Raw genomic sequence first — 56,864 nt, 5'->3', positions numbered from 1 at the left:
GCGCCGTTCGGGGTCCGCGACCATCACGGTCGTGGGGAGTTCGACCGCCGGACAGTCGGATCCGCGCACCGCACCCGCGGCGTCGGGCGCCGCCGGATGCCCCCGGTCGGCGACGACGAGGCTCGCGAAGCGCCCGAACTGGCGCGCCGCCAGCGACCAGGCCAGTTCGGCCCCTTCCCGGCTGCCGACGAGGTTGACCCATCCGACCTTCAGCTCGTCGAGCAGGCCCATGACTGCCGCCTCGTCGAGACCGGTGATGTCCTCGGGCACGATCGTGCGCAGGTCGGAATTGTGCAGGCGCTCGCAGACGCCGTCGTAGACATCCGGCCCGTCGCCGGCCCCCGGTAGCAGCAGAACGGTGTGTTTGCTCTCCGGTCCGTCGATCCGGACCGTGCAATTTCCATTTCCCACCGCCACGTGCGTCAGTTCCATGGGCTAAAAACTACGCGATCGGGGACCTCTTGCGCTCGGACCGCCCCTAGTTCGAGGTTCGTTACGTGAGTCGTGAACCGATCGACCGACGAGGCGGGCCGTATCTCGGCGACGGCCTAGCACACCACGGTCGACGCGATGGCAGGCAACCCGGCCGGCGCGCCCGCGGCGACCAGCGCCTCGAGGGCGTGGAGATCGAGATTCTGCTCCACCAGGTCCGCGAGCAGATCGAGTTGAGCGGTCCGGATCGCGGCGACATCCGTGTCGGGTGCGGTGACGAAACCGGTTCTCCCCGCGTGCTCGGCCACGTCGTCCAGCAGAAGCCGGCGGAACCGGTCGGTCTCGAGCAGACCGTGCCAGTGCGTGCCGTAGACGGCGCCGCGGATACTGCCCTCCGCGGCGGCGGTGCTCGTGTGGGGCAGCAGCAGATCACCTTTTTTGTGCACCCGACCCTTGTGGAACTCGTACCCCAAAAACCAAAACCCCTGGGAATTGCCGCGGACCTGCGCGAGCACCTTGTCCGGGGCGAACTCCACCTCGAGGTCGAGCAGGCCCAGTCCGGGCACCGCGCCGCGGCCGGATTCGACGTCGTCGACGATGACGGACCCGAGCATCTGGTAGCCACCGCACACCCCGAGAACGGGGCCGCCGCGTTTCGCATGCACGGCGATCGCGTCCGCGATGCCGGTGCGGCGCAACCACTCCAGATCCGACACGGTCGACTTGCTGCCGGGCAGCACGATCAGGTCGGCGTCCTCGAGCCGCGACGGATCGGTGACCCAGCGCACCGACACCCCCGGTTCGCACGCGAGCGCCTCGACGTCCGTCGAATTGGAGATGCGGGGCAGGCGGATCGCGGCCACCCGCAGCCAGTCGTCGCCGACCGGCGGCGCCGGACGCCCGACCGGGGCGTCCCCCACCACACCCAGCGAATCCTCCGCATCGAGCCACAGGTCCTCGGCGAAGGGAATCACCCCGAGCGTCGGGCGACCCGTCATCGCCGTCAATTGCTCCACACCCGGCGCCAGCAACGACACGTCGCCGCGGAACTTGTTGATCACGAAACCCGCGATCAACGCCTGGTCCTCCGGTGCGAGGACCGCCACCGTGCCGAACAGGTGAGCCAGCACCCCGCCACGGTCGATGTCGCCGACGACGAGCACCGGCAGGTCCGCCGCGCGGGCGAGTCCCATGTTCGCGAGGTCCGTGGCCCGCAGGTTGATCTCGGCGGGAGACCCCGCTCCCTCACACAGCACGACGTCGTAGTCGGCGCGCAGCGATTCCAGTTCCTCGGCCACGACCGCCCGCAGGTGCTGCCGGTGCTCGATGTAGTCGCGGGCCCCGACGGACGTGACCGCGCGCCCCCGCACCACCAGTTGCGACGTGCGGTCGCTGCCCGGTTTCAGCAGCACCGGATTGAAGCGGACGCTCGGCTCGAGCCCGCAGGCCGCGGCCTGCAGGGCCTGCGCCCGGCCGATCTCGCCGCCGTCCAGCGTGACGACGGAGTTGTTCGACATGTTCTGCGCCTTGAACGGCGCCACCCGGACACCCCGCCGCGCCAGCATGCGGCACAGTCCGGCCACGAGCACACTCTTGCCCGCGTCGGACGTGGTGCCGGCGACGAGCAGGGCGCCCCTCCACCGGCTCTCGCTCAAGGCAGGGTCAGGATCTCGGTGCCGGTCTCGGTGACCACGATGGTGTGCTCGAACTGGGCGGTCCACTTGCGATCCTTGGTGACCACGGTCCAGTCGTCGTCCCACATGTCCCAGCCGATGTCACCGAGGTTGATCATCGGTTCGATCGTGAACACCATGCCGGGTTCGATGACCGTGTCCACGGAGGGCTCGTCGTAGTGGAGGATGACGAGGCCGTTGTGGAACGTGGTGCCGATGCCGTGTCCGGTGAAGTCGCGGACCACGCCGTATCCGAAGCGGTGCGCGTACGACTCGATGACGCGGCCGACGACGTTGAGCGCCCGGCCCGGTTTGACGGCCTTGATGGCGCGCATCGTCGCCTCGTGGGTCCGTTCCACCAGCAACCGGTTCTCCTCGGCGACGTCGCCGGCGAGGAACGTGGCGTTGGTGTCTCCGTGCACGCCGCCGATGTAGGCGGTGACGTCGATGTTGACGATGTCGCCGTCCTGGATCACCGTCGAGTCGGGGATGCCGTGGCAGATCACCTCGTTCAGCGACGTGCAGCACGACTTGGGGAATCCCTTGTAGCCGAGCGTCGAGGGATAGGCGCCGTGATCGATCATGTACTCGTGCGCGATGCGGTCGAGTTCGTCGGTGGTGACGCCCGGCGCCACCGCCTTACCGGCCTCCTGCAGGGCCTGCGCGGCGATCCTGCTCGCCACCCGCATGGCCTCGATCGTCTCCGGGGTCTGGACCCACGGCTCGTTGCCTTCCTTGGCCGTGGGCTTCCACGCGTACTCGGGCCGCTCGATCCCCGCCGGTACGGCGAGGACGGGAGACACGGTTCCGGGGCTCAGTGCTGTGCGGACAGACATGGCTACCAGGTTAGACCCGCACCTGGCCGGGGCACCCCGGGACCCGCCGCGCGGGCTCTCAGTCCCGCAGCGTCGTGAGGAATGCGATCCGGTCGCCGCGGTAGAGGGAGCGCACCCGTTCGATCGGAGATCCCCCGGTGTCGAGCGAGAGCCGGTGGAGCAGCAGCATCGGCATGGCGGTGGTCGAGTCGAGTAGCGCGGCCTCCCGCGGCGAGGCCAGCACGGTCTCGATCCGCTCGGTGGCGGACGCGAACACCACTCCCGTCTCGCGAATCGCCGCGTACAGCGAGGTGCCCGGGTCGAAGTCGCGCGCCAACTCCCCGAAGCGGCCTGCGGGCAGGTGGGTGCTCTCGAGCCCGATCTTCTCGTCATCGGCGAGCAGGACCCGTTCGAGGTGGATCACCGGTGCGCCGATCGTGAGACCGAGCGCCTCGGCGAGGTCGGCGTCGGCGCCGAGTTCCTCGAACGTGACCAGTTCACGCCCGGGCACCCGCCCCTGGCTGACCGCGCCCTCGGTATAGGACCGCAGCGACAGCGGCTGCACGAGCTTGGGGCTGGCGACGACGGTGCCGCGGCCTCGACGCTCGACGCGTCCTTCGACCAGCAGTTCGTGGATGGCCTGTCGTACCGTCTCGCGGGACACCGCGCACCGCAGGGCCAGTTCCCGCTCCGCGGGGACCGCGTCTCCCACCTCGAGTTCGGCGAGGATCGTCTCGAGTTCGGTGCGGACGCGGTAGTACTTGGGGACGTTCGGCGCCCGGGTCATCGCGTGACGGTGCCGATCAGCGCGGGCTCTCCGGACGCGTCGCCGTCGTCGTTCATGCGGCCGAGCGTACCCGAAAAATGGTCTATACCAATTGTTCACCTGCCGTTCCCCCGACGGTGGCCCAATGGTCTAGACCAAAAGGCAGGCTCCTCGGCACCGACCCCCTCATCGTTAGGAACACGTCATGCGTCTTCGCCCACGGATCGCCGCCGCCGCGCTGGCCGCGACCGTACTCACCCTCGGAACCGCTTGCGGCGGAACCGGTACCGCCGCAAGCTCGGGCACCGACACCGTCACCGTCTACAGCGCCGACGGACTCTCCGGGTGGTACCAGTCCCGATTCGACGCCTTCACCGACCGAACCGGCATCGCGGTGAACCTCGTGGAAGCCGGATCCGGCGAAGTCGTCTCCCGCCTCGAGAAGGAACAGTCCAACCCGCAGGCCGACGTCGTCGTCACGCTGCCACCGTTCATCCAGAAGGCCGACGCCCAGGGACTGCTCGTCCCCAGCGGCGTCGACACCTCCGCCGTTGCCGCTGCCGAAAAGGACCCCGCGGGCCGCCATGTTCCCGTCGTCGGGAACTACCTGTCCTTCATCGCCAACCCTGCGGCGTCGCCCGCCCCCCGCACCTGGGACGACCTGCTGTCCGACCGGCTCGAGGGCAAGATCCAGTACTCCACCCCCGGCCAGGCCGGCGACGGCACCGCGGTGCTGCTGCTCCTGCAGCACCTGATGGGCAAGGACGGCGCACTCGACTACCTCGCGAGGCTCCAGGCCAACAACGTGGGACCGTCGTCCTCGACGGGCAAGCTGCAGCCGAAGGTCAGCAACGGCGAACTGCTCGTGGCCAACGGCGACGTCCAGATGAACCTCACCTCCATCGCCGACGACGGCTCGACGTTCGACCTCTTCTTCCCCGCCGGCGCCGACGGCACCCGCACCACCGTCGCCCTGCCGTACGTGATGGGCCTGGCGAAGGGTGCGCCGCGCAGCGAACAGGGCAGGCAGTTGATGGAGTTCCTGCTGTCCGAGGAGTCCCAGAAGACGGTCGCCGACGAAGCGCGCGGCGTGTCGGTCCGCGAGGACGTCCGCGCCGCCACGAGTGACAGCGCCCCCGCGCGCGCCCTGCAGGGTGTCCAGGTGTGGTCGCCGAACTGGAACGACGTTCTCATCGAACTCGATTCGGACGTCGCCGCGTACCAGAAGGCCACCGGGAGCTGATCGTGTCGGGAATTCCACTCGGGCGGACACACCCGTCGCACACCCCCACGGTCCGCGGCGTCACCGACTACTCGGCGCCCGCCATCACGTTCGACCGGGTCACCGTCACCTACGGACGCGGCAGGGGCGTCACCCACGCCCTCGTCGACTTCACCCTCCGCGTCGCCCGCGGCGAGACCGTCGCCCTCCTCGGGCCGAGCGGTTCCGGAAAGTCGACGGCACTGAAAGCCCTCGCCGGATTCGTCCGTCCCACTTCGGGTTCGGTGCGGCTCGGATCACGCGACGTCACCGGCCTTCCGCCCGCGAAGCGAGGAATCGGCGTCGTCGTGCAGTCCTACGCGCTGTTCCCGCACATGCGGGTTTCCGACAACGTCGCGTTCGGGCTCCGCGCCCGGCGGGTACCGCGCGCGGAGATCGGCGCGCGGGTGACCGAGGCCCTCGAGATGGTCGGCATGGCCGCCTACGGCAAGCGCCTGCCCCGCGAACTGTCCGGCGGACAGCAGCAACGGATCGCGATCGCCCGGGCTCTGGCGATCCGGCCCGCGGTCCTGTTGCTCGACGAACCACTCGCCGCCCTCGACGCGCAGTTGCGCGAGAGCATGCTCGGTGAACTCACCCGGTTGCGCGCCGCCCTGCCCGACACGGCGATGCTCTACGTCACCCACGACCAGGGCGAGGCGCTGGCGCTGGCCGACCGGATCGCGGTCATGCGCAACTCCCGGCTCGCGGACGTCGACACCGCCGAGAACCTGTGGAAGCGGCCGCCCAGCAGTTTCACCGCCGAATTCCTCGGCGGCGCCAACCTGTTGCCGTGCACCGTCACCCGGGTGATCGGAACGTCGGCGCTCGTGTCCATCGGCGGCGTCCCCGTCACCGCGACAGCCCCGCAACCCGACATCGGACACGTCGCCTGGGAGTCGGACCTGCCCGCGTTCCTGTGCGTCCGCCCGCACGCGGTGACGCTGACCGCGCCCGGCGCGAAGGGATCGTTCGCGGCGCGGATCGTCTCGACGGTGTGGCGCGGGACGACCACGCGGATCACCCTCGCAATCGACGAATTCGACGGAGTGCAGGTGGACGCGGACGTCGCCGGTCACGACCAGCGTGCACCGGGCGCCGTCGTCGGCGTCCAATTCCCCTCGGACGGCAGCGTCCTGGTGCCGGCGGCATGACCGCGACACTCGCACGACCTCCCGCCGCGACAGCCCCGCGACGACCGGAACCGGTCCGGTGGCGCGCCATCGCCTGGACGCTCCCGCCCCTGCTGCTCGTCCTCGGATTCGCCGTCTACCCGACGGCGCGGGTTCTCACCGAATCCCTCGACTCCGGCACCGGTTCCGGTCTGGACACCTGGTCCGGTGTTCTCCGCTCCGAACTGTTCCGGACGGCGCTGTGGCGGACGGTACAGATCGCCGCACTCTCGACGCTCGGCTGCCTGGTCCTCGGCACATTCCTCGCGCTGGTGCTGGCGTTCGTCCCGTTCACCGGATCGACCGTCGTGGGACGGCTGATCGACGCGGTGCTGTCGCTGCCGTCGTTCCTGATCACCCTGGCGTTCACGTTCCTCTACGGCACCGCGGGGGCGGTCAACGCACTGATCACGCGGATCTCCGGCCACGCCGACGGGCCGCTGAACTTCGTCGGCACCCCACTCGGGGTGATCGCCGCCGAGATCACGTTCTTCACCCCGTTCGTCGTCCGCCCTCTGCTCGCCGCGTTCACCCAGATCCCCCGCGAACAACTCGACGTCGCCGCCAGTCTCGGGGCGTCGCCGTTGCGGGTGCTGCGGACCGTTGTGATGCCGGAGTCCTGGCCCGCGCTGCTGGCCGGTGGCTCGCTGGTGTTGCTGCTCTCCCTCAACGAGTTCGGCATCGTCCTGTTCACCGGCGCCAAGGACGTGGTGACGCTGCCCGTCCTGATCTACACGCGCGGCATCGTCACGTTCGACCTGCCGGGCGCGGCCGTGATCGCCACGGTCCAGGTGGCGTTGTCGCTGGCCCTGTACTGCACGTACCGAATTCTGTTCGCGACACTGACGGGAGGCAGCCGTGCTGCTGTGGACGACAAGATCTAGGGCGCTGGCCCTGAGCCTGTTCGGCCTCGTGGTGACCGTCGTCTTCGCGGCGCCGATCGCCACCGTGGTCGCCGCCGGCCTCGCCGGATCCTGGACGGGCCCACTGCCTTCGGACCTCGGCGGCCGGAACTTCGCAGCGGCACTGACCGACGAGAATCTCGCCAGCCTCACCGTCAGCCTGCAGACGGCGTTCATCGCGGGTGCTCTGGCACTCGCGGTCGGGACGTGGGCGGCACTGGCGGCGCGGGAGGCGCCGGCGTGGTTGCGCCGCGTCACCGACGCCGTCTTCCACCTGCCGATCGCGATCCCGTCCGTCGCGATCGGTCTCGGACTGCTGATCGCGTTCAACTCGCGGCCGCTGCTGCTCGGCGGTACCAAGTGGATCGTGATCCTGGCGCACACCATCCTCGTGCTGGCGTTCACGTTCAGCGCCGTCTCGGCGGCACTGGACCGGCTCGATCCCGCGTACCGGCAGGCCGCCGAATCCCTCGGCGCCGGCCCCGCCCGCGTCCTGCTGCGGATCACCCTGCCGCTGCTTCTCCCGGCCCTCGGTGCCGCGGCCGGCCTGTCGATCGCGCTGTCGATGGGCGAACTGGGCGCCACCGTGATGGTGTACCCGGCGACCTGGAAGACGTTGCCGGTGAGCATCTTCGGTCTCACCGACCGCGGCCGGGTGTTCCTCGCCGCGGCCGACACCACCCTGCTGCTGGCGGTCACCCTCCTCGCCCTGCTGGTCGTCGGCCGCCTCCGCAGGCGCTGACGCACCCGTGCGTGGTTAACGAGTCCTGACACTCCTCAACCGCGCACGGGCGGCGGAGCCGCCTTCTACTTCTGGCGGAGCAGGTACCGCTGCACCTTGCCGCTGGGGGTCTTCGGCAGGCTCGGGACGAAGTGCACCGTGCGCGGGTAGGCGTGTGCGGCGAACTTCTTCTTCACCAGCGTCTGCAGTTCGGCCTCGAGTTCGCCGGTCCCGTCGACACCGTCGCGCAGGACGACGAACGCCTCGAGCACTTCACCGCGCAGTTCGTCGGGCATCCCGACGACCGCCGCCTCGACGACGTGGTCGTGCATGACGAGCACGCTCTCGACGTCGAACGGGCCGATCCGGTAGCCGGCCATGATGATCACGTCGTCGTCGCGGGCGGAGAAGAAGTAGAAGCCGTCCTCGTCCGTCTGGCCGGCGTCTCCGGTGAGGTACCAGCGACCGTCGGCGGTGAACCGCTGCGCGGTCTTCTCGGGCGCGTCGACGTAGCCGGTGAACCACATCAGCGGGCTGCCCAGGGTGTCGATGGCGACCCGCCCCGGGGTGCGCGGCGGGGCGACGGCGTCGGAATCGTCCTCGAGGACGGCACACGCCCACCCCGGCAAGGGTTTGCCCATGGAGCCTTCGCGCACCTCGTCCCGGAGTCCCTCGGCCCAGGCGTTGGCGATGAACATGCCGTGTTCGGTCTGGCCGTAATGGTCGCGGACGAACACGTTCAGGTTGGCCTCGGCCCACGAGATCACGTCGGGGGTGAGGGGTTCACCCGCCGACGACGCGCGCCGCAGTTTCACCGTCTCGGGGATCGGCGTGGGGTCGGCGCGCAGGCTGCGGTAGACGGTGGGCGCGGCGGCGAAGTTGGTGACACCGAACCGCTCCATGACCTGCCAGGTGAGGGGCGCGGAGAACCCGGCGTGCAGCAGGATGCTGCGCGTGCCCGCGGCGAGCGGGCCGAGCAGCGCGTAGTACAGGCCGTACGCCCAGCCGGGGTCGGCGGCGTTCCAGAACACGTCGTCCTTGCGGACGTCGAGGCCGAACTCCTGGTAGGCGTGGAACGACGCGAGTGCGCGCAAGGGCACCGGAACACCCTTCGGGGTTCCGGTCGTGCCACTGGTGAACAACTGGACGAGGGGTCCCGCACCCCCGACCGTCACCGCCGCGCCCTTCGCGTCCGCGGCGTCGTGCGACTCCACGAGCGTCGCGAAATCGAGAGCGCCGGCGCCGCTGCCCACGACGACGACCTGCCACGGCGCATCCGCGGGAATGTCTTCCCCGGGAGCCAGCTTCTCGACCTGACCGGCGTCGGAGACGACGACCTTCGCTTTGCTGGCACCGAGCCGGAACGCGATCGCCGGCGGCGCGAACGCGGTGAACAGGGGGACGTGGACGGCGCCCCGGCGCCAGATCCCGAGCAGCGCGACCACCAGTTCCGCCGACTTGCCCATCAGCGTCGCGACGTGGTCACCCGGCTCCACCCCGAGGTCCGCCAATGCAGCGGCGAAGCGTGACGACTGCTCGCGCAGGTAGCCGTAGGTGAGGTCCGTCGACGACAGGTCGGCTTCGACGACGGTGAACGCCACGTCGTCGGCGGGGTGTCGATCACACAGCAGTTCCGCGGCGGACGCCGTCGGCGTGTCGTACTGGTCCAGCAGTTCACGCACGCGTGCGGCGGGATCGGTGGTCATGCGGTACTCCTCGTGTTCTCATGGCCAGGTAAAGAGGTCGGGCCGTCGCCCGAACCCACTACGGTTATGATCTAGCTCACAGACCGCTGTGACTACCCCCGGAAAGGGGTGACGACTTGGTTGCTCGTGCACCGTCGCTGCTGCGCCCTCGGGACGGGGACGCACTACGTGGTGAGCTGCGCGCAATCGCAGCTCACGGCGTTGCGCCGGTCCTGTTCGCCGGCGAGGTCCAGGACGACACCCTCCATCTCAGCGAGTTCGTCGGCACCCGCACCAACAACCTCAAGGGGCTCGCCATCCCGGCGCGGTCCGGCCTGGGCGGTCGCGTGGTCGCCCAGCGCACACCCGCGTCGGTCAACGACTACGGCAGAGCCTCGACCATCACGCATCACTACGACCGTCCCGTCCTCAGTGAGGGGCTCCGGTCCATCCTGGCAGTGCCCGTCATGGTGCACGGCAGTTCGCGCGCGGTGCTGTACGCCGCCATCCGCGATTGCGCGCCCATCGGCGACCGCACCGCGGACATCGTCGTCGCGGCGTCGCGGCGCCTCGGTACCGAGATCGCCATCCGGGACGAGGTCGATCGCCGCCTCGAGATGATGAAGACGCTCGAGGGGAACGGCGCAGGCGGCGCCACCACCGAGGAACTCCGGGACATCCACGCGGAACTGCGGAGTGTCGCGCAGACCGTCACCGACACCTCGCTGCAGGCCCGGCTCCGCGGGCTGTCGCAGAGGCTGGCGGGGATGCTGCGGCCCGACACGAGCGGCGCCGACGAGGACCCCGGCGTCCGCCTCACCCCGCGTGAGATCGACGTCCTGTCCCACGTCGCCCTGGGGTGCACCAACAGTGAAGCCGCACAGCGACTCTCGGTCGGGCCCGAGACGGTGAAGAGTTATCTGCGCAGCGCCATGAGCAAGCTCGACGCACGGTCGCGGCACGAGGCGGTGGTCACCGCACGCAGGCTCGGGCTGCTCCCCTAGCGAACACGGTCTCCTCGAACGAGGGACGCAGGCTGTAGCGAAAGGCGGTGGGTCATGGGATCGACAACGGACGCCACGAGTTCGAACACACCGGGTTCGAACTCTCCCGAACAACCGAGCCTCAAACGGGTCATGGGCCCGGGGTTACTCCTGTTGTTCATCGTCGGCGACATCCTCGGCACCGGCATCTACGCGCTCACGGGCAAGGTGGCCAATCAGGTCGGGGGCGCGGTGTGGCTGCCGTTCCTGGTGGCGTTCGTCGTCGCGATCATCACCGCGTTCAGTTACCTGGAGTTGGTCACGAAGTACCCGAAGGCCGCGGGCGCCGCGCTGTACACGCACAAGGCGTTCGGGGTGCACTTCCTCACGTACATGGTGGCGTTCGCCGTGATGTGCTCGGGAATCACGTCCGCGTCGACGGCGTCGCGGGCGTTCGCGGCCAATTTCGTCGAGGCGTTCCACCTCGACTTCTCCACCGGCATCGGCATCACCCTGCTCGGTCTCGGGTTCATGACGCTGGTGGGTCTCGTCAACTTCCGCGGGGTCAGCGAGAGCGTCAAGACCAACGTCGTGCTCACCTGCGTCGAACTGTCCGGTCTTCTGATCATCATCATGATCGGGCTGTGGGCCCTCGGCGTCGGTGACGGCGACTTCTCGCGGGTCACCACGTTCGACACCGGCGACCGATCCGCGCTCGGCGCGGTCGTCGCGGGAACCGCCCTCGCGTTCTTCGCGATGGTCGGGTTCGAGGACTCGGTCAACATGGCCGAGGAATGCAAGGAACCGAGCCGCATCTTCCCGAAGGTCCTGCTGACCGGTCTCATCATCACCGGCTGCATCTACGTGTTCGTGTCGATCACCGCGATCGCGCTGGTGCCGGTGAGCGAACTCGGCGAGGGCGACACTCCGCTGCTGAAGGTCGTTCAGGCCGGGGCGCCCGGATTCCCGATCGGGATCTTCGCGTTCATCACCATGTTCGCCGTCGCCAACACGGCGCTGATCAACATGCTGATGGCGAGTCGGCTGCTGTACGGCATGAGCCGGGAGGGCGTCCTGCCGCCCCCGCTCGGCCGCGTGCACTCCACCAGGCGCACCCCGTACGTGGCGATCGTCTTCACGACGCTCCTCGCGTTCGGCCTCATCACGTTCGTCGGTGAGGTTCCCGAACTGGGCGGCACGACGGCGCTGCTGCTGCTGGGCGTGTTCACCATCGTCAACATCACCGTGCTCGTCCTGCGCAAGCAACCGGTGGAGCACAAGCACTTCCGGGTACCGACCATCCTGCCGATCGTCGGCGCCCTCACGTGCGGCTTCCTCGTCACCCCCTTCGCCGACCGCCCCGCCGTGCAGTATCAGATCGCGGGCATCCTCCTCGGAATCGGTGTCGTGCTGTGGGCCGGGACCGTCATCGTGAACAAGCGGCTCGGGAAGGGCGGACCGGAGATCGACCCCGAGAAACTCGCCGAGCACGAGTGACCCGCCCGTCCTCTCGCTCAATGGAGCGAGAGGAACAGTTCGACCGACCCGTCGGGATGATGCACCTCCAGATCCTCGGTGAACGCGCGTTCGATCCGGCCGCGCGCCGACGCGTAGTCGGCGACGCTCCACGTCTCGGCCAGCGCGTCCGGTTCCGATTCGTCCTCGCACCGGAATCGGGCGAAATACCCGGACCGCACACCGACCAGGACGTCGCCGGGCTCCATCTTGTCGGTCGAATCGCACGGGTATCCGACGACGACCGTGAACGTGCGGGGCGGCGGGGATGCCACGTAGACGACGAAGATCTCGGAGATCCCCCGATCCCTGATCCGCTCCACCGTGAAGTCGACGAGTTCCCGACCCGGCCCGGGACGCCCGGGTTTTCCTTCGGGGATGGTCAGGCCCACAAACGATTCGGCCTGCCTCTTGACGATCTCGATCATCGCTTCTCACCTGGCGCCTTCGACGGTCCGGCGGACTCGTCCACATGAATCGGGATGTACAGGTCGACGGCGTACGCGTGCGGATACGCCTCGAGGTCGCCGGTGTACGTCCGCTCGATGTCGCCGCGCGCCTCCGCCTCGCTGACCTGCGCCCACAGTCGCAGCATCACGTCGGGGAACATTCCCCGCGAGGAGAACTTCGCGTACGTGCCGGGCGGGATCCGCGAGATGACGTGGCCGCGCGTGGCGTCGTCCACCGTCGCGCACTCGTACCCGACGATCTGGGTGTAATACGACTCGACGTCGGGCGCGAAGTCGATGTACGTGGACGCGAGCGGGCCCCCGACGTCGTGGTGGAGCACCCTCGTCCAGGCGCGGTCGAGACGAGGGTCGCTCAGTTTTCCCAGTGCCCGCTGGGGGCTGCGCACGGGCAGGCCGGCCACCAGGGTTTCGCCGCGCTCGATGATCTCGAAGGACATGTCAGATCGCGTCCTCGAGCACGTGTGCGTCGCGAACGCCGACGCAGGGCACCCCTCGAGCCCGCGCCAGCTGCATCGCCATCGCATCGGATGGCGAACAGAGTCCGTCCAGAACGTCCTCGGTCGCGATCGCGCAGACGACATCACCCTCGCATTCGGTGATCGATTCGATTCCGCGGTCGGAAGCCCACTGCCGCAAGGCAACCCACCGCGTCAGCTCGGTGCCGGCGCCCGGGCGCCCGACGAACAGCACCCGCCGGGTGCGGTTCGCTGTCTCCACGCAATTCACTTCTGCACTGATGGTCATGGTCCGACTTCCTGTCCACGTTGGCTTTTCGATCCCGGCTGGGCGGGTTCTTCCGTCTGCAACCAACTATGGACGGCGCCGACGGTGGAGTCTGTCCACCGATCAGCCCCGGAACAGGATGAATTCCGCTGTCCCCCGATCGGTGGACAGTGGCCGGGTCAGTACCCCTCGGGCAGGGCGGCGAACATGTCGCGGGTGACGGCGACGGCGTTGTCGGAACTGCCGCCGCGTACCACCAGTGTCGCGAACGCCAGGTCGCCGCGGTATCCGACGAACCAGGCGTGCGAGCCGCCCTCGACCTCGGCCTCACCGGTCTTGCCGTACACCTCACCCTGATCTTCGATCCGCTCGGCGGTGCCGCTCGTCACCACGAGGCGCATCATGCCGCGCAGCCCGTCGACCATCTCCGGGCTGATCGGCGGGTGCTCCCCCTCGATCGTGGTTTCCCGTCCCACGATCAACCGCGGCACGGGTGTCGTACCGTGTGCGATGGTCGCCGCGGCCAACGCCATCCCGAACGGACTGACCACCACCTTGCCCTGCCCGAACCCGTCCTCGGTCCGCTGCACCAGGTCGTCGGCGGGCGGCACCGAACCCGAGTCGGTGGGCAGCCCGACGACGTCGTAGTCGGGTCCGATTCCGTACTGCGATGCCGCGACCGTCAGTGCGTCGGGGCGCATCTCGCTGGCGAGTTTCGCGAACGAGGTGTTGCAGGAGCGGGCGAACGCCGTCGCCATGGGCACGGTGCCGAGCGCGAATTCGTTGTAGTTCGGGACGCTGCGCTCCCCGATCTCGATGCGCCCGGGACACGGCACCATCGTGTCGGGGGTCGCGATGCCCGAGGAGATCGCGGCGCCTGCGGTGATGATCTTGAACGTCGAACCGGGCGGATACAGGCCGGTGAGCGCAACCGGTCCGTCCTTGTCTGCCGCCTTGTTCTGCGCGACGGCCAGCACGTCGCCGGTCGACGGCTGGATGACGACCATCATGGTCTGGTCGGTGCGGGCATTGACGGCGTTCTGCGCGGCGATCTGGATGGGACGGTCCAGGCTGATCGAGAACGACGGGGAGGTCTGCGGGGCCGTCTCGGTGAGCACGTCCGTGTCGACACCGTTCTGGTTGACCGTGACCACGCTCCAGCCGGCCTTGCCGTCGACTTCGTCGATCACGGTCTTCTTCACCTGACCGACCAGATCCGGTGCGAAATTCCGGTCGGTCGCCACGAGGTCCGCCTCGTCGGACACGCTCACGCCGGGAATGGCACCGAGCACACCGGCGACCTGTTCGTAGTCGTCCGACCGCAACCGGGTGACGAGGTAGTCGCCCTTGACCGCCGTCGCAGATTCGGCGATCGACTGCGCGGTGAGCGTGGTGTCGAACGCGACGAGCGCCGACGCGAGGGACTGTGCGCTGCCGATCACGTTGCCCGACTGCGCCGCATCGAATTTCACGCGGTACACCACACCGGGGACGAGGACGTCCGAACCGGAATGCTCGTTGACCCGCGCCCGGGGCGCGGCGGTGGACCGCAGCGACATCGTCTGACGGTCGCCCAGACGGGGATGAACGTTGGTAGAACTCCACCGCACCGCCCAGTCGCCGCCGCGCCGCCCCATCTGCAGTTCGCCCGAATACGTCCAGACCCGGTTCTTCGGCAGATGCCATTCGTACGTGTACCCGACGGTGGCGGTGTCACCGCTGACGTCGACGTCCGTCGTCCGGGCGTCGAGCGACTCGGCCTGCAGCGACGTCCACGCGGACTCGAGGGCCTGGCGCGCGACGTCCGGGCGGTCCGACAGGTCGGCGGCCTGCTCCGAATCCTGCTCGGCGAACGCCGTGAGAAACGCCTGCGCCGCCGGTTCCGGACCGTCCGGTCTCGGCGTGCACGCGGCGAGACCCGCCGTCAGCACAGCGGCGCCGCACAGGGCGATCGACTGGACGACGCGGGAGCGAGGGTGTGGCCGCAGTTTCATCGCCGCCCATGCTATGTCGGCGGGCACCGCCGACACGGTAGGCGGGCCAGCGCGTCAGTCCAGCAGAATTGTGGCGAACGTCGCGACCTGCCGGAAGCCGATGCGTGCGTACGCGCTGCGGGCGACCGTGTTGAAGCTGTTGACGTAGAGACTGGCGATGCGGCCCTCCGCGATGACGGCCTCCGCGACCGTCGCGGTGCCCGCCGCACCGAACCCGTGTCCGCGGTACATCGGGTGCACCCAGACGCCCTGGATCTGCCCGACCCGCGCGGACACCGAACCGACCTCGGCCTTGAACACCACCTGATCGTCCTCGAATCGCGCCCACGCCCGGCCGGCGGCGATGAGATTGGCGACGCGGCGCCGGTACCCTCGACCGCCGTCGTTGGCCCGGGGATCGATGCCGACCTCCTCGATGAACATCGCGACGGCGGCAGGCAGGTACTGCTCGAGTTCGTGCATCCGCACCTGCCGGACCAACGGATCCGGTCGGCACTGCGGGGTACTCGCCAACGCCAGCAGCGGCTGGTCGGGCCGGACCTCGCGGGCAGGCCCCCAATCCAGCTCGAGCATCTCCCACAGCGGCAACGTCAACTCGGCCCGCCCGACCAGCGACGAGCACATGCGCGGCGTGCGACAGGCGCGGTCGGCGAACGCCCGCATGTCGTCGATGCTGCCCCGCAGCGGCACGAAATTCGCGCCCGAGAAGCACAACGATTCGAGCGGCCCGCCCCGACTCCACAACTCCCCGTGGATCATCCGGGGATCGATACCGCCCTCTTCGACGCGAGCGGCAACCATGCAGGCGGCGACAGGATCGGCGTCGAGAACGCGGAGCACGTGTGCTGCGTCCCGACTGCTCAACTGTTTGGCACCGAGGAGCTTGAGCATCTACCCAACCTTGTCAGCTAGTGGACCTGCCCACCAGATTGCCACGAACTCGCCGGAAACGGGAGACGTTTCGTCGGCCGCTGCGGGCGCCGTGTCAGCTGACCGTCACCACGGGAGATCCGGACGTCGCATCGCCCTCCATCTCCTCGGCGATCCGCATCGCTTCCTCGATCAACGTTTCGACGATCTGCGCTTCCGGCACCGTCTTGATGACCTTGCCCTTGACGAAGATCTGGCCCTTGCCGTTGCCGGATGCGACACCCAGATCGGCCTCGCGGGCCTCACCCGGACCGTTGACGACGCACCCCATGACGGCCACGCGCAGCGGGATCTCCATGCCCTCGAGTCCGGCGGTCACCTCGTCTGCCAACGTGTACACGTCGACCTGGGCGCGCCCGCACGACGGGCAGGACACGATCTCGAGCTTCCGGGGCCGCAGGTTCAGCGACTGCAGGATCTGCGTGCCGACCTTGATCTCCTCGGCGGGCGGGGCGGACAGCGACACCCGGATGGTGTCGCCGATGCCGTCGGCCAGCAGTGCGCCGAACGCCACCGCCGACTTGATCGTGCCCTGGAACGCGGGACCGGCCTCGGTCACACCCAGGTGCAGCGGGTAGTCGCACTGCGCCGCCAGCTGCCGGTAGGCCTCGACCATGATCACCGGGTCGTTGTGCTTCACCGAGATCTTGATGTCGCCGAACCCGTGTTCCTCGAACAGTCCCGCCTCCCACAGCGCGGACTCGACGAGCGCCTCCGGAGTGGCCTTGCCGTACTTCTGCATCAGCCGCGGGTCGAGGGATCCGGCGTTGACGCCGATGCGGATCGGGATGCCGGCGTCTCCTGCCGCCTTCGCGACCTCCTTGACGCGTCCGTCGAACTCCTTGATGTTGCCGGGGTTCACGCGGACGGCCGCGCAGCCGGCCTCGATCGCGGCGAAGATGTACCGCGGCTGGAAATGGATGTCGGCGATGACCGGGATCTGGCTCTTCTTCGCGATGGTCGCGAGCGCGTCGGCGTCCTCCTGCCGCGGGCAGGCGACGCGCACGATGTCGCAACCGGATGCCGTGAGTTCGGCGATCTGCTGCAGCGTGGCGTTGACGTCGTGGGTCTTGGTGGTGCACATCGACTGCACGGAAACCGGGAAGTCGCTGCCGACACCGACAGATCCGACCTGGAGCTGGCGAGTCTTGCGGCGAGGTGCGAGAACGGCGGCCGGGCCTTCGGGCATACCCAATCCGACAGGGCTGGTCACGTGGGTGCCTTCTTTCGTAGCTTCAAGTCCGAGTTTAGCGTTCACTGGAAGAGCTTGATCGGGTTGACGATGTCCGCGGTCAGTGTGAGGAGCATGTATGCGCCGCCTATGACGATCACCACATAGGTGACGGGCAGGAGCTTCATGTAGTCGACGGGTCCGCCGCCGGGAAGTCCGCGCCTGCTGCGGAACCAGTCCCGGACCCGTTCGTAGACGGTGACCGCCATGTGCCCGCCGTCGAGCGGCAGCAACGGCAGCAGGTTGAACATTCCGAGGAAGAAGTTCAGGCTCGCCAAGAGCAGCACGAACGCTTCCCAGATTCCCTGTTCGGCGATCTGACCGCCGATGACGCTCGCGCCGTACACCGAGATCGGGGTCTCCGGGTCCCGTTCGCCGCCGGTCACCGCGTGCCACAGGTCGACGGCCTTGCTCGGCATCTGCACCAGCCGCTCGGCGGTCATCACGAACATGTCGCCGGTGAACTCGAACGACGCGGGAACCGCGGAGAGGGCCGAGTGCTCGACGACGCTCGGGGTCGCGCCGATGCCGATCGCACCGACCGTCGCCTCGTGCGGTTCGGTCTCGCCCTTCTCCTGGACCCAGCGCTGCACCTGCTGGACCGGGACGACGATCGTCTGTTCCTCGCCGTCCCGCTCGACCGTGAAGTCGACCGGACCGGACAGCGAACGGGTCGCGGCGGCCACGTCGGCGAACGTGGGCGTGTCCTTGCCGTCGACCGCGGTGATGACGTCGCCGGTCCTGATGCCCGCCTGCTCGGCGGGGCCCGGGCCGGTGCACTCGGACAGGGCGAAGTCGGGGCCGGGCCCCTGGGTCGGCGCCGCGCACCCGACCGACCCGACGACCGCGTCGGTGGACCGGTTCAGATCGGGCAGCCCCCAGCCGACGGCGAGGACGTACACCAGCACGAGCCCGAGGACGAAGTTCATGCCGATGCCGCCGGACATCACCGCGAGGCGCTTCCAGGTGGGCTTCTTGTACATGGCCCGGTCTTCTTCGTCCGGTTCGAGTTCGTCCAGCGCCGTCATTCCGGCGATGTCGCAGAACCCGCCGAGCGGGAGCGCCTTGAGGCCGTACTCGGTCTCACCGCGGCGGAAGGAGAAGATCTTGGGTCCGAAACCGATGAAGTACCGGCGGACCTTCATGCCGGTGGCCTGCGCCACCCACATGTGCCCCGCTTCGTGAAGTGCGATCGACAACGCGATCCCGAGGGCGAAGAGAACAACGCCCACTGCGAACACCATGCAGTTCTAGCCTTCCTGCTTCACGAGCTGACGTGCTCGGTCACGTGCCCAGCCGTCGGCGGCCAGTACGTCTTCCACGGTAGCCGGTGGCGCCGACCACTCGTCCGCCTCGGACAGCACGGACGCGACGGTGCGGACGATGCGCGGGAACCGGATGATCCCGTCCAAGAATGCCTGAGCGGCGACCTCGTTCGCAGCGTTGTAGACGGCGGTGAGGCATCCCCCACCCTTGCCCGCCTCGCGCGCGAGGTCGACCGCGGGGAACACCTGCGAGTCGAGTGGCTCGAAATCCCAGGTGGACGCGGTGCTGAAGTCACAGGCCGCGGCGGCGCCCGCGACCCGGTGCGGCCAGCCGAGGGCCAGCGCGATCGGGAGCTTCATGTCCGGTGGGCTGGCCTGCGCGAGCGTCGAGCCGTCGGTGAACGTGACCATCGAGTGCACGATGGACTGCGGGTGCACAGTGACGTCGATACGGTCGTAGTCGACGCCGAACAGCAGGTGCGTCTCGATCAGTTCGAGCCCCTTGTTGACGAGAGTCGCCGAGTTCAGCGTGTTCATCGGCCCCATCGACCACGTGGGGTGGGCGCCGGCCTGCTCGGGTGTCACCGATTCCAGTCGATCGGCCGTCCAGCCGCGGAACGGCCCACCCGAGGCGGTGAGGACCAGGCGGTCCACCTCGCCGGCGCTGCCCCCGCGCAGGCACTGCGCCAGCGCCGAGTGCTCGGAGTCGACCGGCACGATCTGTCCCGGCGCCGCGGCCGCCGTCACGAGGGGCCCGCCTGCGACGAGCGACTCCTTGTTGGCCAGGGCGAGCCGCGACCCGGACTCGAGCGCGGCCAGCGTCGGCTCCAGACCCAGCGAACCGACCAGTGCGTTGAGCACGACGTCCGCTTCCGTGGTGCGCACGAGTTCGGTGACGGCGCCGGATCCGCTCAGCACCCCGGGCAGATCCAGCGCTGCGGCCGCGCTCGGATCCGCGACGGCGACGGACGACACACCCGTCTCGCGAATCTGCCGGGCCAGCAGGTCGACGTTTCCGCCGCCGGCCGCGAGCCCCACCACCGTGAACTTGTCCGGGTTGGCGGCCACCACCTCCAACGCCTGGGTGCCGATCGAACCTGTGCTGCCGAGCAGCAGGACGCGAGTGGGCCTGTTTTCATCCACCCACCCATTGTTCCTGATGAAATGCGGACCACCCGCCACGGATGGCCCCACTACATACGACGGACAGTCGTATGTCACGATATGTCGAGTAGCGCAACCGAATCTGCAGGAGGATCGATCGTGGCCGGTACCCAGTTGGAGCCCTCGTCCAGCGACCCCATCGTGGCCGCACACATCGACACCGCGGAGGTCCCGTCGGCGGCATGGGGCTGGAGCGGTGAGGCGCCGAAGACGTTCCGGTTCTTCGGATGGTTCTTCGCCGTGTTCCTGCTGCTCATGATCATCGGCAACCACACCGGCCTGGTCGAGGACCTGTGGCTGATCGCGTGCGCGGCCATCATGGTCCTCATCCTCGTCCGCGACATCGTCCTGCGGCGCAAGCCCCGGTAGCACCGGACCACGAACGAAACCCCTCGCCCCGATCACTCGGGAACGAGGGGTTTCGTCGTATCGGCCCGCGTGACGAAATACTCAGTTCTCGGCGGCGAGCTGGCCGCAGGCGGCGGCGATCTCCTGGCCGCGGGTGTCCCGCACCGTGCAGGACACACCCTGCGCCAGCACGCGCCGGACGAATTCCTTCTCCACCGGCTTCGGGCTCGCGTCCCACTCACTGCCCGGGGTGGGGTTCAGCGGGATCAGATTCACGTGCACCAGCGGACCGAGCGCCTTGCGCAGTTTCTTGCCCAGCATGTCGGCGCGCCACGGCTGATCGTTCACGTCCCGAATCAGCGCGTACTCGATGGAGACCCGGCGGCCGGACTTGTCCGCGTAGTAGCGGGCGGCGTCCAGGACCTCCGCCACCGACCAGCGGTTGTTCACGGGGACCAGGGTGTCGCGCAGTTCGTCGTCCGGGGTGTGCAGCGACACGGCAAGCGTCACGCTGAGATCCTCGTCCGCGAGCTTGCGGATGGCGGGCGCCAATCCCACGGTCGACACCGTCACCGAGCGTTGCGACAACCCGAGGCCGTCGGGGGCGGGCGAGGTGATGCGGCGGACGGCCGCGACCACGCGCTTGTAGTTGGCGAGCGGCTCCCCCATGCCCATGAACACGACATTCGACAGCCGGCCCGGACCGCCGTGGACGTCACCGTCGCGCAGGGCGGCGGCCGCGGCACGCACCTGGTCGACGATCTCGGCGGTCGACAGGTTGCGTTGCAGCCCGCCCTGCCCCGTCGCGCAGAACGGGCACGCCATCCCGCACCCGGCCTGACTGGAGATGCACAGCGTCGCGCGGTCGGGGTAGCGCATGAGGACGCTTTCGAGCAGCGTCCCGTCGTTCGCCTTCCAGAGCGTCTTGCGGGTGTCGCCGCCGTCGCAGGCCAGGTGCTTGACGGCGGTGAGCAGCGTCGGGAACAGCGCCGCGCCCACCTGCTCGCGCACAGCGGCGGGAAGGTCGGTCATCTTCTCCGGATCCGCCTCGAGCCGCGCGTAGTACTGCCGGGCCAGCTGGTCGGCGCGGAACCCGGGCAGACCCAGCTCCTTGACGGCCTCCCGCCGCTCGGTGGAGTCGAGGTCCGCGAGATGCTTGGGGGGCATCCCACGCCGGGGCGCGGTGAAAACGAGGGGAAGCGAGACAGCCATAGTTTCTCCATTGTCCCATTGATTCGGGGGTCGTTGTCGTGCGGATGCCTGATCGACGTTGTTTCGCCGCCCGATGCGCATGCGGAACCCGCCCAGGTGGGTGAAGATCAACTCATGTCGACAACACCGGACGACCCCTCGAACTTCCCACCGGACGTCCCGGCCGGTCGTGGTCCCGGCACCGGACCGGCGCCACCGGACCCGGCACACCCCGACACGCCACCGGCGGGCACCGAGCATCCCGACGTCGCCCGCCGCAAGGGCATCAAGCACACCCGGGTGGGGGCCACCTGGACCGGCCTGGTGATCGGAATCATCGTTCTGGTACTGCTTCTCGTGTTCATCCTGCAGAACCTCGACAGTGTGACCCTCGAACTGTTCGCCTGGGAATTCACGCTCCCGCTGGGCGTCACCCTGCTGTTCGCGGCGATCGCGGGCGCGGTGATCATGGCCCTTGCGGGCGGTGTCCGCATCATCCAGATCCGGCGGGCGGCGAACCGGCAGCGGCGCCTGAACAGTAATTTCTAACTGAACAATAGTTACGCAAGTGGATTGCGCCCCGCCCTGCGAGCAGAATTACTGTCGTGGATATCACCGGAACGGCACGACTGTGAAGGCCGACATGGAGACGACTGTGGCACCGCGCATCGCGGCTGAACAAGCACGATCCTGGCTGCTGGTTCCCGCCGGCACACCCGAAGGATTCGAGGCGGCGCACACCAGCGCCGCGGACGCGGTGATCCTCGACCTCGAGGACGCCGTCACTCCCGACCGCAAACCGCGGGCCCGGGCCGACGTGGTCGCCTGGCTCGGCGAGACCCGCCGCGCGTGGGTGCGGATCAACGACGCCACCACCCCCTACTGGGCGGACGACCTGGCAGCGCTGAACGGGGTGCCCGGACTCGAGGGCGTCATGCTCGCCAAGACCGAGAGCGGTATGCAGGTCGACGCGACAGCCGAGCGGCTCCCCGAGGGCACGAAGGTGCTCGCCCTGGTCGAATCCGCGATGGGGCTCGAGGCGGCACCCGAGATCGCCCGGACGGAGGCCACGTTCCGCCTGGCGTTCGGCAGCGGCGACTTCCGTCGCGACACCGGCATGGACGACTCACCGCTGGCGATGGCCTACCCCCGATCCCGGCTGACGGTCGCCAGCCGGGCCGCCCGGATCGCACCGCCGATCGACGGCCCCACCCTCGGCACCGACATCGACGCGCTGGTCCGCGCGTCGGCACTCACCCTGTCGATGGGCATGACCGGGAAGCTGTGCATGACCATCGCGCAGACGGCGCCGGTCAACGACGCGCTGAGCCCGTCGCCGGCCGAGGCCGAATGGGCGCGCGACGTGATCGCCGACCTCGGCGAGGACGGATCCGGGGTGCGGGACGGCAGCGACCTCCCCAAGCTGGCGAAGGCCAAGAAGATCAACGCGCTCGCGAAGCTCTTCCACATCGCACCGCGGTAACGACACCGGTCAGAGCAACTCCAGCCCGGCGGGCTTTCGGCGGACGTGCACGCGGTAGCGCACGTCGAGAGTCACGCCGGGTGTCTGCGCGAACGCCGTCGACGCCGTCTTCTTCGTGAACTCGATGCCGAGAACGGCGCGCAGCGCTTCCCGGTTCGGGAAGCGCCATCGGGTCTCCACGCGCACCAGATCGAACCCCTGGGCCGTGAAGAACGACTCCACGGTCGCCGGGTGGTACTGCGGCAGGTCGGCGCGCATCCACTCGCCGTACGGATGGGCCGTCGCGTCGAGATCGACCACCACCAGCGCGCCGCCCGGGCGCAATACCCGCATCGCCTCGCGGATTCCGCGGCCGCAACCCGGTCCGAAGAAATACGCGGTCCGCGCGTGCACGACATCGACGGACGCATCGCCGAGGGGTATGCCCTCCGCGGAACCGTCGAGCACCCGGACGTTCGGCAGGTGCCCCACCCGGGCGCGGGCCCGTTCCCGAAGCGGCGGATGCGGTTCGATGCCGAACACCGACGCCGCGGACTCCGCGAAGACCGGCAGATGGAAACCGGAGCCGCAGCCCACGTCGGCGACGACGCCGCCCGTCCAGCCGACGGCACCGCGCAGGTGCCGGAAGATCGCCCCGTCCACGTCCTGGGCACGATTCTCCACCTCGTACCACTCGGGCCAGTGCCAGATGTTCGGGCTGGGGATGGTCACGGCAGCGCGGTCACACGAGGACCGTGAGCACCAGCCACGTCACGAACGCCGACGGCAGCAGGGAATCGAGACGGTCCATGATCCCGCCGTGCCCGGGGAGCAGAGTGCCCATGTCCTTGATGCGCAGCTCGCGCTTGACCTGGGATTCGATGAGATCGCCGAGCGTGGCGGTCACCACCAGGACGACGCCGAGGAGCACACCGATCATCGAGTTCTCGTCGAGGATCAGCGTGACCGTCAGCAGGCTTCCGATCACGCAGAACAGCAGCGAGCCGAAGAATCCCTCCCACGACTTCTTGGGACTGATCGCCGGCACCATCGGATGCTTGCCGAACAGCACGCCCGCCGCATAACCGCCGACATCGGAGCAGACCACGCCGATCATCAGGCACAGCACCCGCCCGGCGCCGTCGTCCTGCAGCACCATCAGCACCGCGAACGACGCCAGCAACGGAATCCAGGAGGCCACGAACACGGTGATCGCCGTGTCCCGGAGGAAGTTCTGCGGTGTCGCCTTCAACCCGTGGTCGAACAGGCGCCAGACCATGCACACCAGCACCGTGCCCGCGAAGGCGCTGAGCACACCGACCGGGCCGAACGGCCACCCGAGCCACAGGATCGCCTGACCCCCGGCGATCAGCGGGATCCGGGGGGCGCTGATGCCTGCCTCGCGGAGCCGCTTCGTGACCTCCCACGTGGCCACGGCCATCGCGACCGCGACCACCCCGATCCACACGAGGGGCACGTAGACGAGGATCAGGATGAGCGCGACGCCGAGCCCGACGCCGACGCCGATCGCCGCGGGGAGGTTGCGCCCGGCCTTGGACTTCGCGGCCGCGGCCGGTTCCGGCGCGGGCTTCCCCTCGGAGACCGGCTCCGAGGAATCGCCCTCGGAGATGGGTCCCCCTGGGGTTCCGTGTTCTGCTGGCACGGTCACTGTCCCCGATCCACTCCTCGTCTCGTGACTAAACTTCCAGTAACTCGGCTTCCTTGTGCTTCACCAGTTCGTCGACCTGCGCGACGTACCGGGCGGTCGTCTTGTCGAGTTCCTTCTCGGCCCGCCCCACCTCGTCCTCGCCGGCCTCGCCGTCCTTCTGGATCCGGGACAGCTCGTCCATCGCCTTGCGGCGCACGTTCCGCACGGACACCTTCGCGTCCTCGCCCTTGGACTTGGCCTGCTTGACCAGTTCGCGGCGACGTTCCTCGGTGAGCTGGGGAACGGAGATGCGGATCAGGTTTCCGTCGTTCGACGGGTTCACGCCCAGATCGGAGTTCCGGATCGCCGTCTCGATGGCGTTCAGTTGCGAGGCCTCGTACGGCTTGACGACGACGAGTCGCGCCTCCGGCACATTGATGCTGGCGAGCTGCGTGATCGGCGTGAACGCGCCGTAGTAGTCGATGCCGATGCGGTTGAACATGCCAGGATTCGCACGGCCCGTGCGGATCGATCCGAGATCGTCCTTGGCCACCGTGACAGCCTTCTCCATCTTCTCCTCGGCTTCGAAGAGAGCTTCATCAATCACGGCTGTTCCTCCATGTCGTTCTGCATCGATTCGTCACTGCCTCTGTTTCGAGAAAACCCTGTGTCGAGCGTGGCACGCGCGTCATGACTTGACGAGCGTTCCGATCTTCTCACCGGACACCGCCCGAGCGATATTCCCCTCGGTCAGCAGATTGAACACCATGATCGGCATCTGGTTGTCCATACACAGGCTGAAGGCCGTCGCGTCGGCCACCTTCAGCTCCTGCTCGATGACCTCACGGTGCGTGATCTGCGTGTACATCGTGGCGTTCGGGTCGAGATTCGGGTCCGCGGTGAACACGCCGTCGACGGCCTTGGCCATCAGCACCACCTCGGCGCCGATCTCGAGGGCCCGCTGCGCCGCGGTCGTGTCGGTCGAGAAGTACGGCATGCCCATGCCGGCGCCGAAGATCACGACGCGCCCCTTCTCGAGGTGACGCTGGGCGCGCAGCGGAATGTACGGTTCCGCCACCTGGCCCATGGTGATCGCCGTCTGCACCCGGCTGTCGATGCCCTCCTTCTCCAGGAAGTCCTGCAGAGCAAGGCAATTCATGACGGTGCCGAGCATGCCCATGTAGTCGGAACGCGCGCGGTCCAGACCTCGCTGCTGCAGTTCCGCGCCACGGAAGAAGTTGCCGCCGCCGATGACCACCGCCACCTGCACCCCGGATCGCACGACCTCGGCGATCTGCTCGGCGACCTTGGTCACCACGTCGGGGTCGAGACCGACCTTGCCACCACCGAACATTTCTCCGCCGAGTTTGAGAAGGACTCGATGGAATCCCGTACGTTCGTTGGCTGGTTCGGACATTGCTCTCCTCAGTTCCACAGCACTCGTCGATTTCGACAGCGGCCGAGCGCACCCACGCGGCTACCCGGCCCATTCAGACGGCCATCCTCATCCTGCCTCATCAGGACGGTGGCGGTATACGTAGGCCCCGCCGGGCGAGCGCACTCGTCCGACGGGGCCATACGACTCACACGAGCGGCTACGAAGCACCGACCTCGAAGCGAACGAAGCGCTTGATGGTGACGCCTGCCTCGTCGAGGATCGCCTTGACGGACTTCTTGGAGTCCTGGACCGAGGACTGCTCGGTCAGCACGACGTCCTTGAAGTAGCCGTTGACGCGGCCTTCGATGATCTTCGGCAGAGCCTGCTCCGGCTTGCCCTCGGCGCGCGCGGTCTCCTCGGCGATGTGACGCTCGTTGGCGACGATGTCCTCGGGGACCTCGTCACGCGTGACGTACTTGGCCTTGAGAGCCGCGACCTGCATGGCGGCGCCGCGAGCGGCCTCCGCAGCGGCGTCGCCCTCACCGGTGTACTCGACGAGGACGCCGACGGCGGGCGGCAGGTCGGCGCTGCGCTTGTGCAGGTAGACCGCGACCGGCCCGTCGAACGAGGCGATCTTGCTCAGGACGAGCTTCTCACCGATCTTCGCGGACTGCTCCTGGATGACGGTGTCGACCGTCTTGCCGTCGAGCTCGAGCGCCTTGAGGGCGTCGACGTCGGCCGGCTTCGCCGCGGCGGCGACCGTGACGATCGACTCGGCGAGCTCCAGGAAGTCCTCGTTCTTCGCGACGAAGTCCGTCTCGCAGTCGAGCTCGAGCAGGACGCCGTCCTTGGAAACGACCAGGCCCTCGGCCGTGGTGCGCTCGGCACGCTTGCCCACGTCCTTGGCGCCCTTGATGCGCAGCTGCTCGACAGCCTTGTCGAAGTCACCCTCGGCCTCAGCGAGAGCGTTCTTGCAGGCCATCATTCCGGAGCCGGTGAGCTCGCGGAGCCGCTTGACGTCAGCGGCGGTGTAGTTCGCCATGGTGAGCGAGCCTCCTCATATGTCTGTTGGGACGTAAGTCAGGGTAGTACTCGGGGCAGACCGTGAAACGGCCCTGACCAAAGATCTCTTGGTCAGGGCCGTGTGCATCGGATCAGGCCTCGGTGGAGGGAGCCTCTGCTGCGGGGGCCTCGGCAGCCGGAGCCGCCTGTGCCTCAGCTGCGGGAGCGGCCTCTGCTGCGGGCGCTGCCTGCGAGAGCAGTTCCTGCTCCCACTCGGCGAGGGGTTCACCGGCGCCGGCCTCGGGCTTCGCGTCCTTGTCGGAGCTCAGTCCGGCACGGGCCTGCACGCCCTCGGCCACCGCGGAAGCGACGACCTTGGTGAGCAGGGCGGCGCTGCGGATGGCGTCGTCGTTGCCCGGGATCGGGTAGTCGACGAGGTCGGGGTCGCAGTTGGTGTCCAGGATCGCGATGACCGGGATGTTCAGCTTGCGAGCCTCGGCGACCGCCAGGTGCTCCTTGTTGGTGTCGACGACCCACACCGCGGAGGGAACCTTGGCCATGTCGCGGATACCGCCGAGCGTGCGGTCCAGCTTGGTCATCTCACGCGTGAGCATGAGGATTTCCTTCTTGGTGCGACCCTCGAAGCCACCGGTCTGCTCCATCGCCTCGAGCTCCTTGAGACGGAGAAGACGCTTGTGGACGGTGGTGAAGTTGGTGAGCATGCCACCGAGCCAACGCTGGTTGACGTAGGGCATCCCGACGCGAGTGGCCTCGGCCGCGATGGACTCCTGGGCCTGCTTCTTGGTGCCGACGAAGAGGACGGTGCCGCCGTGGGCAACGGTCTCCTTGACGAATTCGTACGCCTTGTCGATGTACGTCAGCGTCTGCTGCAAGTCGATGATGTAGATGCCGTTGCGGTCGGTGAAGATGAACCGCTTCATCTTCGGGTTCCAGCGACGCGTCTGGTGACCGAAGTGCGTGCCGCTGTCCAGCAGCTGCTTCATTGTTACGACAGCCATGGCTGTGTATCTCTCTTTCATTGCCGGTTGATGCCGAACGTCGGTGACGTTCCGCCCTGGCGCCCGTGAACCGTCGGACTCACACCGAAATGCGAGACCAGCCGACGATCCTTACACTGCGCGGACGCGCGAAGTCGGACTGTGCGAGCACAGACCGCTCGATCAGTGTACGGCCTCCACGCCCCACGCCCTAACCGCCCCTGCCACACCCCGGCCGCGCGTGCAAGGGTTCTGCGGAATCTGTGGACGAATCGAAATCCATCCACACTGTCGCCCGCCGCCCGATATTTGCCCCGACGTGCGGGATCGTCGAGCCATGACGAAGTTCGGGGCGATCCTGCGGGTCCTGACGGCGATGGTCACGGCCACGACCCTCCTCACCGCCGCGGTCCTCCTCGCCCCGCCCGCCGAAGCCGCGCCGGACGGCGACTTCGACTGGCCTCTGCACCCGCGGCCGCGGGTGGTGCGGGCGTTCGACAACCCGGAGCACGACTGGCTTCCCGGCCATCGCGGCGTGGATCTCGGAGGCGTGCCCGACGAGGCCGTGCTGTCCGCGGGCGCGGGCGTGGTGGTGTTCGCCGGCACGGTCGCGGGCAAACCCGTCGTCTCCGTCGACCACCCGGGAGGTCTGCGCACCACGTACGAACCGGTGACCGCCCGGGTCACGCCCGGGCTGCGCGTCGGCCGCGGCACCGTCCTCGGCACACTCGAACCCGGGCACCCGGGCTGCATCGCCCCCGTCGCCGCCTGCCTGCACTGGGGTCTGCGCCGCGACCGCGACTACCTCGACCCGCTCGGCCTCGTCCGGGCGGCACCCGTACGGCTCGAACCCGTCGGCGGCTAGCGCCACTCGGCCCACATCGTCGCGGCTAGCGCCACTCGGCACAGATCGTCGCGGCTAACGCCACTCGGCGACGGCGTGCCTGCCCGCCGACTCGGGGAAGTCGTCCGCGACCATCGCGGCGAGTTCGACGAACGCCTTGCGCGTCGCGGGACGCAGCAGGTCCAGATCCACGACCGAACCCTCGGCGAGGTGTTCGTCGAACGGCACCACCTTCACGGCCCTGCAGCGGAGCAGGAAGTGATTGGTCAGTTCCGTCATGTCGATCGTGCTCGACCCGGGCCTCGCCGCGCTGATGACCACGACCGTCCGCGAGACGAGGTGCCCGTAACCGTGATGCTGCAACCAGTCCAGTGTGGCGGCGGCACTGCGCGCGCCGTCGATGGCCGGCGAACTCACCAGCACCAGCGCATTGGCGAGTTGCAGCACGCCGTTCATCGCCGAGTGCATGATGCCGGTGCCGCAGTCGGTGAGGATGATGTTGTAGTACACCTGCAGGATGCCGATGACCCGCCGATAGTCGTCCTCGCTGAAGGCCTCGGAGATCGCCGGGTCCTGTTCGCTGGCGAGCACCTCGAGGCGGCTCGGCGCCTGCGACGTGTGCGCCCGCACATCGGAGTAGCGCCGGATGTCCGGCTCCGCCGCGATCAGATCCCGGACGGTCGAATGCGTCTGCAGCGGCACGCGTTGCGCGAGTGTCCCGAAGTCGGGGTTGGCGTCGACGGCGATCACACAGTCGCCGCGCAGCGACGCGAACGTCGATCCCAGCCCGATCGTGGTCGTCGTCTTGCCTACGCCGCCTTTCAACGACAGGAATGCGATTCGATAGTCCCCCTGGATCGGCTGCCGGATGCGGTCGAGCAGCGCCGCCTCGCGCGTCTCGCCCGCCGACTCCCCCGGATTCACCGATCCCCCGGTGAGCCGGTGCAGGCCGCGCCTCCACCCGCGGGTGGGAGTCTTGCGTGCCCGCGCGAGGAGCGCGTCGGCCACCAGATCCTGACTGGTCACCTGATGCCGGCCCGGGTCCGGGGCGGGACCGTCGAAGGACGGCGGGCCCCACGGATCGGCCGCGGGTTGACCCACCGAGGCGCCGCCACCGTCGTCCAGCCAGGACGGCTGCGGTCGAGTCAAGTCTTCGCGATCCACTATTTCCCCCGGGACAGTGCAGCAACAACGGCAGATTCGTGGCGCGACGCTACCAAACCGGGTCAGGCCCGCGGGTGGGCCTGATCGTGCACCGCGCGGAGCCGCGCCACGGACACGTGGGTGTAGAGCTGGGTGGTCGCGAGGCTGGCGTGCCCGAGCAGTTCCTGCACCACGCGCAGGTCGGCGCCGCCTTCGAGCAGGTGCGTGGCCGCCGTGTGGCGAAGGCCGTGCGGGCTCAGGTTCGGCGCGCCGGGGACCGCGGACAGCACGTCGTGCACGACGCTGCGCGCCTGCCGCTGATCCAGTCGCTTTCCCCGCTTGCCGAGGAGAAGCGCCTGCCCGGAACCGTCCGTCGCGACCGCGGGTCTGCCGACGTGCAACCAGAGGTCGATGGCGGCGGCGGCCGGTTTCCCGTACGGCACCGAGCGCTCCTTGTCTCCCTTGCCGATCACGCGCAGGAGCTGTCGTTCGCGGTCCACCGATCCGAGGTCGAGGCCGCACAGCTCCCCCACCCGTATTCCGGTCGCGTACAGCAGTTCCACGATGAGGCGGTCGCGAAGTGCGATCGGATCGTTCTGCTGCGCGCCCGATTCGGCGGCGTCCATCACGTCGGCCGCCTGCGACTGCCGCAGCACCGGGGGCAGCGCCCGGTGAGCCTTCGCGGCACCCAGCCGGGCGCCGGGGTCTGTGGCGATTCGCCGGGTTCGCAGCAGCCAGGCTGTGAAGTTGCGCACCGACGACGTCCGCCTGGCGAGTGTCGTCCGGGCGACGCCGGCCGCGGACTGGCCTGCCAGCCACGACCGCAGCACCTGGATGTCGAGCTCCCCGAGGTGCGCGTCCGGTGACGCCGACAACCAGTGTTGCAGCAGCGACTTCGCGTCCGCGACGTACGCCTTCACGGTGTGCGGCGATCGGCCGCGCTCGAGCCCGAGATGCCGTGTGTACTCGTCGAGTACCAGCTCCAACGGGGCCGGAAGGTCGCTGCTCATAGAGGCAACAGTCGACTCGGGCGGGACATAAATCAAGCAGCCGCGCCGCTAGAGTTCCTTTGTGCAGCGAACGATCCCCATCCCGATGTTGTGTGTTCTGGCGTTACTGTCCGCGATCGCCCCCCTGGCCACCGACATGTATCTCCCCGGCCTCCCGCTGATGACGGAGAGCCTGAACACGTCGGCGCCGAGCGTGCAGCTGACTTTGACCACGTTCATGGCCGGGCTCGGGATCGGCCAGCTCGTGGTCGGACCGCTGTCGGACGGTCTCGGACGGCGGCGCCTGCTGATCGGCGCCACCGTCGTGACGACGCTCGCCGCGATGGCCTGCGCACTCGCCCCGACCGTCGAAACCCTCATCGCCGCAAGATTGTTCCAGGGACTGAGCGGCGGCGCGGCGATCGTGCTCGCACGGGCCTGCATCGCCGACCGGGCCCGAGGAGACAGCGCCGCCCGCCTCTTCAGCATCATGATGATCATCGGCGGAGTCGCACCGGTGGTCGCGCCGCTGCTGGGCGGGGCCCTGCTCGGGCCGGTCGGCTGGCGAGGGATCTTCTGGGTCCTCACCGCCGCCGGGGTGGCAATGTTCGCGGGCGTGCTGATTCTCGTCCCGGAGACGCTTCCCGAGCAGCACCGGCACGGCGGCGGGCTCACGGCCCTCGTCCGGAACCTGCACTACGTCGTCGGCAACCGCGTGTACCTGGGTTACGCGTTCACGTTCATGTTCGGGTTCGTCGCTCTCTTCTCGTACATCTCCGCGTCCCCGTTCGTCGTGCAGAACGTCCTCGGCCTCAGCCCGGGGCAGTTCTCGATGGTGTTCGCGGTGAACGCAGCGGGAATGGTGAGCGCCGCGATCGTGAACACGCGGCTCGTGGGCACGTTCCATGCCCGGCAGCTGCTCGGTTTCGGGGTCACGCTGCTCCTGGCGGCGGGTGTCGTGCTGCTGGTCGCCGCGACAGCGATCGATTCGCCGCCCTGGTGGGCGATCCTGCTCCCACTGTTCGTCTCCGTGTCGAGCATCGGTTTCGTGATGGGCAACGCGACGGCGCTGGCTCAGGGCGAGGTGACGAAAGCCTCCGGCACCGGGTCCGCACTCCTCGGGGCCGGCCAGTTCGGGCTCGCCGCGGTGGTCTCGCCGCTCGTCGGCATCGCCGGACCCGACACCGCCGTCCCGATGGCCGTCGCGATCCCGTCGGCGGGCGCGGTGGCCATGTTGTCGCTGCTGGTGCTGACGCGGCGGACGCACAGCTCGTAGCGCGTCCGCCGCATCGGGTCAGCGTGTCAGCGGGAGGCACCCTCGCTCGCGGCGAGCTCGGACTTCCACACCCGGAAGCCTTCCTCGGTGCGGCCGCGGCGCCAGTATCCGGAGATCGACGCGGAACGCGCGGGGACGCCCCGCTCGTTGCGCACGTAGGAGCGGAGGTTGTGCATCACGGCCTGCGCCTCACCGTGGATGAACACCTGCGCGTCTCCGGGCAGCCATGCGGTGTCGCGGACCGCAGCGACGAGCGGGGCGTTGTCTCCCGACGCCGCTTCCCCGATCCGGTCGGCCGTGTCCCCGCGGTGGATCCATGTGACGTCGACACCCGTGGGTGCGTCGAAGGCGATCTCGTCGTCCGGGCCTGCGACCTCGATGATCACCCGTCCCACCGCCGACGCGTCGAGTTTCTCGACGGACGCCGAAATGGCGGGGATGGCGGTCTCGTCGCCGGCGAACAGGTACCAGTCGGCCGCCGGATCCGGTGCGAACGCCCCTCCGGGGCCGCGCAGTGTCAGGACGTCACCGGCCCTCGCGGACGCGGCCCACGGTCCCGCGACCCCGGCGTCGCCGTGGACCACGAAGTCGATGGCGATCTCACGCGCCGCCGGGTCCACCGACCGGATCGTGTAGGTGCGCAGCACCGGCGCTTCGGGGCTTCCGAATTCGAGTTTCGCGTACGCGTCGGTGAAGGCGTTGGGAACGAAGCTGTCGAATCCCGGGTCGCCGAGGACTACCCGCACCATGTGCGGCGTCAGCCATTCGGTGCGGAGCACGGTCAGTGTTGCAGTCGGCTTTGCCACAGGCATCTCTCCAATGAACTCAAGTTGGTTAGTGTTACCTAACTACGGTACAGGAGAGACCGCCGGCCGCGGCCGGCGTCGTTACGAGCCGGAAGCGATCAACAGGCTCAACACCTGCGCGACGAAGTTCCGCCACAAGTCCTCGGCTGACCCCATATCTCACTCCTTACGTGACGCTGATCCACCCGTGGGTATCGCATGCGGTGTGTGAGGCGCGTTCCTGAGACGTTTCTACTCCACGTCGTCGCCGATCGGCCGGTTCGACTCGCCGTGTGCGCAGGCCGAACCGAAACGCACCGGACCCGCCCCGCCTCACCGCTGCCGGGACCACCCCGTGTCGTCGGAGCCGACGAAGCCCTCCATCTCCAGCAGCGGGAGCACGGCACGGACCTGCTCCACCGCGACCCCGGACAGTTCGGACAGTTCCCGGACTCCGCGCGGTCCGGCGGCGGGCAGCGCCTCGTACACCAGCAGGGCGTCGCCCGACAGCGCGTCGAGATCGCGGACCACCTCGGGACCTTCCCGCAGTCCGATCGGTCCGGCCTCCTCCACCACGTCGCCGGCGTTCGCGACCAACCGCGCCTCACCCTCCCGAATCATGCGATTGCACCCGGTCGACGACGCCGACGTCACCGGACCCGGCACCGCCATCACCGGGCGCCCCAGCTTGCGAGCCCAGCTCACCGTGTTCCGGGCGCCGCTGCGCCAGCCCGCCTCCACCACGACCACCCCGTCGGACAGGCTCGCCACCAACCGATTCCGCGCCAGGAAGCGATGTTTCGCGGGAGTCGTGCCGGGCGCGTACTCACTGATCACCGCACCGTTCTGCGCGATCTGCCGCAACATCCGCGCATGCCCCGCCGGGTACGCACGATCCACACCACACGCCAGCACCGCCACGGTCAGACCCCCGACACCCAGCGCCGCACGATGCGCGGCGCCGTCGACTCCGAACGCCGCACCCGACACGATCGTCCACCCGTCGACGGCGAGATCACCCGCTATCTCCGCCGTCACGTGCTCGCCGTACCCACTCGCCGCCCGTGTCCCCACGATCGCGATCGCCCGATCGGTGAGTTCGGCCACCGGGCGCGAACCGAGCACCCACAACGCCAGCGGCGGACCCTCGTCCCGCGACCGCGACAAATTCCCGAAACCGAGAAGCCGCCACTGCGGCCACTCGTCGTCGTCCGGCGTCACGAGCCGGCCACCCATCCCTGCCACCAGCTCCAGATCGTCCGCGGCCGTGTCCACATGGGCACGGGCCACCGTGCGCTCCCCCAGCACGTCCGACAAGTCCCGCTCCCGTACCGCCCGCGCGGCCTCCTCCGGCCCCACCTCCTCCACGAGAAGGGACAGCGCCGGGCACGGCCCCTGCACCACCTTCGACAGATACGCCCACGCCAACCGGCGGGGATCAGGGAATCCACCCGGATCGCCTGTTTCACTTCGACTTTCCACCGTCATTGAAAGCTCCGATCACGAAATCCCAGTGCGGTGACCACCTGCTCGGGGCCCGGCATCGCGAGCCCGGCCAGATCGCTCACCGTCCATGCCACCCGTAACGCACGATCGGCCCCTCGGGCCGTGATCAGCCCCTTGCGCAGTGCTCGCTCCACCGGCGCCAGCGCCGGGCGCGCCAACCGGAACTTCTGCCGCAGGGCCGGGCCCGGCACCTCCGCGTTGGTGCGCCACCCGTAGTCGCTCCACCGCTCGCCTGCGGCGGCGCGCGCCTCGGCCACCCGCTGCCGGACGTCCTCCGTGCTCTCGCCGACGTCGTCGATGAACGCCCCTGTCGCGACGGCCTGCATCCGCACCCGCAGGTCCACGCGGTCCATCAGTGGTCCCGACAACTTCCCGAGGTAGCGTCGCCGGGCGGTCGGTGCGCACACGCAGTCCGCCTCCCGCGGGGGCGCGCACGGGCACGGATTGGCCGCGAGGATCAGCTGGAACCGCGCCGGGTATCGGGCAACCCCGTCCCGTCGCGCGATCCGCACCTCCCCGTCCTCGAGTGGCGTCCGCAGCGCCTCGAGCACCTTGGTTCCGATCTCGGCGCACTCGTCGAGGAACAGCACCCCGCGGTGGGCGCGACTGACCGCACCGGGTTTCGCGACACCGCTGCCGCCGCCGACGAGCGCACTCACCGACGCGGTGTGGTGGGGTGCGATGAACGGCGGCACATCGATGAGGGGGCGCTCGGGCGGCAGGAGCCCCGCCACGGAGTGGATTGCCGTCACCTCGAGCGATTCGGTCTCGGTGAGTGGCGGCAGAACTCCCGGAAGACGTTGCGCCAGCATCGTCTTCCCCACGCCGGGTGGTCCGGTGAGCATGAGGTGGTGCGCTCCCGCCGCCGCCACCTCGATGGCCCAGCGCGCCTCCGTCTGCCCCACCACCTCGCTCAGATCGGCTCGCACCGGCTGCGCAACCCACTGTGCCGGCTCGGGGTACTCGAGCTCACGCTCCTCCCGCAGCCACGCGATCGCCGCCCTCAGATCGTGCGCGCCGAGCACCTCGACACCTCCGACCAGACCCGCCTCGGGCAACGACTGCACCGGGACCACCACCGTTGCCCATCCCGCATTCTTCGCCGCCAGCACCGCGGGAAGGATCCCGCGCACCGACCGGAGCCGCCCGTCCAGCGCGAGTTCGCCGAGCAGAACGGTCTCGCGCAGTCGCTGCCGCTTCACCTGTTTGGCCGCATCGAGCACCGCAGCGACCAGCGCGAGATCGTAGACCGACCCGACCTTCGGCAGCGTCGCCGGCGACAACGCGAGGATCACCTTCGAATCCGGCCACTCCTCACCCGAATTCGCGACCGCGGCCCTGATCCGGTCGCGCGCCTCCGACAGCGCGGTGTCGGGCAGCCCGACCAGATGCACTGCGGGAAGCCCACGGCCGATGTCGGCCTCGATCTCGACCAGCTGACCGTCGACCCCGGTCACCGCCACCGAATGCGCGCGCCCCAACGCCATCAGAACGCGTCCCGGACGTGCTCGATCCGGGGTTGCGGACCGTGCCCGATCATGATGGCGACGACGTCGAACCGCACCCGCGACCAGTGCCGGTTCGATTCCCGCAGCCATTCCACCGCCAGCAGGCGGATGCGTCGCTGTTTGGAGAACGTCACCGCCTCGGCGGGAGTGCCGTATCCCAGGCCGCGCCGTGTCTTCACCTCGACGAAGACGAGCCAGTCCCCCTCGGCCGCAATGAGATCGACCTCGCCGTACCGGGATCGCCAGTTGCGGTCGACGATCTCCATGCCCGCCTCGGTGAGGTACCGGGCGGCCAGATCCTCTCCATGTGCACCCAGCGCGAGATTGTGCGCCACAGCAGCCTCCACCCCGTCCCGCGGCGGCCCACCGATGCGAACCGCGCCTCTCTCACCACCGTGGCCGACCCGGATTACGGAAGAACTCCGCGAACTGGGCCGACACTTTGGGCTGTGGATGACGTACGGGTTGTGGACAACTCGATACTCCGCGGCGCAGGCTCACCAGGAAAACGCAGGCCAAGGCTGTCAATACGGCATTCGAACGGTCAGCCGACGGCCGGCATCCAGCGGTGCGCGAGACCGGCCACCCACTCGGCGGCGTCACCCGGATCCTCGGGTGGTGATTCGACGAGGACGAGTTCGTCGACGCCCACGCCGGCCAGGGCATCGACGTGGGACGGGTCCCCGTCGCGCAGGGCGACGGCCAGGTGCAACTCGGCCGGATTTCGCCCGCTGTCCCGGCAGAATGCCTGCAGTGTCCGGATCCGTTCTGCGACGGCGTCGACGCCGTCCAGGTTGAATCCGTACCAGCCGTCGCCCCATGCCACGATTCGGCGGAGCGCGGCGTCGCTGTTGCCGCCGAGCACGACCGGGATCCGGCGATCGCGGACGGGTTTCGGGTTGACCCGGACGGAATCGAAGTGGACGAACTCGCCGTCGAACGTCGCGACGTCGTCGTTCCACAGGGTGCGCATCGCCGCGACGTATTCGGCTGCGCGCTCGCCGCGGCGCTCGAACGGAATGCCGAGTGCAGCGAATTCTTCCCTGGACCAGCCGATGCCGACGCCGAGGGTGAGCCTGCCACCGCTCATCAGATCCAGCGTCGCCGCCTGCTTGGCCATGAGCACGGGATTGTGTTCGGGCAGCAGCAGTATCCCGGTGGCGACGCCGATCGTGTGAGTGGCGGCGGCGGCGAAGCTCAGCCCGATCATGGGGTCGAGCCAGTCCGCAACGGCGGGGACGGCGATCTTTCCGTCGTCCGCATACGGGTACCGCGACGCCGACCGGTCCACCATCACGACGTGTTCGCCGGCCCACAGCGTGGCGAATCCGCTGTTCTCTGTGGCTACCGCGACCGCGTCGATCACGGCGCGGCGAGCGCCGGTGCCGATTCCGAGGGCGTGCAACCCGAGGCGCATCGGCCGATCGTCTCACAGTTGCCCGGCCGGAGTGCCCGGTTCCGGGACGCACCTATCCGCGCACGTCGAGGCTCCTGGCGTAGTGCTCCTTGAATACCTCGAGGTGCGTCCAGGTCTCCAGCGCCATCACCCCGTCGATCGTCCGGATGTGCTCGGCGAGGGAGTAGAGATCGCCCGACGAATCGGCGGCGACGGTGCCGATCAAGTCGAATCTGCCGAGCGATCGCGCCAGGAATTCGATACCCGGCAACGCCTCGATCTGCGCGCACGCTTCCCGGTCCCGCGATCCGAGGTTGACACCGATGCCCATGGCGAGGGTCCGGCCGCCGCCGCGGCGCTTCACGACCGCACCGACGCGCAGTGCGGTGCTGTCGATCAGATGGTTGACCCGATTCCGCGCAGCGCTGGGTGAGAGACCGGTCCGCTCGGCCAGTTCCAGAAACGGCATCCGGCCGTTCCGCTCCAGCAACTCGATGAGCGCGACGTCTTTCGAGTCCAGTCGCACGTCGGCCCGTAATGCGCTCTTGGGCATGAAGATTCCCCTGATGACCTCGGCATAGAACAGCGTGTTGACGGTGCGGACACCGCTCACCGTACGGATGGCGGCGATGGCGTCGTAGAGGTCCTGCCTGCCGGGGACGCGCAGTTCGGCGATGATGTTGTACTGCCCGCTGACGGCGGAGATGTAGACGGCGGCCTCCACCGCGCAGAGCGCCTCCGCCACGGGGCCCACCGGACCCGAGACGGCGACGGACACGTGCGCCATCGCCGTGAGGCCCAGCAACTCGGGATGGGCGACGGCGACGACGCTGACCGTGCCCGAGTCGAGCAACGCCTGGACCCGCGCGGACACGGCGGCGCGCGGCGCGCCGACGGTCGCGGCGAGTTCCCGGTAGGTCGCTCGACCGTTCGCCTGCAACGCCGCGATGAGCCTGGAATCCAGTTCGACACCCATAATGCCCCGAATTTCCCCAATTTCTTTCTGCACCGACGACAGAGGAGAAGAATCGCATGAATCCTGCAAAACAGCGAATTAGTACGAATATGCTTTGATTCCCGAACACATCCGTTGTAGACCGCGCAGTCTGCAACTTTGGTGTATTGCGCAGGCCCCGGTCAGGGCGTAATTTCCCTCGCAATCGGAACGTGACCCACACCACCACCTCGAAGGATCCCCATGCGCAAGCTGTTTCACCACGAGGCGTCTCCCCTCGACGCCACCGCCACCGTCTTCACCGGTGGCACGCTCCGCACCGTGGACGCAGACACCGAGGGCGCCGAGGCCTTTCTCGTCTTCGGCAATCGGTTCGCCGCCGTCGGCACCGTCGCGGAATGTCATGAGGAGGCGCGGCGGATCGGTACCCGGACCACCGACGTCATCGACCTCGCCGGGGCGACCGTCGTGCCCGGGTTCGTCGACCCGCATGCGCACCCCCTGATGTACGGCCAGATGCTCAGCTGGGTGGACTGCGGCCCGGAGAAGGCGCGCAGCATTCCGGAGATCGTCGCGCTGCTGCAGGAGGCGGCCCGGAACCAGCCGGCCGGGATCCCGGTGCGCGGGTACGGCTACGAGCATCGCAATCTCGTCGAGGGCCGGCACCCCACGAAGGAGGAACTCGACCTGGTCGGGACCGACCGCGAGGTGTACCTGATGAACGCCAGCGGCCACGGCGGCGTCGTCAACACCTTCACGCTGCAACTCCACGACGTCACGCGCGAGACCCCCGATCCGCCCGGTGGCCAGTTCTTCCGCGACGCCGACGGCGAACCGACCGGCGAACTCTCCGACGCCGCGTGCAACATCCTCACCGGCGTGAACGGGGTCAAAGTCGGGCACCACGGCCCGAACTTCCACCTCGAGGACGAACCCGAGGAGCATCTGCGGCAACTCTCCGTTGCGCAGGAGAAATTCCTCGAGGGCGGAGTCACCACGATCGGCGACTGCCAGGTGACCCGGCGCGAATTCGACATGTACCTGCGCCTGGCGGAGCAGGGTCGACTCGAGACCCGGGTGAGCATGTACCTGCTCAGCCACCTGCTCGATCACGCGCTCGACACCGGACTGCACGGCGCGTTCGGCAACTCGCGACTCGCGTTCGGCGGGATCAAGTTCTACGCCGACGGCACTCTCGGCGGATGGACCGCATACTTCCCCGACGGGTACGTGGGCGACCCCTGCCGGACCGGGCAGCTCTACCACGAGCCCGCCGACTATGCGGCCCTGATCGCGAAGGCACACGCGGCCGGTCTGCAAACGGCGACGCACGCGCAGTCGCCGACCGCGATCGACATGGTTCTCGACGCCATCGAGGCCGCGCAGGACGCGCGTCCCGACGCCGACGCCCGCCACCGCATCGAGCACTGCGGGTTGCCGACCCCCGAGCAGATCACGCGAATGCACGCGCTCGGCGTGTACCCCGTCAACCAGCCGCAGCACTACTACAACTGGGGCGAGGGCGTGACCGCCGCCATCGGAACCCCGGGTGAGCGGTTCAATCCGCTGGGCGAATTCGTCGAAGCCGACGTGCCGGTCACGATCAGTTCCGACGCGCCGGTGGCCGAGCCCCGACCGCTCGAGGCCATCCAGGCCGCCGTCACCCGCGTCACCCGGCAGGGACATCGACTCGGCTCGAACGCGTTACGGCTGAGCGCCGCCCAGGCTCTCACCGCGCACACGCTGAACGGTGCCCGCACACTCGGACGGGAATCCGAACTGGGCAGCATCACCCCCGGCAAGCGTGCCGATTTCGTGGTCCTCGGCGCCGACCCGCTCACCGTCGATCCGCACACCATCGCCGACATCGAGGTCCGGGAAACGTGGATCGACGGCGAACTGGCGCATTCCACCCGCAGCGACCTAGTGTCGACCTCTGCAGCCACCGAGGACCGGCCATGAGTCACGACACCCAGATCGCCAAGGCCCGCAAAGCGGGGTTCGCGGCCTTCGTCGGCACCACCATCGAGTGGTACGACTTCTACGTGTACGCCACGGCGGCGGCACTGGTGTTCGGCGAGATCTTCTTCCCCTCCGACACCGACCGCCTGACCGGCATCGCCGCCGCGTTCGCCACCTACGCGGTGGGCTTCTTCGCCCGCCCCCTGGGCGGCATCGTCTTCGGGCACGTCGGCGACCGGCTCGGCCGGCGAACCGCACTGGTCGTGACGCTCACCCTGATGGGCGCGGGCACATTCCTGATCGGCGCGCTGCCGACGTACGCGCAGATCGGTTTCTGGGCTCCGCTGCTGCTGGTGGTCCTGCGATTCGTGCAGGGCTTCGCGGTGGGCGGCGAATGGGGCGGCGCCGTCCTGATGGCCGTCGAACACGCACCCGAGGACAAGAAGACGTTCTACGGCGGATTCGCGCAGCTCGGAAACCCCGCGGGCGCGCTGCTCGCCACCGGCTTCTTCAGCGTCCTCTCGACGTTCGGAGACGACGCACTGCGCGATTGGGCGTGGCGGCTGCCGTTCCTGTGCTCGGCACTGCTGATCGGCGTCGGCTTGCTGGTGCGGCTGAAGGTGGAAGAATCGCCGGTCTTCGAATCCGAGGTGCAGACGGCCACCGAACCCGACACGCTCCCACTGAGGTACGCCATCGTCACCAACTGGCGCCCGATCCTGCTCGGCATGGGCATCCTGCCCGTCGCGGTCGGCGGCTACTACCTGGTGACCACGTTCATCACCGCCTACGCCACCGACCCGGACGTCGGACTGTCCGAGACACTGATCCTCAACGCGCTCAGCGTCGCGGCGGTGGTGGAACTGATCGCCACGCTCGGCGTCGCGTGGCTCGGTGACAAGGTCGGCCGAATCCGCGTGGTGATCTACGGACTAGTCGCCGTCGCGGTGCTCGCGGCACCGCAGTTCCTGGTGCTGAAGTCCGGCTCGGTGGTCCTGATCTTCCTGACCTTCGCCGCCATGCGGCTCGTCCTGGCCGCGACGTACGGTCCGATCGCGGCGGTGTTGTCGCAGATGTTCCGGCCGCAGGCCCGGTACACCAGCATCTCCCTCGCCTATCAGGGTGCGGGCGCGCTCTTCGGTGGACTGTCGCCGTTGGTTTCGACGCTGATGTACCAGGCCACCGGCAGCGTGTGGCCGGTGATCGGACTCCTGATCGGCATGTGCGCCGTCAGCATCGTCTGCCTGCTCGTGGCTCCGCAGCACGTCGACCACGTCGACGGCGAATCCGTGGGTGACCTCGGCGCCGCGCGGGCGCGGACCACCAGCTGACACCCCCGAGACGGGAAGGGTCGGTGCTGCGCCGCACCGGCCGTTCCGCCGTCAGCCGGGCTCGCCGTCAGAATCGGCCGGAGACGCGGCGGCCGTCGTCGAGGTGAGTCCGGCGTCGTCGAGCGCACGCCCGGTGAGCACCCGGCCCAATTCGATCATCTCGGCCGCACGATGGAAGTCGAGGCTGCGGCACGCGTTCCGGGGAACCCGGACCTGTACGTCCGGTGGATACGCGGCGAGCTGGTACCGGGCCAGGGTCGCCTGCATCACGTCGAGTGAGCGGTTCATCACCGCGAACCGGCTGAACTTCGGGACAACCACCGCATCGCCCTCGACCCCGGGCTGATCACCGACCGCTTGGCCGTCCTGCTCCTCCGACGGGTCCGGGTCGGTGTGCGCGGCGCCGAACCGTCCCACGACCGACCGCACGATGTCCAGGTCACGCAGCTGCGCGGCGCTGCGGCGGAAGCGGGCCATCCACTCGTCCACCGGCAACGAGTCCGCGCTGACGTTCTCCGGGGCCAGTGAACGGCCGTCCCGATCCTCGGCACCCAGGCTGATTCCGACGGTCAGGTCGGCGCTCACCGAGACGAGCGGAGCCATCGGCAGCGGGTCGAGTACGCCACCGTCGGCGAGGACCCTGCCGTTGAGCACATACGGCGTGATGACACCCGGGATGGCGATCGACGCGCGGATCGCCGCGTCGACGGGGCCGCGCTGGAACCACACCGACCGGCCGGCAGCGAGATCGGTGGCCACGGCCGTATAGGGGATGGGAAGGTCTTCGATGCGGATCTCGCCGAGGATCTCCCGGACCCGGTGCAGGATCTTCTCGGCGTGGATGGCGCCGGGTGCGGACACCGACAGGTCGAGCAGCCGCACGACGTCCAGCTGGGTCAGACCCATCGCCCACCGCGTGAAATCGTCGAGTGTGCCCGCGGCGTGCAGGCCGCCCACGAGGGCGCCCATCGACGACCCGGCGACCCCCACGATCTCGAATCCGCGCTCCTCGAGTACCTGGATCGCGCCGATGTGGGCGTATCCCCGGGCGCCGCCTCTGCCCAGAGCCAGCGCGACGCGCCTCGGTCCGGTCATCGGCTGATCGTACGCGGCCGGCACACCGCAGACGGCACAGCGCGGACCGTCAGGACAGACCGTTGTCGGGGAGACGCAGGTCCGGCTTGTCGAGTTCCTCGATGTTCACGTCCTTGAACGTGATGACGCGGACGTACTTCACGAATCGCGCGGGACGGTACATGTCCCACACCCAGGCATCGGACATGCGCAGCTCGAAATAGATCTCGCCGTCCGCGTTGTGCGGCAGCAACTCCACCGAGTTGGCCAGATAGAACCGGCGCTCGGTCTCCACGACATAGGAGAACTGACCGACGATGTCCCGATACTCGCGGTAGAGCGACAGCTCCATCTCGGTTTCGTACTTCTCGAGATCCTCGGCACTCATCGGTCTCGGAGTCCTCCTGCTCTGGTGTGAATTGTCATCATCTCGCACTTCCGGAACTGTTATCCACTCGGTGTAGCAGCGCCGCGACGTTCGACCACGAGCGGCGGTGCTCCGGGCACGGGCCCAGCTCCTCGAGCGCCGCCAGGTGGGCGGGCGTGTTGTACCCCTTGTGGATCGCGAAGCCGTAGCCGGGGTGCGTGTCGTCCATCGCGACCATCACCCGGTCCCGCGACACCTTGGCCAGGACGCTCGCCGCCGCGATGCACGCCGCCGCGGCGTCGCCTCCGATCACCGGCAGCGACGGAGCCGGGAGACCCGGCACGCGGAAGCCGTCGGTGAGAACGTAGCCGGGGGTGGTCGAGAGCCCGGCGACCGCACGCCGCATGCCCTCGATGTTGGCGACGTGGACCCCCATGCGGTCGACTTCCTCGGCCGGGAAGGACACGACGCTCCACGCCACGGCCAGGCGGGTGATCGCCGGGAACAGCTCTTCGCGCGTGCGTTCGGTGAGCTTCTTCGAATCGTCGAGCCGCGCCAGCGCCGGGTACGGCTTCGGTGCGAGCACACACGCCGCCACGACGAGCGGGCCCGCACACGCGCCCCGGCCTGCCTCGTCGACACCGGCCACCGGCCCGAGTCCGCTGCGGACCAGGGCCGACTCCATCGTCCGCAGACCGGACGACCTGCGAATGACGATGCGTGGAGGCCAGGAAGTCACTTGCCCTGGATATCGGGTGAACTGATCGTGCCCATCCGCGACGGCGGCAACGCGATGAAAACCGCCTTGCCGATCACGTTGTCGAGCGGGATGGTGCCTTGCATGTCGTCGCCCACGTGGTACCGCGAATCCGCGGAGTTGCTGCGGTTGTCACCCATCACCCACAGGTGTCCCTCGGGGACGGTGACGGGGCCGAAGCAGCGTGCCGACTTCAGGGCCGTGTCGCAGGTCTGGGAGCCGGGGACGAAGGGGAAATCCATGACGACGTAGGGCTCGTCGAGTGGTTGACCGTCCACCAGGATGCGGCCCTGATCGTCGCAACATTCGACGGTCTGACCGCCGGTGGCGATCACACGCTTGACGAGGTCGTTCTCGTCCGGCGGGACGAGGCCGACGAGGGAACCGACTTCCTGCGCACCGCGGATCACCACGTTGGAGGAACGGGTGGACACGAAATCCTGTGACCACGAATCGGGTCCGCGGAACACGATGACGTCGCCGGGTTGCGGATCCCCGAAGCGGTAACCGATCTTCTCGACCACGATGCGGTCACCGGTGCAGCCCGCGCACCCGTGCAGCGTCGGTTCCATCGATTCCGACGGAATGAGGTAGACGCGGGCGACGAACGTCTGCAGCAGGAAACTCAGGACGAGCGCGACCAGAATCAGGATCGGCAGCTCGCGGAGGAAGGAGCGGGGCTTCTTCTCGGGTTCCGCCGCACCGCCGTTCACTGCGGAGGTGGCGGCCGAATCGCCGGTGGTCTCGGATTCCGACGACAATGCCCGCTCCTTCGAAGAATCTGTCACGAAATCAGATTAGCCCGGCACTGCGAGTACGCAGTGCCGGGCTCATCGGAAAGGTCAGCGCTTTTCCTTGATCTTGGCGGCCTTGCCACGCAGATCGCGGAGGTAGTACAGCTTGGCGCGACGGACGTCACCGCGGGTGACGACCTCGATCTGCGCCAGGTTGGGGCTGTGGACCGGGAAGGTGCGCTCGACGCCGACACCGAAGGAGACCTTGCGGACGGTGAAGGTCTCGCGGACGCCGCCGCCCTGACGGCGGATCACGACGCCTTTGAAGACCTGCACGCGCTCCTTGGAGCCTTCGATGACCTTGACGTGCACGTTGAGGGTGTCGCCGGGACGGAACTCGGGAATGTCGTCGCGGAGGGACTTCTTGTCCAGGAAATCGAGAGTGTTCATCGGTGTTCCATCCTTGCGTTTTCGCAGGAGCAGAGGAACCGAGCGGCACCCGGACGTTCGGAGAACACCGGTGCTCGTCTGGTTCGTGCCCAGATCAAGTACTGCTGCCTGGTCCAGGCAACCCGTCCATTGTGCCAGACGCCACCGGGTGAAGCGAAATCGGCGGTGGCGCCGCATGCACCACGTGGTCGAGTTCCACTTCGGCCGCCGCCTTGGCATGTTCCGCGGCTTCCTTCACGTGCACCGCGCTGGGCGTGCCGGCGATGAAGTCCTGCACGAAGATCTTGGCCCGGATGACCGGCCGCCGCCACTTGCGTTCCCGTTCGAGCGCCCGCAGCATCCGCTTCGGCTTGGACGTGTAACGCCACCGGGCCCACGGCGCGCTCGGCCTGCTCAACCGGAGCGCCCCGATCAGCAGGATCGGGAACACGAACAGTCCGAGCAGCCCGGTCCAGATCTTCCCCTTGAGCAGCACCACCGCCGCGATGAGCAGGTTGATCACCGAAGACAGCGCGATCGCCACCCGCACCCAGGGGTCCGGGGAATCCCGGAAGTCGGTGACGTTGATCAGTTCGAGCGGACGGAGACCGAGGAGCAGCAGACCGGTGACGGCGATCGCGACGAACACGGCGTCGACGGACGTCCGGCCCTCGTCCGCCCAGTACACGTCCTGCAGGTAGAAGATCAGCGCGAACTCGTCCAGCACCAGCGCGGCGCCGATCCCGAAGAACGTGGCGAGGACGGCGCCCGTGGTCTGGGTGCCGTCCTCGTACACGGCGATGAGGGCGACACCGGACATGAGCATCGTGACCACGCCGAACACCACGTGGTGGACGTGATGACCGCCGGGTTTCACGTTGCCCGGCCACCACGAGACCTCGGCGCGGATCATCCGCACGCTCAACCGGATGAACAGGAATGCCGCGAGAAACCCGAGCAGGAAGAAGAGCAGGGGCAGGCGCCCGTGCCCGACGATTTCCCTATCCAGCCATTCGTACATCGGCATCCACTATCCCAGTAAAGAACTGGTCACTCCACGGGAAAGAGGCCGCTCGTGTCGGGATGGTGACCTCCTACTTGCCGAACCCCGCCTTTCGCAGCGCGTCGGCCATCGATCCGCCGGGCGCCGGGCGGTTGTCCCGCCCGCGGTCGCGGCCACCCTGCTGCTGCGGCTTGCCGCCACCGCGGCGGTCCTGCGGCTGCCCGCCGCCGCGCCGGTCCTGCCGCTGCCCGCCGCCGCGGGGCCCGTCGTTCTTGCGGCCGCCCGTCCCGACCTCGTCGTCGAGGCGCAGCGTCAATCCGATGCGCTGACGCGCCTCGTCGACCTCGAGAACCTTCACCGTCACCACGTCGCCCGACTTCACGACGTCCCGCGGATCCTTGACGAAGTTGTGCGACATCGCCGACACGTGGACGAGACCGTCCTGGTGCACACCGATGTCGACGAACGCGCCGAACGCCGCCACATTGGTGACGACGCCTTCGAGGGTCATCCCCGGCTTCAGGTGCGACACCTTCTCGATGCCTGCCGCGAACGTGGCCGTCTTGAATTCCGGCCGGGGGTCACGACCGGGTTTCTCGAGCTCACCGATGATGTCCGTGACGGTCGGGAGACCGAACCGGTCGTCGACGAAGTCGGCCGGATTCAGACTGCGCAGCGCGGACGTGTTGCCGATGATCTCGCGCACGCCGGTGCCGCTGGATTCGACGATCTTGCGCACCACCGGGTACGCCTCGGGGTGCACGCTGGACGCGTCGAGAGGGTCGTCGCCGTTCGGGATGCGCAGGAAGCCGGCGCACTGCTCGAACGCCTTCGGCCCGAGCCTCGCGACGTCCTTGAGACCCTTGCGGCTGCGGAACGGGCCGTTCTGGTCGCGGTGCGCGACGATGCTCTCGGCCAGGGACCCGGCGATACCGGACACGCGGGACAGCAACGGCACGGACGCGGTGTTGACGTCGACGCCGACGGCGTTCACCGCGTCCTCGACGACGGCGCCGAGCGAACGTGCAAGGAGGGTCTCCGACACGTCGTGCTGGTACTGGCCGACGCCGATCGACTTCGGGTCGATCTTCACGAGTTCGGCGAGGGGGTCCTGCAGGCGCCGGGCGATGGATACGGCGCCCCGGATCGACACGTCGAGGTCGGGCAGCTCGGCCGAGGCGTACGCGGACGCCGAATACACCGACGCGCCGGCCTCGGACACGACGATCTTCGTCAGGTTGGTGGCGCCCGACTTGGCGATCAGCTCGCTCGCGAGCGCGTCCGTCTCACGGGAGGCGGTGCCGTTCCCGATGGCGATCAGCTCCACGCCGTGCTTGGCGACGAGACCGGCGAGGGTGGCCAGGGAGGCGTCCCACTTGTTCTGCGGCTGGTGCGGGTAGATCGTCTCGTGCGCGACCACCTTGCCGGTGGCGTCCACGACCGCGACCTTGGTGCCGGTGCGGAATCCGGGGTCGAGGCCCATCGTGGCGCGGGTGCCGGCGGGCGCCGCCAGGAGCAGGTCGCGCAGGTTGGTGGCGAACACATCGACGGCGTCCTTCTCCGCCGACTGCCGCAGCCGCATCCGAGTGTCGATGCCCAGGGTGACGATCATCTTGGTGCGCCACGCCCACCGCACGGTGTCGAGCAGCCACCGGTCCGCGGGCCTGCCGCGGTCGGCGATGCCGAACCGTCCGGCGATCCGGCCCTCGTAGACCGTGGGCTCGCCCGGGACGGGTTCTTCCGTGTCCGGGGCCAGGGTGAGCGACAGCACCTCCTCCTTCTCGCCGCGCAGCACCGCCAGGATCCGGTGTGAGGGGAGCTTGCCGAACGGTTCGGAGAATTCGAAGTAGTCGGCGAACTTCGCGCCCTCGGTCTCCTTGCCCTTGCGGACCGCGGACACCAGCTGACCGCGGGTCCACATCAGTTCACGGAGCTCGCCCACCAGGTCGGCGTCCTCGGCGAAGCGTTCGACGAGGATCGCGCGCGCACCCTCGAGCTGTTCCGCCGTGTACGTCGCCGGATCGGCCCTGGGGTCGGTGATCAGCGCGTCGGCGACGGGCTCGTGACCGGCTTCTCGCGCGATCTGCGCCTTGGTGCGCCGCTTCGGTTTGAACGGCAGGTAGATGTCCTCGAGGCGCGCCTTCGTGTCGGCGGTCATGATCTGCCCGCGCAGCTGATCGTCGAGCTTGCCCTGCGAGTCGATCGACTCGAGCACGGCGTTCCGGCGCTCGTCCAGTTCCCGCAGGTAGCGCAGGCGTTCCTCGAGCTGGCGGAGCTGAGCGTCGTCGAGCGTTCCGGTGACTTCCTTGCGGTACCGGGCGATGAAGGGCACGGTGGCTCCACCGTCGAGGAGGTCCACGGCGGCCGCGACCTGTCCCTCCCGGACGTCGAGCTCCTCGGCAATGCGCTGGTTCACGGTCTTGAGAGTCACGGAAATGGACCCTACCGCTACTCTGAGACAATAACGTCGGCGGTGAGGCCGTCACGGAAATCTCGGGAGAATTTCATGTCCAGGCTGATCGGCTGCCTGACGGTCATGGTCTTCCTGCTGGGTGCGACGCAGGCGTGCACCATCCCGACCGAGACGAACTCCGTGGTCGACATCCCGGCGACCGCACCGGCGGTCGCCACCCCCGAGCTCCTCCCCGCCGAGGAACCCGCCGGCGACGGCGTGACCGTGAGCCCCGAGCCGTTTCCCTCCGCGCGGGTCCCGGTCTCCGCACCCCTCGCCGACCGCATCTCGGCCGCAGTCGCGACGGCGGCCGCCGACCGCGGCGCCGACGTGTCCATCGCCGTCCTGGACCGCGCCACCGGCAGCTACCTGGAGGACACCGCCACCCAACCGGTCGAAACGGCGTCGCTGGCCAAGCTCTTCGTCGCCGCCCAGATGTATCATCTCGACGCGCTCGGTGAGCGGCCGCTGTCCGACTTCGACCGGATCCTGCTGAAGCGGATGCTCGAATCCTCGGACGACGACGCAGCCAACACGCTCTGGGACGATCTCGGCGGTTCGGACGTGGTCGTCGACGTCGCCGGGAGGTACGGACTCACCGCGACCACACCGCCTTGGGACGGGTTGTGGTGGAACACCGAGACGACCGCCGCCGACCTCGTGACGTTCTACACCGGGCTCCTCGACGACCGCGACGGTCTCGGCCCCGGGCGCATCGGCGAGTTCGTGGGCTACCTGCGCGCGTCGACACCCGAGGGGATCGACGGCTACGACCAGCGGTTCGGCATCCCCGACGGGTTGCCGGGCGAGCCCGTCGTCGGGGTGAAGCAGGGCTGGATGTGCTGTGTGGGTGATCGGTGGATCCACGTGTCGACGGGGCTGATCGGGGAGGACAACCGCTACATCGTGGCCGTCGCGTCGCGCGAGGTCATCCGGTACGAGGACGACGAGGAGTCGTATCCGGACACCGCGATCACGGATGTCACCGAGGATTCGAGTGCGCGGCACGCACGGGACACGATGACCGGGTTCGTGAAGTCCCTGTTCCCCACCGGGGTCGTCGACGACTGGACGCAGCCCCAGGGGTAGCGCCGGTCATCGGACATCGTTTCAGGGCAACAGGTCCGGGCGACGTTCGGCGGTGCGGTGCAGCGACTGCTCGCGTCGCCACGCCGCCACCTTCGCGTGATCCCCCGACAGCAGGACGGGCGGCACGTCGAGCCCGCGCCACGTGGCGGGCCGGGTGTAGCTGGGACCTTCGAGGAGGCCGTCCGAGAACGAATCCTCTTGGTGCGACTGCTGATTGCCGAGGACTCCGGGAATCAGGCGCACGAACGCCTCCGTCATCACCAGCACCGCAGCCTCCCCGCCGATGAGGACGTAGTCGCCGATGCTCACCTCTTCGACGCGCACCCGGCGTGCGGCGTCGTCGAATACCCGCTGATCGATGCCTTCGTAACGCCCGCAGGCGAAGACGATGTGCTTCTCCCCCGCCCAGCGCTCGGCGGTGGCCTGGGTGAAGGGAACGCCGGCGGGCGTGGGGACGACGAGCAACGTGTCGGTGCCGTCGCCACCGGCGGCGAGGACGTCGTCCAGCGCGGGCCCCCACACGGTGGGTTTCATGACCATCCCCGGCCCGCCGCCGTACGGCGAATCGTCGACCGCCTTGTGGACGTCGTGCGTCCAGTCCCGCAGATCGTGCACGTCGACGGAGATGAGACCCTTGTCGATGGCCTTGCCGAGCAACGCCGCGCGCAGCGGTTCGAGGTATTCGGGGAAGATGGTGACCACGTCGAGGCGCACGGCTACCGACTCACTTCCCGTCGGCGGATTCACCGAAATCGGGGTCGAGCAACCCTTCCGGCGGATCGATCACGGCGACGCCGTCGGCCACGGACACCGACGTGACGATCGCGGCCACGAACGGGACCAGAAGCTCGCCGGACTGTTCACCGGCTCGACGGATCGACAGCAATTCGCCTGCCGCGGAATGCAATACCTCGATGACGGTTCCCACCTCGGTGCCGTCCGCGAGGCGCACCGACAGTCCCTCGAGTTCGTGGTCGTAGAACTCGTCGGGGTCGTCGGAGGGCACGAGTTCGGCGCTGTCGATGACGAACAGCGTGCCCCGCAAGGCATCCGCTGCGGTGCGATCCGGGACACCCTCGAGGCGCAGCAGAAGCCGCCCGGAATGCTCCCGGGCGGCTTCCACCGTGTACGTGTTCACGGTCTGCTCGCGCGGTTTGTGTCCCCGCAGCACGGCACCCACGGCGAATCGATCCTCGGGTTCGTCGGTGCGAACCTCGACCACGATCTCGCCCTTGATGCCGTGCGACTTGGCGACACGGCCGATCACGAGCTCCACTGCTGTACGGCCTCTACTGATCGGTGTCGACGACGTCGACACGGATCCCGCGGCCACCGATGCCGGAGACCAGCGTGCGCAGTGCGGTCGCGGTGCGACCACCGCGGCCGATGACCTTGCCGAGATCGTCAGGGTTGACGTGCACCTCGACAGTGCGCCCCCGACGCCCGGTGATCAGCTCGACACGAACGTCGTCGGGGTTGGCGACGATGCCACGAACGAGGTGCTCCACGGCATCGGCGACGACGGCACTCACTTGTCAGCAGCCTCGGACTCTGCAGCAGCCTCGGCGGGAGCGTCGGCAGCAGCCTCGGCGTCCTCGGCCTTCGCCTTCTTCTTCTTGGGCGTGATGGCCTCGCCGACGGGCTCGTTCTCGGCCTGCGCGAGCGCAGCCTGGAACAGCTCCAGCTTCGTGGGCTTGGCTTCCTTGACGCGGAGGGTGCCCTCGGCGCCCGGCAGGCCCTTGAACTTCTGCCAGTCACCGGTGATCTTGAGGATGGCCTCGACGGGCTCGGTGGGCTGGGCGCCGACGCCGAGCCAGTACTGCGCACGCTCGGAATCGACCTCGATCAGGGAGGGCTCTTCCTTGGGGTGGTACTTGCCGATGGTCTCGATCGCGCGGCCGTTGCGGCGGGTACGGGAGTCGGCGACGACGATGCGGTACTGCGGGTTCCGGATCTTGCCGAGCCGGGTGAGCTTGATCTTGACAGCCACTGCTGTACTTCTCCTTCAGTGCGCACACGAATGTGCCCACGTGTCACGTGCAATTCGGCGACGCGCAGGAATAGCGCGCCCGGTTTTGCCTCTAATCTGTGACCGCCGCGCGGTGCGTAACCGGATGCGACGAACAGCGGTTCATTCTGCCAGACGAACCCCGTCCGGGGGAAACCAGGTCACCGGGTCTTGACGACGACTCCCCGCAGCACCACGACGTCGGGTGCGGCGAGGGTGTCGCTGCTCGCGCGCGGGTCGTTCCGGAACACCAGCAGATCCGCGGGCGCACCCGCTTCGACACCCGGATGCCCGAGCCATGCGCGCGCGTCCCAGCACGCGGCGCCGAGCGCTTCGGACGGGGTCAGCCCGACCGCCTTCAGTTCCTCGACCTCGTCGGCGATGCGGCCGTGGACGATCGATCCGCCCGCGTCGGTGCCTGCGTAGATCGGGATCCCCGCGTCGTGCGCGGCACCGATCGTGTCCTTCACCCGCGAGTGCAGGTCGCGCATGTGCGCGGCGTAGACCGGGAACCGCGAGGCGGACTCGGCGATCTCCGGAAACGTCGCGATGTTGATCAGTGTGGGGACGAGCGCGGTCCCGCGCGAGACCATCGACTCGATCGTTTCGTCGGTGAGCCCGGTGCCGTGCTCGATGCAGTCGATTCCGGCGTTGATCAAGCCCGGAAGCGCGTCCTCCGCGAACACGTGCGCGGTGACGCGAGCCCCTTCGCGGTGCGCCGCCGCAATCGCCTCGACCAGGATGTCGTCGCTCCACAACGGCGCCAGGTCACCCGCGGAGCGGTCGATCCAGTCGCCGACGAGCTTGACCCACCCGTCGCCGGCCCGGGCCTGGCGCACCACCTCGTCCGGCAACTGCGACTCGTCCTCGAGATCGACCGGCAGTCCGCGAATGTACCGCTTGGGGGCGGCGATGTGCTGCCCGGCGCGCACGATCCTCGGCAGGTCGGGGCGGTCGTCGACGAACCGGGTGTCGACGGGCGAACCCGCGTCGCGTATCAGCAGGACCCCGCAGTCACGCTCGGTCTCCGCCTGCGCGATCAACCCCTCGACGCTCTCTCCACCGCCGCCGCCGAACCTGATGCCGACGTGGCAGTGGGCGTCGACGAGACCGGGAACGATCCACCCCGACTCGCAGACCGTCTCGGCGCCGGAAATCGGCTCCGCCGAGATCACACCGCCGTCGACCCAGAACTCGACCGGCTGTTCGTCGGGCAGACCGGTCCCGCGGAAGTGCAGTGCAGCCATCGGCTACTTCTTCGGCAGCTTCAGCTGGGACAGGTCGATGCCCTCGAGTCCGGGCGGCAACTCGTCGAGGCCCTTCGGCATGTTCGACAGGTCGGGCATCCCCGCGGGGAGACCTCCGGGCGGCATACCCGGGAACCCTCCGGGCAGGCCTCCGGGGAATCCTCCGCGCACCTTCGGCGGCGTCGGCCCCTTGCCACCCTTCTTGCCCTTCTTGCCCTTCTTGCTGCGCTGCTGCTTGCGCGCACCAGGCATGCCCATGCGGCCGGCCATCGCGGCCATCATCTTGCGGGCCTCGAAGAAGCGATCCACGAGCTGGTTGACGTCGGAGACCTTCACGCCGGAACCGTTGGCGATGCGCAGTCTGCGGGACGCGTTGATGATCTTCGGGTCGTCACGCTCGGCGGGCGTCATTCCGCGGATGATCGCCTGCACCCGGTCGAGCTGCTTCTCGTCGACGTTCGCGAGAGCGTCCTTCATCTGCCCCGCACCGGGGAGCATGCCCAGGAGGTTGCCGATGGGGCCCATCTTGCGGACGGCCATCATCTGCTCGAGGAAGTCTTCGAGCGTCAGCTGGCCGGACCCGATCTTCTGCGCGGTGGCCTCGGCCTGCTTCTGGTCGAAGACCTGCTCCGCCTGCTCGATGAGGCTGAGAACGTCGCCCATGCCGAGGATGCGGCTGGCCATGCGGTCGGGGTGGAAGACGTCGAAGTCCTCGAGCTTCTCACCCGTGGATGCGAACAGGATCGGCTGCCCGGTGACCTCGCGGACGCTGAGCGCGGCACCACCGCGGGCGTCGCCGTCGAGCTTCGTGAGCACGACGCCGGTGAATCCGACGCCCTCACGGAACGCCTCCGCAGTGCTGACCGCGTCCTGACCGATCATCGCGTCGAGAACGAAAATCGTCTCGTCGGGGTTCACGGCGTCGCGGATGCCCGCGGCCTGCGCCATCAGGTCGGCGTCGATACCCAGGCGACCCGCGGTGTCGACGATGACCACGTCGAACTGCTTGGTGCGGGCTTCCTCGACACCGGCCCGGGCCACCTCGACCGGGTCGGCCGCGGTGATGCCCAGTTCGTTGTCGCCGCCGCCGATGGACGTGCCGGGGTGTGGCGCGAACACCGTGGCTCCCGCACGCTCACCGACGATCTGCAGCTGAGTGACGGCGCCGGGGCGCTGCAGGTCGCAGGCCACCAGCAACGGGGTGTGGCCTTGGTCGCGCAGCCACTTCGCGAGCTTGCCCGCGAGAGTCGTCTTACCGGAACCCTGCAGACCGGCGAGCATGATGACCGTCGGCGGCGTCTTGGCGAACACCAGCCGGCGGGTCTCGCCACCGAGGATCCCGACGAGTTCCTCGTTGACGATCTTGACGACCTGCTGCGCCGGGTTCAGCGCCGCCGAGACCTCGACGCCCTTGGCGCGTTCCTTGATCTTGGCGATGAACGAGCGGACGACGGGCAGCGCGACGTCTGCCTCGAGCAGGGCCAACCGGATCTCACGGCAGGTGGCATCGATGTCGGCTCCGGAAAGGCGACCCTTGCCACGCAGATCCTTGAGGGCTCCGGTCAACCTGTCGGAAAGGGATTCGAACACCGAGTGCGCTCCTGAAGTCATGCGAGTGTGCGGTGGATATTCTCGGGCACCAGCCTAGCCGCTCACGTCCGGTCGTTCATTCTCCCCCGCTGCCCTCCTGTTTCTTCGGCCTCGTGAGCGGAACGACGCCGAGGATCGCGCTCTCGACCTGTTCCCGGCTCGCCCGGGTGTCCCCGCCGCCGACATCGAGGCAGAACGAGTCGATCACCGACGATCCCAGGGTGGTCACCCGCGCCCACCGGACGTCGGCTCCGCACGTGTCGAACGCGTCGGCCAGCCTGCACAGCAGCCCCAGCCGGTCCTCGGCCCTGAGCTCGAGGATGACCTCGCCGGGCGACGGCGTGTCGAACCAGATGACCCGCGGCGGCGCCTGCGCGTACTGCACCGGAACCGCGGCCTCGCCCCGTTCCTCGACGGCGGCCACGCGCTGGCTCTCGCGAGCTTCCTCCTCCTTGGCGGTCAGCATCTCCAGCAGATTCAGCTCCCCCGCCAGCGCGCGGATCAGCTCCTGCCGCAGCAGTCCCGCCTGCGGCGGCGCCCCGAATCTCGGGGACACGACGAACGAGTTGACTGCCGACCCCTCGGCGCCGCCCAGCGAGGCGGAATAGACCCGCAGGGAATGCAGCGCGAGCACGCCCGCCGCCTTCGACAGCAGTCCCCGCTGGTCGGGGGCGATGACCGTCACCACATACGTGTGGGGGCTGTCGGCGGGGACCAGTGCGACGTGCACGCCCCCCGCCGCAGCGAGAGCGACGTGCTCCGGATCGAGCGGATCGGGCGCGGGTAGCACCTCCCCCGCCATGACCAGGCGGCAGCGGCGCACGAGTTCGCCGATGAGCGAGGACTTCCAGTCGCCCCACACCCCGGGACCGGTGGCCAGTGAATCCGCCTCCGCGAGAGCGTGCAGCAGTTCCAGCAGCACGCCGTCGCCGCCGAGCGCCTCCACCACCCTCTCGACCGTCTCGGGATCGTCGAGGTCACGCCGCGTCGCGGTGTTCGGCAGCAGGAGGTGGTGGCGCACGATCGCCGTCAGCAGCGCCACGTCGGACGGCCACAGACCGAGCCGCTTGCCGATCTGGGTGGCCAGTTCCGCGCCGACCGCACTGTGGTCGCCGCCGCGGCCCTTCCCGATGTCGTGGAGCAGTGCGCCGAGCATCAGTAGATCCGGTCGGGCGACACGGGTGGTGAACCCGCTGGCGTAGGCGGCGGTCTCGACGAGGTGGCGATCCACCGTCCACGTGTGCACGGCGTCCCGCGGCGGCAGGTCCCGGACGGCACCCCACTCGGGAAGCAGCCTGCCCCACAGTCCGGTGCGGTCGAGGGCCTCGATCGCGGCGACGGCCCGGCTCCCGGAGCCGAGCATCACCAGCAGGTCGTTCAGCGCCTCCTTCGGCCACGGTTCCCGCAGCTCGGGAGCGTTGTCGGCCAGGCGATTCAGAGTGGACGCCGACATCGGCATGCCCGTGGTCGCCGACGCGGACGCGACCCGCAGCACGAGACCGGGGTCCTTCGCGGGCCGGGCGTCGCGGGCCAGCACCACTTCACCGGCGTGTTCGACGACTCCCTCGTCGAGGGGCCGCCGCACCGGTGGGCGGCGCAACCGCGCCAGGCCGCGCCGCGGCAGTGCATGGCCTGCCGTCCGCACACCGACGTCGACGGAGTAACTGATGGTGCGCGCGGCGTCGCTGAGCATGCGTGCGAGGTCGAACCGATCACCGATCCGGAGCGCGGCACCGATCTCGTCGGCGTCCTGCGCCCGCAACTGGTCGCGCGAGCGGCCCGCCACCCGGTGCAGTTCGGTCCGGACGTCGAGGAGCCGCCGGTGCGCGAGCGCCAGACCGCCGCCGGGCGACTCCGGACCGAGTCCGGGCATGCCGTCGGTGAGCTGCGCAATGGACAGCGCGTTGAGCAACTGCACGTCCCGCAGTCCACCGCGACCGCTCTTGAGGTCGGGCTCCGCGCGGTGGGCGATCTCGCCGCTGCGTTCCCAGCGGGCCCGCGTCTGCTCGATGAGGCCGTCGAAGCGGTTGCGGATGTCGGTGCGCCACTGCCTGCGCACGCCGCTGATGAGCAGATTGGTCAGCTCGACGTCGCCGACGATGTGGCGTGCCTCGAGCATTCCCAGCGCCGCGGTGATGTCCGTGTCCGCCACCTGCAGCGCCTGAGGGATGGTGCGGACACTGTGGTCGAGCTTGATGTGCGCGTCCCACAACGGATACCAGAGCTGGTCGGCCACCTGCGAGACCACCGCCGGATCCATGTCGTCGTGGAGCAGAAGGAGGTCGAGGTCCGAGTACGGCAGCATCTCCCGCCGACCGAGCCCCCCGACCGCGACGAGCGCGAACCCGCTGTCCGGCTTGATGCCGAGTTCGGCACCCTTCGTGGTCAACCAGAATTCGTGGAGGTCGACGAGCGCGTGCCGCAGCGCGGCCGCGTCGAGACGACGTCCGTGACCTGCCGGATTCCTTGTGCCGGGGCCGGTCTCGGAGCCGCCGGTGAGCAGTTGCCTGCGTGCGCGGGCCAGGTCCGCCGCTTCGTCCGATCCGCCTGACGCAACCGGCCCTGGGGGGGGGGGGGTTGGGGAGGGGAAAAAGGAAGGGGTGGCGAAAACAACGGGGGGGGGGAGGGAACACGACGCGGCTCCCCCTGTTGCACCCCAATAACAAACCCCACCGGAAAACACACAACCC

At 68.7% G+C, this 56,864-nt stretch carries 55 protein-coding genes and 1 pseudogene (1 of these 56 only partly in view); 14 read left to right on the top strand and 42 right to left on the bottom strand.

The features are described 5' to 3' along the window. The 4 genes from ACFU5V_RS19600 to ACFU5V_RS19585 all read right to left on the bottom strand — a co-directional run. Window positions 1-432, bottom strand: partial view of an alpha/beta fold hydrolase gene (locus tag ACFU5V_RS19600; protein ID WP_378701310.1) — the 5' portion only. It extends 135 nt beyond the left edge of the window; the window shows 432 of its 567 coding nt (coding positions 1-432); the start codon lies at window positions 430-432; its stop codon lies off the left edge, out of view. Between the two features lie 116 nt (window positions 433-548). After that, window positions 549-2,087 (bottom strand): cobyric acid synthase, encoded by a 1,539-nt coding sequence (locus ACFU5V_RS19595; RefSeq protein WP_378701308.1) that lies wholly within the window; start codon window positions 2,085-2,087, stop codon window positions 549-551. Beyond that, window positions 2,084-2,941, bottom strand: coding sequence for a type I methionyl aminopeptidase (map, locus tag ACFU5V_RS19590; RefSeq protein WP_378431383.1), 858 nt, complete (start codon window positions 2,939-2,941; stop codon window positions 2,084-2,086). The genes ACFU5V_RS19595 and map overlap by 4 nt, the downstream gene beginning before the upstream one ends. Window positions 2,942-2,999: 58 nt before the next feature. Next, complete coding sequence (locus tag ACFU5V_RS19585) at window positions 3,000-3,707, bottom strand: GntR family transcriptional regulator (protein WP_378431384.1); 708 nt, start codon at window positions 3,705-3,707, stop codon at window positions 3,000-3,002. Between the two features lie 184 nt (window positions 3,708-3,891). On the opposite strand from ACFU5V_RS19585, the gene ACFU5V_RS19580 reads away from it, so the two are divergent. Genes ACFU5V_RS19580 through ACFU5V_RS19565 form a run of 4 tightly spaced genes read left to right on the top strand, consistent with a single transcriptional unit; the run spans window position 3,892 to window position 7,763 of the window. Next, window positions 3,892-4,929, top strand: a complete 1,038-nt coding sequence (locus ACFU5V_RS19580; protein ID WP_378701306.1) for a 2-aminoethylphosphonate ABC transporter substrate-binding protein — start codon at window positions 3,892-3,894, stop codon at window positions 4,927-4,929. A 2-nt stretch (window positions 4,930-4,931) separates the two neighbouring features. After that, window positions 4,932-6,101: an ABC transporter ATP-binding protein gene (locus ACFU5V_RS19575; RefSeq protein ID WP_378701304.1), complete on the top strand. Its 1,170-nt coding sequence runs from the start codon at window positions 4,932-4,934 to the stop codon at window positions 6,099-6,101. After that, window positions 6,098-7,003 carry a 2-aminoethylphosphonate ABC transporter permease subunit gene (locus ACFU5V_RS19570; RefSeq protein ID WP_378701302.1) on the top strand — a complete coding sequence of 302 codons (906 nt, stop codon included), beginning with the start codon at window positions 6,098-6,100 and terminating at the stop codon, window positions 7,001-7,003. Before ACFU5V_RS19575 ends, ACFU5V_RS19570 begins: the two co-directional genes overlap by 4 nt. After that, window positions 6,978-7,763 (top strand): ABC transporter permease, encoded by a 786-nt coding sequence (locus ACFU5V_RS19565; protein ID WP_378431388.1) that lies wholly within the window; start codon window positions 6,978-6,980, stop codon window positions 7,761-7,763. Before ACFU5V_RS19570 ends, ACFU5V_RS19565 begins: the two co-directional genes overlap by 26 nt. Before the next feature lie 65 nt (window positions 7,764-7,828). Here the strand turns inward: ACFU5V_RS19565 and ACFU5V_RS19560 are convergent, their stop codons facing one another. Then, a complete protein-coding gene (locus ACFU5V_RS19560) occupies window positions 7,829-9,448 on the bottom strand; it encodes an AMP-binding protein (RefSeq protein WP_378701300.1) in 1,620 nt (539 codons plus the stop codon). Between the two features lie 116 nt (window positions 9,449-9,564). On the opposite strand from ACFU5V_RS19560, the gene ACFU5V_RS19555 reads away from it, so the two are divergent. Continuing rightward, a complete protein-coding gene (locus tag ACFU5V_RS19555; RefSeq protein WP_378701298.1) occupies window positions 9,565-10,431 on the top strand; it encodes a response regulator transcription factor in 867 nt (288 codons plus the stop codon). Window positions 10,432-10,485: 54 nt separating this feature from the next. Next, window positions 10,486-11,907, top strand: a complete 1,422-nt coding sequence (locus ACFU5V_RS19550; protein ID WP_378431391.1) for an APC family permease — start codon at window positions 10,486-10,488, stop codon at window positions 11,905-11,907. Between the two features lie 17 nt (window positions 11,908-11,924). Here ACFU5V_RS19550 and ACFU5V_RS19545 read toward each other — a convergent pair whose 3' ends face one another. The 8 genes from ACFU5V_RS19545 to dxr form a co-directional block, all read right to left on the bottom strand. Continuing rightward, entirely contained in the window at window positions 11,925-12,353 is a 429-nt protein-coding gene (locus tag ACFU5V_RS19545) for an AraC family transcriptional regulator (protein ID WP_378431392.1), read from the bottom strand. Further along, a complete protein-coding gene (locus ACFU5V_RS19540) occupies window positions 12,350-12,832 on the bottom strand; it encodes a GyrI-like domain-containing protein (RefSeq protein WP_378431393.1) in 483 nt (160 codons plus the stop codon). The genes ACFU5V_RS19545 and ACFU5V_RS19540 overlap by 4 nt, the downstream gene beginning before the upstream one ends. 1 nt (window position 12,833) lies before the next feature. Then, on the bottom strand, window positions 12,834-13,139 hold the full coding sequence (locus ACFU5V_RS19535) for a hypothetical protein (protein ID WP_124392798.1): 306 nt from the start codon (window positions 13,137-13,139) through the stop codon (window positions 12,834-12,836). Window positions 13,140-13,297: 158 nt separating this feature from the next. Then, window positions 13,298-15,112 (bottom strand): penicillin-binding transpeptidase domain-containing protein, encoded by a 1,815-nt coding sequence (locus tag ACFU5V_RS19530; RefSeq protein WP_378431416.1) that lies wholly within the window; start codon window positions 15,110-15,112, stop codon window positions 13,298-13,300. Between the two features lie 54 nt (window positions 15,113-15,166). Beyond that, window positions 15,167-16,003, bottom strand: coding sequence for a GNAT family N-acetyltransferase (locus ACFU5V_RS19525; protein WP_015890310.1), 837 nt, complete (start codon window positions 16,001-16,003; stop codon window positions 15,167-15,169). 94 nt (window positions 16,004-16,097) lie between these two features. Further along, window positions 16,098-17,255 (bottom strand): flavodoxin-dependent (E)-4-hydroxy-3-methylbut-2-enyl-diphosphate synthase, encoded by a 1,158-nt coding sequence (ispG, locus tag ACFU5V_RS19520; RefSeq protein WP_072937829.1) that lies wholly within the window; start codon window positions 17,253-17,255, stop codon window positions 16,098-16,100. A gap of 41 nt (window positions 17,256-17,296) precedes the next feature. Continuing rightward, window positions 17,297-18,517 carry a M50 family metallopeptidase gene (locus tag ACFU5V_RS19515; RefSeq protein WP_378701295.1) on the bottom strand — a complete coding sequence of 407 codons (1,221 nt, stop codon included), beginning with the start codon at window positions 18,515-18,517 and terminating at the stop codon, window positions 17,297-17,299. 6 nt (window positions 18,518-18,523) lie between these two features. Beyond that, on the bottom strand, window positions 18,524-19,681 hold the full coding sequence (gene dxr / locus ACFU5V_RS19510; RefSeq protein ID WP_378701293.1) for a 1-deoxy-D-xylulose-5-phosphate reductoisomerase: 1,158 nt from the start codon (window positions 19,679-19,681) through the stop codon (window positions 18,524-18,526). A 120-nt stretch (window positions 19,682-19,801) separates the two neighbouring features. Here dxr and ACFU5V_RS19505 point away from each other — a divergent pair, with 120 nt between their 5' ends. Further along, window positions 19,802-20,071 (top strand): DUF2631 domain-containing protein, encoded by a 270-nt coding sequence (locus tag ACFU5V_RS19505; protein WP_378431397.1) that lies wholly within the window; start codon window positions 19,802-19,804, stop codon window positions 20,069-20,071. An 81-nt stretch (window positions 20,072-20,152) separates the two neighbouring features. Here the strand turns inward: ACFU5V_RS19505 and rlmN are convergent, their stop codons facing one another. Then, complete coding sequence (gene rlmN, locus ACFU5V_RS19500; protein ID WP_015890306.1) at window positions 20,153-21,262, bottom strand: 23S rRNA (adenine(2503)-C(2))-methyltransferase RlmN; 1,110 nt, start codon at window positions 21,260-21,262, stop codon at window positions 20,153-20,155. 114 nt (window positions 21,263-21,376) lie between these two features. On the opposite strand from rlmN, the gene ACFU5V_RS19495 reads away from it, so the two are divergent. After that, window positions 21,377-21,790, top strand: coding sequence for a lipopolysaccharide assembly LapA domain-containing protein (locus tag ACFU5V_RS19495; protein ID WP_378431398.1), 414 nt, complete (start codon window positions 21,377-21,379; stop codon window positions 21,788-21,790). A gap of 82 nt (window positions 21,791-21,872) precedes the next feature. Continuing rightward, window positions 21,873-22,724: an HpcH/HpaI aldolase/citrate lyase family protein gene (locus ACFU5V_RS19490; RefSeq protein ID WP_378431399.1), complete on the top strand. Its 852-nt coding sequence runs from the start codon at window positions 21,873-21,875 to the stop codon at window positions 22,722-22,724. A gap of 9 nt (window positions 22,725-22,733) precedes the next feature. Here the strand turns inward: ACFU5V_RS19490 and ACFU5V_RS19485 are convergent, their stop codons facing one another. From ACFU5V_RS19485 to rpsB, 6 genes are all read right to left on the bottom strand, one after another. Next, complete coding sequence (locus tag ACFU5V_RS19485; protein ID WP_378701291.1) at window positions 22,734-23,435, bottom strand: class I SAM-dependent methyltransferase; 702 nt, start codon at window positions 23,433-23,435, stop codon at window positions 22,734-22,736. A gap of 10 nt (window positions 23,436-23,445) precedes the next feature. After that, window positions 23,446-24,372 (bottom strand): phosphatidate cytidylyltransferase, encoded by a 927-nt coding sequence (locus ACFU5V_RS19480; protein ID WP_378431401.1) that lies wholly within the window; start codon window positions 24,370-24,372, stop codon window positions 23,446-23,448. Window positions 24,373-24,400: 28 nt separating this feature from the next. Continuing rightward, window positions 24,401-24,958 (bottom strand): ribosome recycling factor, encoded by a 558-nt coding sequence (frr, locus tag ACFU5V_RS19475; protein ID WP_015890301.1) that lies wholly within the window; start codon window positions 24,956-24,958, stop codon window positions 24,401-24,403. Window positions 24,959-25,039: 81 nt separating this feature from the next. After that, window positions 25,040-25,768 carry a UMP kinase gene (gene pyrH, locus ACFU5V_RS19470; protein WP_015890300.1) on the bottom strand — a complete coding sequence of 243 codons (729 nt, stop codon included), beginning with the start codon at window positions 25,766-25,768 and terminating at the stop codon, window positions 25,040-25,042. Window positions 25,769-25,946: 178 nt separating this feature from the next. Then, complete coding sequence (gene tsf, locus ACFU5V_RS19465) at window positions 25,947-26,771, bottom strand: translation elongation factor Ts (protein WP_378701288.1); 825 nt, start codon at window positions 26,769-26,771, stop codon at window positions 25,947-25,949. 112 nt (window positions 26,772-26,883) lie between these two features. Next, the gene (gene rpsB / locus ACFU5V_RS19460) at window positions 26,884-27,750 is read right to left on the bottom strand and encodes a 30S ribosomal protein S2 (protein ID WP_015890299.1); all 867 of its coding nucleotides are present in this window, start codon (window positions 27,748-27,750) and stop codon (window positions 26,884-26,886) included. A gap of 316 nt (window positions 27,751-28,066) precedes the next feature. Here rpsB and ACFU5V_RS19455 point away from each other — a divergent pair, with 316 nt between their 5' ends. Beyond that, on the top strand, window positions 28,067-28,594 hold the full coding sequence (locus tag ACFU5V_RS19455; protein WP_378701286.1) for a M23 family metallopeptidase: 528 nt from the start codon (window positions 28,067-28,069) through the stop codon (window positions 28,592-28,594). Window positions 28,595-28,648: 54 nt separating this feature from the next. Here ACFU5V_RS19455 and ACFU5V_RS19450 read toward each other — a convergent pair whose 3' ends face one another. Further along, the gene (locus ACFU5V_RS19450) at window positions 28,649-29,674 is read right to left on the bottom strand and encodes a MinD/ParA family protein (protein ID WP_378701513.1); all 1,026 of its coding nucleotides are present in this window, start codon (window positions 29,672-29,674) and stop codon (window positions 28,649-28,651) included. 125 nt (window positions 29,675-29,799) lie between these two features. After that, window positions 29,800-30,726 carry a tyrosine recombinase XerC gene (locus tag ACFU5V_RS19445; protein ID WP_378431403.1) on the bottom strand — a complete coding sequence of 309 codons (927 nt, stop codon included), beginning with the start codon at window positions 30,724-30,726 and terminating at the stop codon, window positions 29,800-29,802. Between the two features lie 85 nt (window positions 30,727-30,811). Here ACFU5V_RS19445 and ACFU5V_RS19440 point away from each other — a divergent pair, with 85 nt between their 5' ends. Then, window positions 30,812-31,981 carry a multidrug effflux MFS transporter gene (locus ACFU5V_RS19440; RefSeq protein WP_378431419.1) on the top strand — a complete coding sequence of 390 codons (1,170 nt, stop codon included), beginning with the start codon at window positions 30,812-30,814 and terminating at the stop codon, window positions 31,979-31,981. Window positions 31,982-32,007: 26 nt separating this feature from the next. On the opposite strand, the gene ACFU5V_RS19435 is transcribed toward ACFU5V_RS19440, so the two are convergent. The 6 genes from ACFU5V_RS19435 to ACFU5V_RS19410 all read right to left on the bottom strand — a co-directional run bounded on the left by ACFU5V_RS19435 (window position 32,008) and on the right by ACFU5V_RS19410 (window position 38,152). Further along, window positions 32,008-32,787, bottom strand: coding sequence for a siderophore-interacting protein (locus ACFU5V_RS19435; protein ID WP_378701284.1), 780 nt, complete (start codon window positions 32,785-32,787; stop codon window positions 32,008-32,010). A 312-nt stretch (window positions 32,788-33,099) separates the two neighbouring features. Further along, entirely contained in the window at window positions 33,100-34,254 is a 1,155-nt protein-coding gene (gene dprA / locus ACFU5V_RS19430; RefSeq protein WP_378431406.1) for a DNA-processing protein DprA, read from the bottom strand. Next, window positions 34,251-35,759 (bottom strand): YifB family Mg chelatase-like AAA ATPase, encoded by a 1,509-nt coding sequence (locus ACFU5V_RS19425; protein WP_378701280.1) that lies wholly within the window; start codon window positions 35,757-35,759, stop codon window positions 34,251-34,253. Before ACFU5V_RS19425 ends, dprA begins: the two co-directional genes overlap by 4 nt. Continuing rightward, on the bottom strand, window positions 35,759-36,115 hold the full coding sequence (locus tag ACFU5V_RS19420) for a YraN family protein (RefSeq protein WP_378431408.1): 357 nt from the start codon (window positions 36,113-36,115) through the stop codon (window positions 35,759-35,761). The genes ACFU5V_RS19425 and ACFU5V_RS19420 overlap by 1 nt, the downstream gene beginning before the upstream one ends. A gap of 209 nt (window positions 36,116-36,324) precedes the next feature. Beyond that, a complete protein-coding gene (locus tag ACFU5V_RS19415; RefSeq protein WP_378701278.1) occupies window positions 36,325-37,197 on the bottom strand; it encodes an LLM class F420-dependent oxidoreductase in 873 nt (290 codons plus the stop codon). Window positions 37,198-37,249: 52 nt separating this feature from the next. Continuing rightward, window positions 37,250-38,152, bottom strand: coding sequence for an Lrp/AsnC family transcriptional regulator (locus ACFU5V_RS19410; protein WP_378701276.1), 903 nt, complete (start codon window positions 38,150-38,152; stop codon window positions 37,250-37,252). Between the two features lie 222 nt (window positions 38,153-38,374). Between ACFU5V_RS19410 and ACFU5V_RS19405 the strand changes: the two genes are divergently transcribed. Together ACFU5V_RS19405 and ACFU5V_RS19400 are read left to right on the top strand one after the other, a co-directional pair. Further along, window positions 38,375-40,093, top strand: coding sequence for an amidohydrolase (locus ACFU5V_RS19405; RefSeq protein WP_378701273.1), 1,719 nt, complete (start codon window positions 38,375-38,377; stop codon window positions 40,091-40,093). Further along, window positions 40,090-41,424 (top strand): MFS transporter, encoded by a 1,335-nt coding sequence (locus ACFU5V_RS19400; protein WP_378701271.1) that lies wholly within the window; start codon window positions 40,090-40,092, stop codon window positions 41,422-41,424. Before ACFU5V_RS19405 ends, ACFU5V_RS19400 begins: the two co-directional genes overlap by 4 nt. 51 nt (window positions 41,425-41,475) lie before the next feature. On the opposite strand, the gene ACFU5V_RS19395 is transcribed toward ACFU5V_RS19400, so the two are convergent. From ACFU5V_RS19395 to ACFU5V_RS19365, 7 genes are all read right to left on the bottom strand, one after another. Beyond that, window positions 41,476-42,519 carry a patatin-like phospholipase family protein gene (locus ACFU5V_RS19395; RefSeq protein ID WP_378701269.1) on the bottom strand — a complete coding sequence of 348 codons (1,044 nt, stop codon included), beginning with the start codon at window positions 42,517-42,519 and terminating at the stop codon, window positions 41,476-41,478. Window positions 42,520-42,568: 49 nt separating this feature from the next. Then, on the bottom strand, window positions 42,569-42,886 hold the full coding sequence (locus ACFU5V_RS19390) for a DUF2469 domain-containing protein (RefSeq protein ID WP_005240496.1): 318 nt from the start codon (window positions 42,884-42,886) through the stop codon (window positions 42,569-42,571). 37 nt (window positions 42,887-42,923) lie between these two features. Continuing rightward, window positions 42,924-43,604 carry a ribonuclease HII gene (locus ACFU5V_RS19385; RefSeq protein WP_378431415.1) on the bottom strand — a complete coding sequence of 227 codons (681 nt, stop codon included), beginning with the start codon at window positions 43,602-43,604 and terminating at the stop codon, window positions 42,924-42,926. Beyond that, window positions 43,601-44,383 (bottom strand): signal peptidase I, encoded by a 783-nt coding sequence (lepB, locus tag ACFU5V_RS19380; RefSeq protein WP_378431421.1) that lies wholly within the window; start codon window positions 44,381-44,383, stop codon window positions 43,601-43,603. Before lepB ends, ACFU5V_RS19385 begins: the two co-directional genes overlap by 4 nt. A gap of 81 nt (window positions 44,384-44,464) precedes the next feature. After that, window positions 44,465-44,806: a 50S ribosomal protein L19 gene (gene rplS / locus ACFU5V_RS19375; protein WP_005240490.1), complete on the bottom strand. Its 342-nt coding sequence runs from the start codon at window positions 44,804-44,806 to the stop codon at window positions 44,465-44,467. Between the two features lie 94 nt (window positions 44,807-44,900). Next, window positions 44,901-45,806: a hypothetical protein gene (locus ACFU5V_RS19370; RefSeq protein ID WP_378701511.1), complete on the bottom strand. Its 906-nt coding sequence runs from the start codon at window positions 45,804-45,806 to the stop codon at window positions 44,901-44,903. 73 nt (window positions 45,807-45,879) lie between these two features. Further along, a complete protein-coding gene (locus ACFU5V_RS19365) occupies window positions 45,880-48,219 on the bottom strand; it encodes a Tex family protein (protein WP_378439075.1) in 2,340 nt (779 codons plus the stop codon). 75 nt (window positions 48,220-48,294) lie between these two features. Here ACFU5V_RS19365 and ACFU5V_RS19360 point away from each other — a divergent pair, with 75 nt between their 5' ends. Further along, the gene (locus ACFU5V_RS19360) at window positions 48,295-49,329 is read left to right on the top strand and encodes a serine hydrolase (RefSeq protein WP_378439074.1); all 1,035 of its coding nucleotides are present in this window, start codon (window positions 48,295-48,297) and stop codon (window positions 49,327-49,329) included. A gap of 21 nt (window positions 49,330-49,350) precedes the next feature. On the opposite strand, the gene trmD is transcribed toward ACFU5V_RS19360, so the two are convergent. The 7 genes and pseudogenes from trmD to ACFU5V_RS19325 all read right to left on the bottom strand — a co-directional run. Continuing rightward, window positions 49,351-50,043, bottom strand: coding sequence for a tRNA (guanosine(37)-N1)-methyltransferase TrmD (gene trmD, locus ACFU5V_RS19355; RefSeq protein WP_378439077.1), 693 nt, complete (start codon window positions 50,041-50,043; stop codon window positions 49,351-49,353). Between the two features lie 10 nt (window positions 50,044-50,053). Beyond that, the gene (rimM, locus tag ACFU5V_RS19350) at window positions 50,054-50,605 is read right to left on the bottom strand and encodes a ribosome maturation factor RimM (protein WP_378701267.1); all 552 of its coding nucleotides are present in this window, start codon (window positions 50,603-50,605) and stop codon (window positions 50,054-50,056) included. A 13-nt stretch (window positions 50,606-50,618) separates the two neighbouring features. Further along, complete coding sequence (locus ACFU5V_RS19345) at window positions 50,619-50,861, bottom strand: RNA-binding protein (RefSeq protein WP_005240479.1); 243 nt, start codon at window positions 50,859-50,861, stop codon at window positions 50,619-50,621. Next, window positions 50,858-51,319 (bottom strand): 30S ribosomal protein S16, encoded by a 462-nt coding sequence (gene rpsP / locus ACFU5V_RS19340; protein WP_015890277.1) that lies wholly within the window; start codon window positions 51,317-51,319, stop codon window positions 50,858-50,860. The genes ACFU5V_RS19345 and rpsP overlap by 4 nt, the downstream gene beginning before the upstream one ends. Window positions 51,320-51,498: 179 nt before the next feature. Next, a complete protein-coding gene (locus ACFU5V_RS19335) occupies window positions 51,499-52,584 on the bottom strand; it encodes an amidohydrolase family protein (RefSeq protein WP_378701265.1) in 1,086 nt (361 codons plus the stop codon). Window positions 52,585-52,587: 3 nt separating this feature from the next. Beyond that, entirely contained in the window at window positions 52,588-54,174 is a 1,587-nt protein-coding gene (ffh, locus tag ACFU5V_RS19330) for a signal recognition particle protein (protein ID WP_378701262.1), read from the bottom strand. Between the two features lie 76 nt (window positions 54,175-54,250). Next, window positions 54,251-56,740 (bottom strand): annotated as a pseudogene (locus ACFU5V_RS19325) ([protein-PII] uridylyltransferase); the annotation flags it as partial. Window positions 56,741-56,864: the final 124 nt, after the last annotated feature.

It is taken from the genome of Rhodococcus sp. NPDC057529 (genome assembly GCF_042802055.1).
Classification (GTDB): domain Bacteria; phylum Actinomycetota; class Actinomycetes; order Mycobacteriales; family Mycobacteriaceae; genus Rhodococcus_F.
The sequence above is the reverse complement of the archived record's forward strand: the minus strand, read 5'-3'. Positions and strand labels throughout refer to the sequence as shown.

Coding starts and splice junctions, on each gene's coding strand:
- map (WP_378431383.1), bottom strand. CDS start 2,941: ATGTCTGTCCGCACAGCACTGAGCCCCGGAACCGTGTCTCCCGTCCTC.
- ACFU5V_RS19585 (WP_378431384.1), bottom strand. CDS start 3,707: ATGACCCGGGCGCCGAACGTCCCCAAGTACTACCGCGTCCGCACCGAA.
- ACFU5V_RS19580 (WP_378701306.1), top strand. CDS start 3,892: ATGCGTCTTCGCCCACGGATCGCCGCCGCCGCGCTGGCCGCGACCGTA.
- ACFU5V_RS19570 (WP_378701302.1), top strand. CDS start 6,098: ATGACCGCGACACTCGCACGACCTCCCGCCGCGACAGCCCCGCGACGA.
- ACFU5V_RS19560 (WP_378701300.1), bottom strand. CDS start 9,448: ATGACCACCGATCCCGCCGCACGCGTGCGTGAACTGCTGGACCAGTAC.
- ACFU5V_RS19550 (WP_378431391.1), top strand. CDS start 10,486: ATGGGATCGACAACGGACGCCACGAGTTCGAACACACCGGGTTCGAAC.
- ACFU5V_RS19545 (WP_378431392.1), bottom strand. CDS start 12,353: ATGATCGAGATCGTCAAGAGGCAGGCCGAATCGTTTGTGGGCCTGACC.
- ACFU5V_RS19540 (WP_378431393.1), bottom strand. CDS start 12,832: ATGTCCTTCGAGATCATCGAGCGCGGCGAAACCCTGGTGGCCGGCCTG.
- ACFU5V_RS19535 (WP_124392798.1), bottom strand. CDS start 13,139: ATGACCATCAGTGCAGAAGTGAATTGCGTGGAGACAGCGAACCGCACC.
- ACFU5V_RS19530 (WP_378431416.1), bottom strand. CDS start 15,112: ATGAAACTGCGGCCACACCCTCGCTCCCGCGTCGTCCAGTCGATCGCC.
- ACFU5V_RS19525 (WP_015890310.1), bottom strand. CDS start 16,003: ATGCTCAAGCTCCTCGGTGCCAAACAGTTGAGCAGTCGGGACGCAGCA.
- ACFU5V_RS19515 (WP_378701295.1), bottom strand. CDS start 18,517: ATGGTGTTCGCAGTGGGCGTTGTTCTCTTCGCCCTCGGGATCGCGTTG.
- rlmN (WP_015890306.1), bottom strand. CDS start 21,262: ATGGCTGTCTCGCTTCCCCTCGTTTTCACCGCGCCCCGGCGTGGGATG.
- ACFU5V_RS19495 (WP_378431398.1), top strand. CDS start 21,377: ATGTCGACAACACCGGACGACCCCTCGAACTTCCCACCGGACGTCCCG.
- pyrH (WP_015890300.1), bottom strand. CDS start 25,768: ATGTCCGAACCAGCCAACGAACGTACGGGATTCCATCGAGTCCTTCTC.
- tsf (WP_378701288.1), bottom strand. CDS start 26,771: ATGGCGAACTACACCGCCGCTGACGTCAAGCGGCTCCGCGAGCTCACC.
- rpsB (WP_015890299.1), bottom strand. CDS start 27,750: ATGGCTGTCGTAACAATGAAGCAGCTGCTGGACAGCGGCACGCACTTC.
- ACFU5V_RS19455 (WP_378701286.1), top strand. CDS start 28,067: ATGACGAAGTTCGGGGCGATCCTGCGGGTCCTGACGGCGATGGTCACG.
- ACFU5V_RS19445 (WP_378431403.1), bottom strand. CDS start 30,726: ATGAGCAGCGACCTTCCGGCCCCGTTGGAGCTGGTACTCGACGAGTAC.
- ACFU5V_RS19440 (WP_378431419.1), top strand. CDS start 30,812: ATGTTGTGTGTTCTGGCGTTACTGTCCGCGATCGCCCCCCTGGCCACC.
- dprA (WP_378431406.1), bottom strand. CDS start 34,254: ATGACGGTGGAAAGTCGAAGTGAAACAGGCGATCCGGGTGGATTCCCT.
- ACFU5V_RS19425 (WP_378701280.1), bottom strand. CDS start 35,759: ATGGCGTTGGGGCGCGCGCATTCGGTGGCGGTGACCGGGGTCGACGGT.
- ACFU5V_RS19415 (WP_378701278.1), bottom strand. CDS start 37,197: ATGCGCCTCGGGTTGCACGCCCTCGGAATCGGCACCGGCGCTCGCCGC.
- ACFU5V_RS19410 (WP_378701276.1), bottom strand. CDS start 38,152: ATGGGTGTCGAACTGGATTCCAGGCTCATCGCGGCGTTGCAGGCGAAC.
- ACFU5V_RS19405 (WP_378701273.1), top strand. CDS start 38,375: ATGCGCAAGCTGTTTCACCACGAGGCGTCTCCCCTCGACGCCACCGCC.
- ACFU5V_RS19400 (WP_378701271.1), top strand. CDS start 40,090: ATGAGTCACGACACCCAGATCGCCAAGGCCCGCAAAGCGGGGTTCGCG.
- ACFU5V_RS19395 (WP_378701269.1), bottom strand. CDS start 42,519: ATGACCGGACCGAGGCGCGTCGCGCTGGCTCTGGGCAGAGGCGGCGCC.
- ACFU5V_RS19390 (WP_005240496.1), bottom strand. CDS start 42,886: ATGAGTGCCGAGGATCTCGAGAAGTACGAAACCGAGATGGAGCTGTCG.
- rplS (WP_005240490.1), bottom strand. CDS start 44,806: ATGAACACTCTCGATTTCCTGGACAAGAAGTCCCTCCGCGACGACATT.
- ACFU5V_RS19370 (WP_378701511.1), bottom strand. CDS start 45,806: ATGTACGAATGGCTGGATAGGGAAATCGTCGGGCACGGGCGCCTGCCC.
- ACFU5V_RS19360 (WP_378439074.1), top strand. CDS start 48,295: ATGTCCAGGCTGATCGGCTGCCTGACGGTCATGGTCTTCCTGCTGGGT.
- ACFU5V_RS19335 (WP_378701265.1), bottom strand. CDS start 52,584: ATGGCTGCACTGCACTTCCGCGGGACCGGTCTGCCCGACGAACAGCCG.